General features: G+C 67.5%; 50 protein-coding genes and 1 pseudogene (2 of these 51 only partly in view). 20 read left to right on the forward strand and 31 right to left on the reverse strand.

The window, feature by feature from the left end; all coding sequences use genetic code 11:
• Positions 1 to 136, reverse strand: the start of a protein-coding gene (gene accB, locus KBZ13_RS11380; protein ID WP_255009237.1) for an acetyl-CoA carboxylase biotin carboxyl carrier protein. It extends 353 nt beyond the left edge of the window; the window shows 136 of its 489 coding nt (coding positions 1-136); the start codon lies at positions 134 to 136; the stop codon falls past the left edge of the window.
• Between the two features lie 9 nt (positions 137 to 145).
• Positions 146 to 706: an elongation factor P gene (efp, locus tag KBZ13_RS11385; protein WP_255009238.1), complete on the reverse strand. Its 561-nt coding sequence runs from the start codon at positions 704 to 706 to the stop codon at positions 146 to 148.
• A gap of 66 nt (positions 707 to 772) precedes the next feature.
• Between efp and KBZ13_RS11390 the strand changes: the two genes are divergently transcribed.
• Complete coding sequence (locus KBZ13_RS11390; RefSeq protein ID WP_255009241.1) at positions 773 to 1,882, forward strand: peptidylprolyl isomerase; 1,110 nt, start codon at positions 773 to 775, stop codon at positions 1,880 to 1,882.
• Positions 1,875 to 2,870, forward strand: a complete 996-nt coding sequence (gene thiL / locus KBZ13_RS11395; RefSeq protein ID WP_255009243.1) for a thiamine-phosphate kinase — start codon at positions 1,875 to 1,877, stop codon at positions 2,868 to 2,870. The genes KBZ13_RS11390 and thiL overlap by 8 nt, the downstream gene beginning before the upstream one ends.
• Before the next feature lie 74 nt (positions 2,871 to 2,944).
• Here the strand turns inward: thiL and gap are convergent, their stop codons facing one another.
• Complete coding sequence (gene gap / locus KBZ13_RS11400; RefSeq protein ID WP_255009244.1) at positions 2,945 to 3,967, reverse strand: type I glyceraldehyde-3-phosphate dehydrogenase; 1,023 nt, start codon at positions 3,965 to 3,967, stop codon at positions 2,945 to 2,947.
• 169 nt (positions 3,968 to 4,136) lie between these two features.
• Here gap and murC point away from each other — a divergent pair, with 169 nt between their 5' ends.
• Genes murC through KBZ13_RS11415 form a run of 3 tightly spaced genes read left to right on the forward strand, consistent with a single transcriptional unit; the run spans position 4,137 to position 6,847 of the window.
• On the forward strand, positions 4,137 to 5,579 hold the full coding sequence (gene murC / locus KBZ13_RS11405) for a UDP-N-acetylmuramate--L-alanine ligase (RefSeq protein WP_255009246.1): 1,443 nt from the start codon (positions 4,137 to 4,139) through the stop codon (positions 5,577 to 5,579).
• A gap of 3 nt (positions 5,580 to 5,582) precedes the next feature.
• Complete coding sequence (murB, locus tag KBZ13_RS11410) at positions 5,583 to 6,485, forward strand: UDP-N-acetylmuramate dehydrogenase (RefSeq protein WP_255009248.1); 903 nt, start codon at positions 5,583 to 5,585, stop codon at positions 6,483 to 6,485.
• A 26-nt stretch (positions 6,486 to 6,511) separates the two neighbouring features.
• Positions 6,512 to 6,847 (forward strand): YbaB/EbfC family nucleoid-associated protein, encoded by a 336-nt coding sequence (locus KBZ13_RS11415; protein WP_255009250.1) that lies wholly within the window; start codon positions 6,512 to 6,514, stop codon positions 6,845 to 6,847.
• Here the strand turns inward: KBZ13_RS11415 and rsgA are convergent.
• From rsgA to grpE, 4 genes are all read right to left on the reverse strand, one after another.
• Entirely contained in the window at positions 6,822 to 7,826 is a 1,005-nt protein-coding gene (rsgA, locus tag KBZ13_RS11420) for a ribosome small subunit-dependent GTPase A (protein WP_255009252.1), read from the reverse strand. The two genes, KBZ13_RS11415 and rsgA, sit on opposite strands and share 26 nt — an antisense overlap.
• The gene (locus KBZ13_RS11425) at positions 7,816 to 8,040 is read right to left on the reverse strand and encodes a sulfurtransferase TusA family protein (protein ID WP_255009253.1); all 225 of its coding nucleotides are present in this window, start codon (positions 8,038 to 8,040) and stop codon (positions 7,816 to 7,818) included. The genes rsgA and KBZ13_RS11425 overlap by 11 nt, the downstream gene beginning before the upstream one ends.
• Positions 8,040 to 9,152: a molecular chaperone DnaJ gene (dnaJ, locus tag KBZ13_RS11430; RefSeq protein WP_255009255.1), complete on the reverse strand. Its 1,113-nt coding sequence runs from the start codon at positions 9,150 to 9,152 to the stop codon at positions 8,040 to 8,042. The genes KBZ13_RS11425 and dnaJ overlap by 1 nt, the downstream gene beginning before the upstream one ends.
• A gap of 91 nt (positions 9,153 to 9,243) precedes the next feature.
• The gene (gene grpE, locus KBZ13_RS11435) at positions 9,244 to 9,957 is read right to left on the reverse strand and encodes a nucleotide exchange factor GrpE (protein ID WP_255009257.1); all 714 of its coding nucleotides are present in this window, start codon (positions 9,955 to 9,957) and stop codon (positions 9,244 to 9,246) included.
• Between the two features lie 102 nt (positions 9,958 to 10,059).
• On the opposite strand from grpE, the gene KBZ13_RS11440 reads away from it, so the two are divergent.
• The 3 genes from KBZ13_RS11440 to KBZ13_RS11450 all read left to right on the forward strand — a co-directional run bounded on the left by KBZ13_RS11440 (position 10,060) and on the right by KBZ13_RS11450 (position 14,325).
• Positions 10,060 to 11,895 (forward strand): GspE/PulE family protein, encoded by a 1,836-nt coding sequence (locus tag KBZ13_RS11440; protein WP_255009259.1) that lies wholly within the window; start codon positions 10,060 to 10,062, stop codon positions 11,893 to 11,895.
• 64 nt (positions 11,896 to 11,959) lie between these two features.
• Positions 11,960 to 13,039, forward strand: coding sequence for a type IV pilus twitching motility protein PilT (locus tag KBZ13_RS11445; protein WP_255009261.1), 1,080 nt, complete (start codon positions 11,960 to 11,962; stop codon positions 13,037 to 13,039).
• A 23-nt stretch (positions 13,040 to 13,062) separates the two neighbouring features.
• Positions 13,063 to 14,325, forward strand: a complete 1,263-nt coding sequence (locus tag KBZ13_RS11450) for a type II secretion system F family protein (RefSeq protein ID WP_255009263.1) — start codon at positions 13,063 to 13,065, stop codon at positions 14,323 to 14,325.
• Here KBZ13_RS11450 and KBZ13_RS11455 read toward each other — a convergent pair.
• The gene (locus tag KBZ13_RS11455; protein WP_255009265.1) at positions 14,290 to 15,573 is read right to left on the reverse strand and encodes an NAD(P)/FAD-dependent oxidoreductase; all 1,284 of its coding nucleotides are present in this window, start codon (positions 15,571 to 15,573) and stop codon (positions 14,290 to 14,292) included. The genes KBZ13_RS11450 and KBZ13_RS11455 overlap by 36 nt on opposite strands.
• Before the next feature lie 31 nt (positions 15,574 to 15,604).
• Between KBZ13_RS11455 and dusA the strand changes: the two genes are divergently transcribed.
• Complete coding sequence (dusA, locus tag KBZ13_RS11460) at positions 15,605 to 16,594, forward strand: tRNA dihydrouridine(20/20a) synthase DusA (RefSeq protein WP_255009267.1); 990 nt, start codon at positions 15,605 to 15,607, stop codon at positions 16,592 to 16,594.
• A gap of 60 nt (positions 16,595 to 16,654) precedes the next feature.
• Here dusA and KBZ13_RS11465 read toward each other — a convergent pair whose 3' ends face one another.
• The 7 genes from KBZ13_RS11465 to KBZ13_RS11495 form a co-directional block, all read right to left on the reverse strand.
• On the reverse strand, positions 16,655 to 17,230 hold the full coding sequence (locus KBZ13_RS11465) for an RNA recognition motif domain-containing protein (RefSeq protein WP_255009269.1): 576 nt from the start codon (positions 17,228 to 17,230) through the stop codon (positions 16,655 to 16,657).
• A gap of 129 nt (positions 17,231 to 17,359) precedes the next feature.
• Positions 17,360 to 18,790 (reverse strand): argininosuccinate lyase, encoded by a 1,431-nt coding sequence (gene argH / locus KBZ13_RS11470; protein WP_255009270.1) that lies wholly within the window; start codon positions 18,788 to 18,790, stop codon positions 17,360 to 17,362.
• Positions 18,791 to 18,842: 52 nt separating this feature from the next.
• The gene (locus KBZ13_RS11475) at positions 18,843 to 20,219 is read right to left on the reverse strand and encodes a PP2C family protein-serine/threonine phosphatase (RefSeq protein WP_255009401.1); all 1,377 of its coding nucleotides are present in this window, start codon (positions 20,217 to 20,219) and stop codon (positions 18,843 to 18,845) included.
• A gap of 96 nt (positions 20,220 to 20,315) precedes the next feature.
• Entirely contained in the window at positions 20,316 to 21,797 is a 1,482-nt protein-coding gene (gene ftsY, locus KBZ13_RS11480; protein ID WP_255009272.1) for a signal recognition particle-docking protein FtsY, read from the reverse strand.
• A 3-nt stretch (positions 21,798 to 21,800) separates the two neighbouring features.
• Positions 21,801 to 22,415, reverse strand: a complete 615-nt coding sequence (nusB, locus tag KBZ13_RS11485; RefSeq protein WP_255009274.1) for a transcription antitermination factor NusB — start codon at positions 22,413 to 22,415, stop codon at positions 21,801 to 21,803.
• A 27-nt stretch (positions 22,416 to 22,442) separates the two neighbouring features.
• Positions 22,443 to 23,192, reverse strand: coding sequence for a DUF502 domain-containing protein (locus KBZ13_RS11490; protein WP_255009276.1), 750 nt, complete (start codon positions 23,190 to 23,192; stop codon positions 22,443 to 22,445).
• Between the two features lie 53 nt (positions 23,193 to 23,245).
• Complete coding sequence (locus KBZ13_RS11495) at positions 23,246 to 23,899, reverse strand: HpsJ family protein (RefSeq protein ID WP_255009277.1); 654 nt, start codon at positions 23,897 to 23,899, stop codon at positions 23,246 to 23,248.
• Positions 23,900 to 23,930: 31 nt separating this feature from the next.
• Between KBZ13_RS11495 and queG the strand changes: the two genes are divergently transcribed.
• From queG to KBZ13_RS11510, 3 genes are all read left to right on the forward strand, one after another.
• Positions 23,931 to 24,866 carry a tRNA epoxyqueuosine(34) reductase QueG gene (gene queG, locus KBZ13_RS11500; RefSeq protein WP_255009284.1) on the forward strand — a complete coding sequence of 312 codons (936 nt, stop codon included), beginning with the start codon at positions 23,931 to 23,933 and terminating at the stop codon, positions 24,864 to 24,866.
• A 26-nt stretch (positions 24,867 to 24,892) separates the two neighbouring features.
• The gene (locus KBZ13_RS11505) at positions 24,893 to 25,801 is read left to right on the forward strand and encodes a tetratricopeptide repeat protein (protein ID WP_255009286.1); all 909 of its coding nucleotides are present in this window, start codon (positions 24,893 to 24,895) and stop codon (positions 25,799 to 25,801) included.
• Between the two features lie 76 nt (positions 25,802 to 25,877).
• Entirely contained in the window at positions 25,878 to 28,334 is a 2,457-nt protein-coding gene (locus tag KBZ13_RS11510) for a DNA topoisomerase (ATP-hydrolyzing) subunit A (RefSeq protein ID WP_255009287.1), read from the forward strand.
• An 86-nt stretch (positions 28,335 to 28,420) separates the two neighbouring features.
• Here the strand turns inward: KBZ13_RS11510 and purF are convergent, their stop codons facing one another.
• The 7 genes from purF to KBZ13_RS11545 form a co-directional block, all read right to left on the reverse strand.
• Entirely contained in the window at positions 28,421 to 29,887 is a 1,467-nt protein-coding gene (purF, locus tag KBZ13_RS11515; RefSeq protein WP_255009289.1) for an amidophosphoribosyltransferase, read from the reverse strand.
• Positions 29,888 to 29,955: 68 nt separating this feature from the next.
• Positions 29,956 to 32,325 carry a phosphoribosylformylglycinamidine synthase subunit PurL gene (purL, locus tag KBZ13_RS11520; RefSeq protein WP_255009291.1) on the reverse strand — a complete coding sequence of 790 codons (2,370 nt, stop codon included), beginning with the start codon at positions 32,323 to 32,325 and terminating at the stop codon, positions 29,956 to 29,958.
• Between the two features lie 43 nt (positions 32,326 to 32,368).
• Entirely contained in the window at positions 32,369 to 33,202 is an 834-nt protein-coding gene (locus KBZ13_RS11525; protein ID WP_255009292.1) for an RNA methyltransferase, read from the reverse strand.
• A 4-nt stretch (positions 33,203 to 33,206) separates the two neighbouring features.
• Positions 33,207 to 34,358, reverse strand: coding sequence for a DNA polymerase III subunit beta (gene dnaN, locus KBZ13_RS11530; protein WP_255009294.1), 1,152 nt, complete (start codon positions 34,356 to 34,358; stop codon positions 33,207 to 33,209).
• A gap of 443 nt (positions 34,359 to 34,801) precedes the next feature.
• On the reverse strand, positions 34,802 to 35,905 hold the full coding sequence (thrC, locus tag KBZ13_RS11535; RefSeq protein ID WP_255009295.1) for a threonine synthase: 1,104 nt from the start codon (positions 35,903 to 35,905) through the stop codon (positions 34,802 to 34,804).
• Positions 35,906 to 35,957: 52 nt separating this feature from the next.
• Positions 35,958 to 36,533: an alpha/beta hydrolase gene (locus KBZ13_RS11540; RefSeq protein ID WP_255009296.1), complete on the reverse strand. Its 576-nt coding sequence runs from the start codon at positions 36,531 to 36,533 to the stop codon at positions 35,958 to 35,960.
• Positions 36,534 to 36,573: 40 nt separating this feature from the next.
• A complete protein-coding gene (locus KBZ13_RS11545; RefSeq protein WP_255009298.1) occupies positions 36,574 to 38,463 on the reverse strand; it encodes an ABC1 kinase family protein in 1,890 nt (629 codons plus the stop codon).
• 74 nt (positions 38,464 to 38,537) lie between these two features.
• On the opposite strand from KBZ13_RS11545, the gene recN reads away from it, so the two are divergent.
• From recN to KBZ13_RS11565, 4 genes and pseudogenes are all read left to right on the forward strand, one after another.
• Complete coding sequence (gene recN, locus KBZ13_RS11550) at positions 38,538 to 40,226, forward strand: DNA repair protein RecN (RefSeq protein ID WP_255009299.1); 1,689 nt, start codon at positions 38,538 to 38,540, stop codon at positions 40,224 to 40,226.
• Positions 40,227 to 40,277: 51 nt separating this feature from the next.
• Positions 40,278 to 43,274: an excinuclease ABC subunit UvrA gene (gene uvrA, locus KBZ13_RS11555; protein ID WP_255009301.1), complete on the forward strand. Its 2,997-nt coding sequence runs from the start codon at positions 40,278 to 40,280 to the stop codon at positions 43,272 to 43,274.
• 8 nt (positions 43,275 to 43,282) lie between these two features.
• Entirely contained in the window at positions 43,283 to 44,830 is a 1,548-nt protein-coding gene (locus KBZ13_RS11560; RefSeq protein WP_255009303.1) for an alpha/beta hydrolase family protein, read from the forward strand.
• 89 nt (positions 44,831 to 44,919) lie between these two features.
• Positions 44,920 to 46,261, forward strand: a pseudogene (locus KBZ13_RS11565) (glycosyltransferase); the annotation flags it as partial.
• 99 nt (positions 46,262 to 46,360) lie between these two features.
• On the opposite strand, the gene KBZ13_RS11570 reads toward KBZ13_RS11565, so the two are convergent.
• Together KBZ13_RS11570 and purT are read right to left on the reverse strand one after the other, a co-directional pair.
• A complete protein-coding gene (locus KBZ13_RS11570; protein ID WP_255009305.1) occupies positions 46,361 to 47,401 on the reverse strand; it encodes an LCP family protein in 1,041 nt (346 codons plus the stop codon).
• A gap of 54 nt (positions 47,402 to 47,455) precedes the next feature.
• Entirely contained in the window at positions 47,456 to 48,643 is a 1,188-nt protein-coding gene (purT, locus tag KBZ13_RS11575; protein WP_255009306.1) for a formate-dependent phosphoribosylglycinamide formyltransferase, read from the reverse strand.
• A gap of 62 nt (positions 48,644 to 48,705) precedes the next feature.
• Between purT and KBZ13_RS11580 the strand changes: the two genes are divergently transcribed.
• Positions 48,706 to 48,915 carry a hypothetical protein gene (locus KBZ13_RS11580; protein WP_255009308.1) on the forward strand — a complete coding sequence of 70 codons (210 nt, stop codon included), beginning with the start codon at positions 48,706 to 48,708 and terminating at the stop codon, positions 48,913 to 48,915.
• On the opposite strand, the gene KBZ13_RS11585 is transcribed toward KBZ13_RS11580, so the two are convergent.
• From KBZ13_RS11585 to KBZ13_RS11595, 3 genes are all read right to left on the reverse strand, one after another.
• Complete coding sequence (locus KBZ13_RS11585) at positions 48,906 to 49,154, reverse strand: hypothetical protein (RefSeq protein ID WP_255009310.1); 249 nt, start codon at positions 49,152 to 49,154, stop codon at positions 48,906 to 48,908. The genes KBZ13_RS11580 and KBZ13_RS11585 overlap by 10 nt on opposite strands.
• 6 nt (positions 49,155 to 49,160) lie before the next feature.
• A complete protein-coding gene (gene mraY, locus KBZ13_RS11590) occupies positions 49,161 to 50,201 on the reverse strand; it encodes a phospho-N-acetylmuramoyl-pentapeptide-transferase (protein WP_255009402.1) in 1,041 nt (346 codons plus the stop codon).
• A gap of 112 nt (positions 50,202 to 50,313) precedes the next feature.
• The gene (locus tag KBZ13_RS11595) at positions 50,314 to 50,565 is read right to left on the reverse strand and encodes a DUF3134 domain-containing protein (protein WP_255009311.1); all 252 of its coding nucleotides are present in this window, start codon (positions 50,563 to 50,565) and stop codon (positions 50,314 to 50,316) included.
• 62 nt (positions 50,566 to 50,627) lie between these two features.
• On the opposite strand from KBZ13_RS11595, the gene KBZ13_RS11600 reads away from it, so the two are divergent.
• Together KBZ13_RS11600 and KBZ13_RS11605 are read left to right on the forward strand one after the other, a co-directional pair.
• Complete coding sequence (locus tag KBZ13_RS11600) at positions 50,628 to 50,921, forward strand: hypothetical protein (RefSeq protein WP_255009313.1); 294 nt, start codon at positions 50,628 to 50,630, stop codon at positions 50,919 to 50,921.
• The gene (locus KBZ13_RS11605) at positions 50,921 to 52,126 is read left to right on the forward strand and encodes an argininosuccinate synthase (protein ID WP_255009315.1); all 1,206 of its coding nucleotides are present in this window, start codon (positions 50,921 to 50,923) and stop codon (positions 52,124 to 52,126) included. Before KBZ13_RS11600 ends, KBZ13_RS11605 begins: the two co-directional genes overlap by 1 nt.
• 25 nt (positions 52,127 to 52,151) lie before the next feature.
• Here the strand turns inward: KBZ13_RS11605 and KBZ13_RS11610 are convergent, their stop codons facing one another.
• From KBZ13_RS11610 to KBZ13_RS11625, 4 genes are all read right to left on the reverse strand, one after another.
• The gene (locus tag KBZ13_RS11610) at positions 52,152 to 52,478 is read right to left on the reverse strand and encodes a hypothetical protein (RefSeq protein ID WP_255009317.1); all 327 of its coding nucleotides are present in this window, start codon (positions 52,476 to 52,478) and stop codon (positions 52,152 to 52,154) included.
• A 229-nt stretch (positions 52,479 to 52,707) separates the two neighbouring features.
• On the reverse strand, positions 52,708 to 53,085 hold the full coding sequence (gene rpsF, locus KBZ13_RS11615; protein WP_255009318.1) for a 30S ribosomal protein S6: 378 nt from the start codon (positions 53,083 to 53,085) through the stop codon (positions 52,708 to 52,710).
• 149 nt (positions 53,086 to 53,234) lie between these two features.
• The gene (locus KBZ13_RS11620; protein WP_255009320.1) at positions 53,235 to 53,702 is read right to left on the reverse strand and encodes a Tic20 family protein; all 468 of its coding nucleotides are present in this window, start codon (positions 53,700 to 53,702) and stop codon (positions 53,235 to 53,237) included.
• Between the two features lie 24 nt (positions 53,703 to 53,726).
• A complete protein-coding gene (locus KBZ13_RS11625; protein ID WP_255009321.1) occupies positions 53,727 to 54,644 on the reverse strand; it encodes a shikimate dehydrogenase in 918 nt (305 codons plus the stop codon).
• Here KBZ13_RS11625 and dnaK point away from each other — a divergent pair.
• Positions 54,631 to 56,559 carry the 5' portion of a molecular chaperone DnaK gene (dnaK, locus tag KBZ13_RS11630; protein WP_261358989.1) on the forward strand. It continues 120 nt past the right edge of the window, so 1,929 of the gene's 2,049 nt are visible here — the first part of the coding sequence; its start codon is at positions 54,631 to 54,633; the stop codon falls past the right edge of the window. The two genes, KBZ13_RS11625 and dnaK, sit on opposite strands and share 14 nt — an antisense overlap.

The raw sequence follows: 56,559 nt of genomic DNA on the forward strand, positions 1-56,559 counted from the left end.
GCGACACCGCCTGGGCTGCGGGCAGGTTGCGCCGCACCTCAAGACGGAAGTCGTCGCCCTCGAGCTTGAGTTCCTGGATATCGCTGGCCCCCAGCAGGGCCAGCAGCTTCTGAAGCTGGTCGTAATCAAGCTGCATGGCGGCGCCTCAGGACTCCCGTCCCAGATAACTGTCAGTGCGGGTATCGATCTTGATCTTTTCGCCGATCGTGATGAACAGCGGCACCATCACCTGGGCACCGGTTTCGACGATCGCCGGCTTGGTGCCGCCTGTGGCGGTGTCGCCCTTGACACCGGGATCAGTCTGGGTGATCTCAAGCACCACCGAATTGGGCAGCTCCACCTCCAGGGGCTTGCCATTCCAGGAGACGACACTCACCGCCATGCCTTCTTTGAGGTATTTGCGGCCATCACCAATCTGTTTGGCCGTGAGCCGGGTCTCCTCGTAGGAGGCCATGTCCATGAAGACGTAGTCCTCGCCCTCCATGTAGGTGTGCTGGAGGGTGGCCTTCTCGAGCAGGGCCTGGGGCATGGTCTCCCCGGCCCGAAAGGTCTTCTCGACCACGTTGCCGCTCTGGACCCCCTTGAGCTTGGTGCGCACGAAGGCAGAGCCCTTGCCGGGCTTCACATGCAGGAACTCCACCACCCGCCAGACCTGGCCATCCAGCTCAATCGTTGTACCGGTACGAAAGTCGTTGCTGGAGATCATTCCGGCGGAACGGGTTCTGGCGGATTGTACGGCTGTGCCAAAGTCCAGTCAGAGGCTGGATTGGCCATGACAGGCACAGATCGAAGGATCGACGCAAGGCAAGGCGGGCAGGCCCTCGCCTGGCTGTTGGCCCTGGTGCTGGGCGGCCTGGTGAACCTCTCGGGCGCGGTCCCGGTCCTGGCGGCCCTGCCCCCCGGCAACGCCATCACCGACCCCGCGGCGCTGCTGCGGGATGCCCTGCCGGTGGACCAGCCCCAACTGCAGGATCTGCAGCACCGGCTGGAGAACTCCAGCGATGATCTGCGGGCCAAGCGCTGGAGCGCCCTGGCCAACACGGTGCGGCGCACACAGTCGCTGTTCAGCGGCCAAAGGGGGGCGATCCTGGCCAGCTTCCCGGAGGCCGACCGGGCCGCCACTGGGGCCCTGCTCGATCAACTCGATGGGCAGTTGCAGGCCCTGGCCGCCACCACCGAAACCCAGAACCGCGACGACTTCCTGGCCGCTCGCCGCCAGGCCCTGAGCACGATCGGCGCCGCAGAAGCGCTGCAGGTGGGGCCGTTCCCGTTCACGATCCCCGATCAATTCGCAGAACTGCCCCGCCTGCTGGGCCGAGCCACCGTGCGCCTGACCACCAACAAGGGTGATCTGACCGCTGTGGTGGACGGCTACAACGCCCCGCTCACCGCCGGAGCCTTCGTCGACCTGGTGCAACGAGGCTTCTACGACGGCCTGCCCTTCAACCGCGCCGAAGATTTCTACGTGCTCCAGACCGGCGCCCCCGCCGGCCCTGCCGACGGCTTCGTCGATCCGGTGAGCAAGCAGCAACGCCGGGTTCCCCTGGAGATCAAGGTGCCCGGCGAAAGCGAGCCCTTCTACAACCAGACCTTCGAGGAGCTGGGCCTGTTCAAAGCGTCCCCCAGCCTGCCCTTTGCCACCAAGGGCACCCTGGGCTGGGCCCACTCCGACGCCGACCTCGGCGACGGCTCCTCCCAGTTCTTCCTGTTCTTATTCGAACCGGAACTGACCCCGGCGGGCCTGAACCTGATCGACGGCCGTTATGCCGCCTTCGGCTACGTGGTGGACGGTTTCGATGTGCTTTCCGAACTCACCGCCGATGACGGCATCGTGAGCGCCAAGGTGCTGGAAGGGGCCGAGAACCTGCGGGCCCATGGCTGAACCGGCCACCCTGGCGGCGCTGGGGGAAGCCGAGCTGATCCGACGCCTGGAGGCTTACGCGCCCCCTGGCCAGTTCAACGATGACGGGGCCCTGCTAAAGGCACCGGGCGACCGTGTCCTGGTGGTCACCACCGATGTTCTGGTGGAGGGCGTTCACTTCAGCGACGCCACCATCGCGGCGGCTGACCTGGGCTGGCGGGCCGCCGCGGCCAACCTCTCTGATCTGGCGGCCATGGGCTGCCACTCTGTGCGGGGCCTCACCGTTGGACTGGTGGCCCCCGGCTCCACCGCCTGGAGCTGGGTGGAGGGGGTCTACGGCGGGCTGGGGGAGGTCCTGGCGCGCTACGGGGGCGATTTGCTGGGGGGGGACTGCAGCGCCGGGGAGCAGCGGATGCTGGCGATCACGGCCCTGGGGCAGCTGACGCCGGGGGAGGCAATCGGCCGCGGCGATGGCCGCCCGGGAGATCGGCTGGTCAGCACCGGCCCCCACGGCCTCAGCCGCCTGGGGCTCGCCCTGCTGCTGGGCGAAACGCCCAAAGAGTCCCTGGAGGGCGAGGGGGTTCAACGGGCCATCCGGGCCCATCGCCGCCCCCTCCCCCGCTTCGATGCCGTGGAAGCCCTGGAGCGCAGCCGACCGCCCCAGGAGCCCTGGCGGGTCGGCGGCACCGACAGCAGCGATGGCCTGGCCACGGCCGTGACCCTGCTGGCCCGCGGCAGCAGTTGCACCGCCCTGCTGGAGCGGGCCGCCCTACCGATCGATCCGACCCTGGCACCCCTTGCCCTGGCGGAGGCCTGGTGCCTCGGGGGCGGGGAGGACTTCGAGCTGGTGCTCGCCCTGTCCCCCGGCTGGTGCGAGGCCTTCTTGGACGCCCTGCCCGGCAGCGCGGCGATTGGCCGACTCGTCGAAGGCCCTGGGCAGGTGCTTTGGGCCGAAACGGGTGAGTCGCTCAGCCCGAATCTCGGCTACCGCCACTTCGAGGCCAACTGAACGGTTTCGACGCACTGAAGCGCTGCACAAAAAAAAGCCGCCCCATCCCAGGGGCGGCCAACATAAACGAAACGTCACTTCCAGTTCCTGGAGACCACTTCGGCCAGATCGACCACCCGCTGGCTGTAGCCCCACTCGTTGTCGTACCAGGCGATCACCTTCAGCATGTTGTCCCCCATCACCAGGGTGAGGTCGGAGTCGACGATCGCGGATTCGTCTGTGCCGGCGTGGTCGGAGGAGACCAGGGGCAGATCGGAGTACTTGATGATGCCCTTCATGGCACCCTCGGAAGCTCCCTTCAGCACGGCGTTCACTTCGTCCCGGTTGGTGGGGCGACCCACTTCCAGCACCATGTCCACCACCGACACATTGGGGGTGGGCACCCGCATGGCGATGCCGCTGAGCTTGCCCTTCATGGGCGGATAGACCAGGGCCACGGCCTGGGCGGCGCCCGTGCTGGTGGGCACGATGTTCACGGCGGCGGCCCGGGCCCGGCGCAGGTCGCGGTGGGAGGCGTCGAGAATGCGCTGGTCACCGGTGTAGCTGTGGGTGGTGGTCATCGTGCCCTTGACGATGCCGAAGGTCTGGTCGAGAACCTTGACCAGCGGTGCCATGCAGTTGGTGGTGCAGCTGGCATTGCTGAGGATGTCGAAATCCTCGTGCCGGTACTGATCGGCATTGACCCCCACCACGAAGGTGCCCACACCGGCACCCTTGCCGGGGGCGGTGAGAATCACTTTCCTGGCACCCGCCTGAATGTGCTTGCTGGCGCCCACGTCGTCGTTGAAGACGCCGGTGGCCTCGATCACCAGGTCCACGCCCCACTCCTTCCAGGGGAGGTTGAGCGGATTGCGGTCGGAGAAGCATTTGATCTCCCGGCCGTTGACGATGATCGCGCTATCGGAGTAGCTGACCTCGGCATCCCGGATGTGCCCGAGCATCGAGTCGTACTGGAGCAGGTGGGAGTTGGTGCGGGGATCGGACGTGTCGTTGAGACCAACCACCTCGATACCGGTGTTGACGCCACGGCTCAGCCAACAACGCATGAAGTTGCGACCAATTCGGCCGAATCCATTGATCGCAACACGCAAGGTCATGGCAGGGGGGGAAACCCGTTACTAAAACGGGTGATTCGGATGCGAATCATACAGAAATAGGGGTCCGCCTTCCCCGGTCACGGCACGAACCGACAGATCTCGCCTTGCGACAGGCGCTAGAGACAAGGGGACCATCCCGGCTTAACTTCGATCAGGTTTGGACGCTCCCTTGGGACCTGTGCTCGATCGTCAGCAACCTCTCCACTTCATCGGGGTTGGCGGAATCGGGATGTCGGCGCTGGCGGGGATCCTGGCCGATCGGGGCTTCAACGTCAGCGGCTCGGACCCCAAGGACAGCGCCGTGCTCCAGGACCTGCGCCAGCGGGGGGTTCGGGTGTTCCGTCAGCAGAACGGCGCCACCATTGATGCCATCCGCAGCGGCATCTCAAGGTCACCGCTGGTGGTGATCAGCACCGCCGTGCCGGAGGCAAACCCCGAACTGACCGCGGCCCGCTCCGCCGGCCTGGAGATCTGTCATCGCTCCGACGTGCTGGCGGCCCTGATCAACGGCCAGACCTCGATCGCCATCGCCGGCAGCCACGGCAAAACCACCACCAGCACCCTGGTGGCCACGCTCTTGTTGGCCACCAACCACGACCCCACGGCCGTGATCGGCGGCATCGTGCCCGCCTTCGGCAGCAATGGCCGCAACGGCGCCGGTCGGCTCCTGGTGGCGGAGGCCGATGAATCCGACGGCTCGCTGGTGAAATTCAGGCCCAGCCTCGGGGTGATCACCAACCTGGAGCTCGACCACACCGATCACTACCCCGACCTGGGGACCCTGATCGCCACCTTGAAGCGGTTCGCCAGCGGCTGCGAATCGGTGCTGGCCAACCACGACGATCCGATCCTGCGGAAGCACTTCGAGCCCCAGGCCTGGTGGTCGGTCAGCCGCAGCGAAGGGATGGATTTCGCCGCCCTTCCCCGGCGCCTCGATGGCGACCGCACCGAAGCCGAGTTCTTCGAACAAGGCCAGAGCCTGGGCCTGTTCGAGCTGCCCCTGCCGGGTCTCCACAACCTCAGCAACGCCACCGCCGCCCTGGCCGCCTGCCGGCTCCAGGGGGTGTCCTTCGCCGAACTGAAGCAGGCGATCCAGTCGCTGCAGCCCCCTGGCCGCCGATTCGACTTCCGCGGCAGCTGGCACGGGCGCCAGGTGGTCGACGACTACGCCCATCACCCCAGCGAGGTGGGGGCCACTCTGGCGATGGCGCGGTTGATGATCAGCAGCGGCCGCAGCCCCCTGCCGGTGCCCCCCCGCCGGCTGGTGGCGGTGTTCCAGCCCCATCGCTACAGCCGCACCGCCGAATTTCTCGAGGGCTTCGCCAAGGCGCTCTGCGAAGCCGACGCGGTGCTGCTGGCACCGCTCTATGCGGCCGGCGAGGCCCCCATCAAGGGCATCTCCAGCGAAGCGCTCGCCCAGTGCATGGCTCGGCTCAAGCCCGATCTGCCCGTATGGGTGAGCCAGGATCTCCTGCACCTGGCCGAACAGGTGGGTCGCCACAGCCGGGAAGGGGATCTGGTGCTGGCCATGGGTGCCGGTGACGTGAATGGTCTCTGGGACGGACTCCAGGCCCTGGAAAAACCCAACGCCGCCCCGGCCCTGGCGGCCTGAGCGATGGCCACTGGTCTGCGCCCTGCCGGCCTGCGCCAGGCGATCCCGCTCGCGGAGTACACCACCTGGAAAGTGGGGGGGCCCGCCCAATGGTTCGCCGAGCCGGAAACCCCCGAACAGCTGATCTCCCTGAGCCGCTGGGCGACGGTCGAGGGTCTCGACCTGCAGCTGATCGGCGCCGGCTCCAACCTGCTGATCGCCGACGCCGGTCTGGGGGGACTGATCCTCTGCCTCCGCCGTCTCCAGGGCAGCACACTTGAGGCAAGCTCTGGGTTGGTGGAGGCCCAAGCAGGGGAGCCGATCCCCACCCTGGCCCGCAAGGCTGCCCGCGCCGGTCTCAGTGGGCTGGAGTGGGCGGTGGGCATCCCCGGCACCGTGGGCGGGGCCGTGGTGATGAACGCGGGGGCCCAGGGGGGCTGCACGGCCGACTGGCTTGAGGAAGTGACCGTGCTCGACCCCGGGCGCGGCCGCACACCCTTCGTGCTCAAGGCGGCGGAGCTGGCCTTCGCCTACCGCCACAGCCGTCTGCAGGAGGAACCCCTGGTGGTGCTCTCGGCCCGGTTTCGGCTGACGGCGGGCCATGACCCGGCGGAGATCAGCCGGCGCACCAGCGCCAACCTGCTCAGCCGCACCAGCACCCAGCCCTACCAGCAACCAAGTTGCGGCAGCGTCTTCCGCAACCCGGAACCCCTGAAGGCGGGCCAACTGATCGAGAACCTGGGACTCAAGGGCACCCGGGTGGGCGCCGCCCAGGTTTCGCCGTTGCACGCCAACTTCATCGTCAACACAGGCGGTGCCACGGCCAGGGACATCGATGGGCTGATCGCCCTGGTGCAGCAGCAGGTGCTCGCCGCCCATGGACTCTGGCTGCATCCAGAGGTGAAACGACTGGGCCCCAGGACCTAGCCTGCCCAGACCTCCGCATCGCATCCATGTCCGGCTTCGGGCTTCCCAACTTCGGCCAGCTCACCGAAGCGTTCCGCAAGGCCCAGCAGATCCAGCAGGACGCCCAGAAACTGCAGGATGAACTCGATGCGCTCGAACTGGAGGGGAAGAGTGAGGATGGCCGCGCCAGTGTCTGGCTGTCGGGCAACCAGCAGCCGCTGAGGATCAGCCTCGCGCCTGAACTGGTGAGCGAAGGCGCCGTAGCCACCGAAACCGCCACCCTTGAAGCGCTCAAGGCGGCCTATGAGCTCTCCACCACCACGATGAAGGAGCGCATGGAGCAGCTCACCGGCGGTCTCAATTTGCCGGGTTTCGGAGGCTGATCTCTCCCTCATCCTCGATTTCCTCCTGAAGCCGCTGACGCTGCAGACGGCGGGAGTCCCCGGTCCGCTGGGGCACAGGCACCGAGCGTTCACGGGGGGCCTCAGCGCCGAAGGCGATGTCCTGCAGGCACTGGCCGTAGAGCCCGTACCGGTCCCAGTGCTGGCCGACGGCGCAGCCGGGATCCCCCTGGTGGAGACAATTCTTGAACCGACAGGGGCTGATCGCCAGCGCCTGGCGGATCTCGGGAAACAGTCGTCCCAGGGCCTGGGGATCGCTGGGCAGATCGGGCCGGTTGAAGCCCGGAGAATCCGCCACCAGCGCCCCTTGGGCCAGGGCAAACAGCTCCACGTGGCGGGTGGTGTGGCGCCCCCGCTGCAGGCGACCTGACACGGCGGCCACCCGCAACCGCAACGCCGGCAGCAGGGCATTGAGCAGGCTGCTCTTGCCCACCCCCGAGGGCCCGCAGAGCACGCTGAGCCCCGGAGTGGAGAGCCGAGCCGCCAGCTCGCCCAACCCCAGACCGCTCAGGCTGGACACCGCCAGGGCCGCGTAGCCCCAACCCTCCAACCGCCTCACCCACGCCTCCACCTGCTCTGTGGGCACCTGATCGGCCTTGCTGAACAACACCTCCACCTGCTGGTGGCTGCGCTCGGCGGTGATCAGGAAACGGGTGAGCTGAAGGGGATCGGGTTCGGGTTGAGCCAGGGAGACCACCACGACGATGCGGGTGCAATTGGCCACGGCCGGCCGCTCCAGCAGGCTCTGCCGATCCCCGCGCCCAGCGATGGCGCCGCGCCGCTCCACCCAGTCGATCGCCTCCACGCTCACCCAATCACCCACACAGATCTGCTGACCGCGCTTCCCCAGCCGGGTGCGGCGGGTGCACAGCAGGCGCTCGACCGCTCCGGGACCGGGTCGGCTGAGCTGCACCTGGCAGAAATTGGCCTGAAGGGCCACCACCCGGGCCTCAGCCGCCATGGCGGCGGATCAGCAGGCGCACGGAGCCGTTTTCGCTGGGGCTCACCTCCACCGCGTGACCCTCACGGCGCAAACCCTCACCCACGGAACGCTCCGGCTCCCCCGCCTCCAGATCCACCCACAGGCACTCGCCGGGCTCGATCGCCTCAAGGGCCAACCGGGCGCGGATGAAGTTCACCGGACAGGGGGTACCGCGCAGGTCGAGGGCGTGCATCAACCGAACAGCCCGCCGAACAGGCCGCTCTTGTGGGGATGGTCCTTGCTGGCGTGGTGACCGGCCAGTTGATCGAGCAGGGAGCGTTCCTCGCTCGAGAGCTTGGTGGGCAACTTCACCTTGATGGTGAACTGATGATTGCCTCGCGCCACAGGGTTGCCGAGCTTGGGCACCCCCTTGCCCGTCAGCGTGAGCACCGCGCCGGGCTGGGTGCCGGCTGGAATCTCAAGGGTTTCCGGGCCATCCACCGTTTCCACCTCGATGCGATCGCCCAGGATCGCCTGCAGGTAGCTGACGCTGACCTCGGAGTGGATGTGGATCCCGTCGCGGCGCAGCTGGGAATTGGTCTGAACGGTCAGGAACACATACAGATCCCCCGCGGGGCCGCCCCGCTGGCCAGCGTTGCCCTCACCGGCCACCCGCAGGCGGGTGCCGGAATCGACCCCGGCGGGAATGTTCAGGCGCAGCTTCTTGCGCACCTGCTGCAGGCCCTGGCCACCACAGGCATTGCAGGGGTCGGCGATCACCTGGCCGGTGCCCTCACAGGTGGGGCAGGGGGCCACCTGGGTGAAGCTGCCGAAGGGAGTGCGGGTGGCCCGACGCACCTGGCCGGCACCGTTGCAGGTGCCACAGGTGGTGGGCCCGCTGCCTGATTTCGCCCCGGAACCACTGCAGGTGGTGCAGGTTTCCAGATGGCGGATCTGCACGTCCCGCTCCTGGCCGAAGATCGCCTCCTTGAAGCTGATCGTGAGGTCAAGGCGCAGGTCATCCCCCTGGCGAGGGCCGCGGCGGCGGGGGCCCGGAGCGCCGCCAGCTCCGCCGAATCCGCTGAAGAAGGTCTCGAACAGGTCGGCGAACCCGCCCATATCGCCCATGTCGGGGGCTCCGGCGGCACCGCCCAGGCCCGCCTCACCGAACTGGTCGTAGCGGGAGCGGGTCTGGGGATCGCTGAGCACCTCGTAGGCGCGACCGATTTCCTTGAAGCGATCCTCGGCGCCGGGATCCTTGTTGATGTCCGGGTGGTACTGGCGAGCCAGACGGCGGTAGGCCCGCTTGAGGGTCTCGGCGTCTGCCTCCCGTGGCACCCCAAGCAGGTCGTAGTAATCCGCCATCGGCCCTGTCAGTCGCTGCCACCCTAAAACTCACCAGCGGCCACTCCGAAGGGGTGAGAACCGACCCCCGCGCCTGGGACCAGCAGAGGTCTCAGCCCGCCTGGACGTCCTGCGCTGCCGGGTTGGGGGCGTCACCGGAGCTGGGACCAGGGCCCATCGACACCTTCACCAGTGCGTGGCGCAACACACGCCCATCGAGGTGGTACCCCCGCTGCAGCTCGGCGATCACCACGTCTTCGGGGTGCTCCTCACTTGGCTCCCGCAGCACCGCCTCGTGCAGGCTGGGATCAAAGGGTTCCCCCTCCACCCGCATCGGGGACACCCCCAACTGCTTGAACACGTCCACCAACTGTTTGTAGAGACCCTGGTAACTGCGATGCAGGCTCAGGGCCTCCTCCCCCTCGGGGTTGAGCTGCTGGCGAGCCCGATCGAAGTTGTCCACCACCGGCAGAACTTCGCTCAAGGTGGAACAGATGATCTGCTGCTTGAGGTCGTCCTGATCGCGGCTCTGGCGCTTGCGGAAGTTGTCGAAATCGGCGGCAATGCGCATGTATTGGGCCCGCAGGCTCTCGTTGTCGGCCTTGAGGCGCTCGATCTCGGCTTCGAGAAGGGGACGTCGCTCGGCATCGCCCCCTTCCGCCTGAGGAGCCCGAAAGGCGTCAGCCTGGGCCGAAGCGTCTACCGGCTCGCCCGCCGCCTGGCCGGCGTCGGCCCCGAGCCCGTTGAGGTCATCCACCGGGTGGTCTGACGCGCCCTCGGCGGCATGGTTGCCCTGGGAAGAGGAAGGCGTGGCTTCGCCGCTCATGCTGACTGAACCAGAATTTGGACTTAGACATGTTGAACGTCTGGGCCCGCCTCCCACAAGCGGGGGAAGCCCGCACCTTTGAACCTCCAGCCTGCCGTCGCCATGACCCTCACGCCCGCCCGTCCGGTTCCCGCTGCCAAGACCGTGGCCCAGCAACGGCTTGAAGTGGAGTTGCTGATGGGGGAACAGGTGCTGCGGCCGGACGTGCTGGCCCGTGGCGGCGCCGAAGCCAGCGGCAACGAAGCGGTGCTCAGCCCTGAACGCAGCCGCGAACTGGGCTGTCTGGTGGTGGGCAGGGAGGGGAACCGGGCAACGATCGCCATCCCTACGTTCTGGGGCCTGGAGCAACGGCTGGCCCTCGGGGAAGAACTGACCGCCAAGGGCCTCGAGACCGAGCTGCGGATGGCACTGCAGGAAGAGATCGAAGCCGCCCTCAGCGGTCAATCCCTCGTCCCCGACGACAGCGATGCCGGCGCCCTGCTGGAGGAGCCCATCGAGGGGGAAGGCGAGGAAGAGTTACCACCAGTTCGGCTCTCCCTGCTTGATGACCTCAACATCCCCGGACGGTTGGAGGAGTCCCAGGAGGAGGACCCCAACAACATGGACCTGGAGTCCAGCATCAACGCCTCCAACGCCTCACCGATCATCAGCCTGGTGGACAAGATCCTGATCCAGGCGCTGAGTACGGGCACCAGTGATATTCACGTCGAACCACAGGAAGATGGCCTGGTGATCCGTTTCAGGCAGGACGGGGTGCTGCAACAGCTGGAAAAACTGCCCAAGAACATCATTCCAGCGGTCACCTCACGCTTGAAAATCATGTCCGAGCTGGACATCGCCGAGCGTCGCATGCCCCAGGATGGCCGCATCAGACGGGTGTTCAGGGGCCGCACCTTCGATCTTCGGGTCAGCACACTTCCTACCAAGTATGGGGAGAAAGTGGTGATGCGGCTGCTGGACAGCGGCGCCACCCAGCTGGGCCTCGACAAGCTGATCACCGATCCTGTTGCCCTGGAAACCCTTCGCGACCTTGGTTCGAAACCCTTCGGCATGATTCTGGTGACCGGGCCCACAGGCTCGGGTAAATCCACCACGCTCTATTCGCTCCTGGCTGAGCGCAACAGCCCGGACATCAACATTTCCACGGTCGAAGATCCAATCGAATACACCCTCAAGGGCATCACCCAGAGCCAGGTGAACCGTGAAAAGGGCTTCGACTTCTCCCTGGCGCTGCGGGCCTTCATGCGTCAGGATCCCGACGTGCTCCTGGTGGGGGAAACCCGGGACCTGGAAACCGCCAAGACCGCCATTGAGGCGGCCTTGACCGGACACTTGGTGCTCACCACCCTCCATTGCAACGACGCCCCCAGCGCCATCGCCCGCCTGGCGGAAATGGGTGTGGAGCCGTTCATGGTCAGCGCCTCCCTGCTTGGGATTGTCTCCCAGCGTCTGGTGCGCCGCGTCTGCCCCAGCTGCCGCATGGAGTATCACCCCTCTTCGCAGGAATTGGGGCGCTTCGGACTGCTCAGCAGCTCTGAGGAAAATGTCACCTTCTACAAAGCCAAAAAAACCAACCATGTCGGCAGTGGCATCTGCCAGACTTGTCAAGGCAGCGGTTATAAGGGTCGGATCGGAATCTATGAAGTTCTGCGAATCAATGAAAATCTGACCTCGGCGATCTCCCAGCAAGCCACCACTGATCAGATTCGCAAAATTGCGATCGAATCGGGCATGAAGACCTTGCTTAGCTACGGACTAGATCTGGTCCGTCAGGGCTACACAACCCTGGAGGAAATTGAACGCATGATCCTCACCGACTCAGGTCTGGAATCGGAGCGCCGGGCCCGAGCGATCACCACGAGCACCTGCCGGGGCTGCGGCGCCGGCATGCGCGATGAATGGCTCGAGTGCCCCTACTGCCTGACAGCCCGTGGCTGAAACTCGTTTCGATGCTTGCTGTTTGCCTTCTGATCGAACACAATAGGCGAAAAGCATCGCGGCCATGGAGCTCTTGATCGAAGACCTGATGATGAAAGTGGTCAAGGATGGCGGCAGCGACCTTCACCTCGCCACAGGACACCCTCCCTACGGTCGATTCAATGGCCAACTTCAGCCGATCACAGAAGACAAACTCTCCGAGGAAGACTGCAACCGGCTGATTTTTTCCATGGTGAACAATGCTCAGCGCAAACAGCTGGAGCAAAACTGGGAACTGGATTGTTCCTACGGCCTCAAGGGCGTGGCCCGCTTTCGGGTCAACGTCTACCGCCAGCGAGGTACTTACGCCGCCTGCCTGCGGGCCCTGGGCAACGACGTTCCCAGCCTGGAATCCCTCAACCTGCCTCCTGTGGTGGAGGAAATGAGCCGCAAGCCCCGGGGCCTGGTGCTGGTCACCGGACCCACCGGATCAGGGAAAACCACCACGCTGGCGGCCCTGCTCGATCACATCAACCACACCAGGGCCGAACACATCATCACGGTCGAAGATCCGATCGAATTCACCTACAAAAACGATAAATCTCTGGTGCATCAACGCCAGCTCCATGACGACACCAAGAGCTTCGCCAATGCCCTGCGGGCAGCCCTGCGCGAAGACCCGGATGTGATTCTGGTGGGGGAAATGCGCGACCTGGAAACGATTCAGCTGGCCATCACCGCCGCCGAAACGGGCCACCTGGTCTTCGGAACCCTGCACACCAGCTCCGCCGCCCAGACCGTGGACCGCATGGTGGATGTGTTTCCGGCGGCCCAGCAGACCCAGATTCGGGTGCAGCTGAGCAACAGCCTTCTGGCCGTCTTCTCGCAGACCCTGTGCAAGCGGCTCAATCCTGAGCCCGGTCAGTTCGGCCGGGTGATGGCCCAGGAGATCATGATCAACACGCCCGCCCTCGGGAACCTGATCCGTGAAGGCAAGACAGCCCAGATCTACTCCCAGATCCAGACCGGTGCCACCTTCGGCATGATCACCCTGGAGAAGGCCTTGGCCGATATGGTTCTCAGAGGCGAGATCAGCGCCAAAGAGGCCCAGGGCAAAGCCAGCAAGCCAGAGGAATTGAACCGGCTGCTCGAAAACAAGATTTGATTCATTCCCTCTCTTAACGATCGATGCCCACCTTCACCGCCACCTACACCAACACCCTGGGTCAGCAACGACAGCTGAAACTCACAGCGGCCGATCAAAATGCGGCCAAACGGGACCTGCGGCGCCGGGGCATCGCCCCTTCAAGCCTGGTGGCCGGCAATGGCGCCCAAGCCGGAGCCAAGGGGGGAGCCGAGAAGAAAGGCGCCAATTCACTCCTCAGCATGGAACTGGGCGCAGCCTTTGAAAAGGTCCCAGGGGTGAAGGACAAGGCGATCTTCGCCACCAAATTGGCGGCCATGGTCGATGCGGGCGTGCCGATCGTGCGCAGCCTTGATCTGATGGCCCACCAGCAGAAGTTGCCCATGTTCAAACGGGCGATCAGCCAGATCAGTGTGGATGTGAACCAGGGCGGCAACCTGGGAAGCTCCATGCGCAAGTTTCCCAAGATCTTTGATCGGTTGTTCGTGGCCATGGTGGAGGCGGGCGAGGCCGGCGGTGTGCTGGATGAAACCCTCAGGCGCCTGGCGATTCTGCTCGAGAACATCTCAAAGCTTCAGAACCAGATCAAGGGGGCCCTGGGCTATCCCGTTGCCGTGTTCGTCATCGCCATCGGCGTTTTTCTGGGAATGACGATCTTCGTGATCCCTCAATTTGCCGATATCTTCAAACAACTGGGCGCTGAACTACCCGCCTTCACGCAAGCCCTGGTGAATCTCAGCGCTCTGTTGCGATCCTCCTTCTCCTTCTTTCTGGTCGGTGGAATCATGCTGGCGGCCTGGCTTTTTGGCCGCTTTTATGCCACACCAGCGGGGCGACGCAAGGTGGATGCCTTGATGCTTAAGGTTCCCCTCTTTGGTGACCTCATCCAAAAAAGCGCCACCGCCCAGTTTTGCCGCGTCTACAGCTCCCTGAGCAGGGCAGGCGTGCCGATCCTGCTTTGCCTGGAGATCGTTCAGGAAACCGCCGGCAACACGATCATCTCCGATGCGATCGGCGCCTCCAGAAAAGATGTGCAGGAGGGCATCCCCCTCAGCAGCTCCTTGAACAAGGGAAATGTGTTTCCAGAGATGGCGATGAGCATGTTGGCGATCGGCGAGGAAACCGGTGAAATGGATAAGATGCTGACCAAAGTGGCCGACTTTTACGAGGACGAAGTGAGTACTACCACCAAAGCACTGACGGCCTTGATCGAACCGTTCATGATCGTGATCGTCGGCGGCATGGTGGCCTCCATCCTGGTGGCGATGTATCTACCGATGTTCTCCGTCTTCGACAAGATCCGCTGACGCGGCCAACGCCCGTCCCGCGAGCCAACCGGAGCTCCAGCAGTGCTGGAAATTGAAGCCACCGGTGATGCCATCCACATCCAATAACTCTCCGGCGAAATACAGCCCGGTCAGCTTGCGGCTGGCCATGGTGGCCAGGTTCACCTCCCCGAGGCTCACCCCCCCAGCGGTGACGAACTCTTCGCCAAAGGGGCCACGACCCCCCACCGCGTAGCGGCTGGCCCGAAGGGCGTCGATCAGGGCCTTTTGCTGGGGCCGCCGCAGCTCCGCCCAACGGCCCGTGCCCTCGATGCCGCAAACGGCCAGCAGATGCAGCCAGAGCCGGCGGCTGAGCTCGGGCCAGGGCCGCCAGCTGCTCAACTGACGACGGGCCTGATCACGCCGCAGTCCCTCGAAGGCAACCTCCAGATCCTGCTGGCTGCGGCCACCGCTCCAATCCACCCGTAGCTGAGCGCGGTATCCCTGCTCCTTCAACGCCCGGGCGGCGAAGGCGGTCAGCCGCAGGGTGGCCGGACCGCTGAGGCCCCAGTGGGTCACCAGCACCGGCCCCTGCTGCTGGAAGCGAGCTCCCGGAAGCTCCAACTGCAGGCGCACCGGATCCATGACCACCCCGGCTAGCTCCTGCAACGGGTTGGGTTTCAGCGCCAGCGTGAACAGCGAAGGCACCGGCGGCACGAGCGTGTGGCCGAGGCGCGCGGCGATCTGACGGCCGCTGGGGTGACCGCCGGTGGCCAGCAGCAGCTGGCAGCAGCGCAACTCCGTGGGGCCTTCGCTCGCTCGCAGGCTCAGCTCAAAACCCTCTGGCTGGAGCGCTTCGGCCGTTTGCAGGGCCGCACCGGTGCGCAGGGTCACCCCCGCCGCCTGGGCCGCCTCCCGAAGGCTGGCCACCACCGCACTCGAGCGGTTGCTGCGGGGGAACAGGCGCCCATCGGCTTCCTCCACCAGCTCCAGGCCGTGGGCCTTGAACCACTCGACCGCCTCGGCAGTGGCAAAGCGGCTGAAGGGACCCAGTAACGCCCGGCCGCCCCGGGGGTAATGGCCCACCAACGCGCGGGGGTCCCAGCAGGCGTGGGTGACATTGCAACGGCCACCACCGCTGATCAACACCTTCGCCAGGGGTGTGGGGGTGGCCTCCAGCAGCAGCACCCCTTTGAGCCCCGCTTCGGCGGCGCTGATCGCCGCCATGAACCCCGCTGCACCACCACCGGCCACCACCAGGGGCCAGGGGGTCGCAAACGCTGGAGGCATGGGTGGACCGGGCGAAGGGCAGCATGGGGCGATGGATGACGTCTTCGCCGCCCATCGCTTCAGTGTGGCTCCGATGATGGACTACACCGATCGGCACTTTCGGGTGCTGATGCGCCAGATCACCCGCCGCAGCCTGCTCTACACCGAGATGGTCGTGGCCCAGGCCCTGCACCACGGCAGGCGGGAGACGCTCCTGGCCTTCGATCCCAGCGAGAAACCCCTGGCCCTTCAGGTGGGTGGCGATGATCCGGCCCAGCTCGCCCAGGCCGCCCGCTTGGCCGCCGACTGGAATTACGACGAGATCAACCTGAACCTGGGCTGTCCCAGTGAAAAGGTGCAGAAGGGCCGCTTCGGGGCCTGCCTGATGGCTCAACCGGACAGGGTCGCCCAATGCGTGGCGGCCATGGCCGCCGCCGGGCCCCTGCCCGTGACCGTCAAGCACCGCATCGGCATCGATGCGCTCGATTCCTTCGAAGCCCTGCTGGCCTTCGTCGACCGGGTGGCCGCCGCCGGAGCGAGTCGCTTCAGCGTGCACGCGCGCAAGGCCTGGCTCAGCGGCCTCGACCCCAAGCAGAACCGCACCATTCCCCCCCTGCGCCCCGAGCTCGTTCACCAGCTCAAGCAGGAACGGCCGGAGCTGCGCATTGAACTCAATGGCGGTCTGCAGCACCTGGAGGACTGCCGTCCCCACCTGGAGCATCTCGACGGGGTGATGGTGGGGCGGGCCGCCTACGACCACCCCCTGCGCTGGCGGAGTGTGGACCGGGACCTGTTCGGCGAGAGCGGGGCAACGCTGGCCTCGGCCTCATCGGTGGTGCGGGGCTTGGTTCCCTATGCGGAGCGCTGGTGTGCCGGCGGCGGGCGGCTATGGCCGATCGCCCGCCACCTGGTGCAGGTGGTGGAAGGGGTGCCTGGAGCGCGCCACTGGCGCCGGCAGCTTGGTGAAGCCGCCGGGGCCAGAGGCGCGGGGCCGGAGGTGCTGGTGAGGGCGGCCCTGCAACTGGAGGACCGCGGCCTCTGAATCAAGCCGGCTGATTACCCTGCACCGGCAGATCCCCGGGACCAAGGGAGCGGCCCTGGCTCAGACCTCAGCCCCGCCGTAGCCATCGTCGCTGGAGCTGTCGGCTCCAGCACCGGTGCTGCCGCTGCGCCGCCGGCGGCTGCGGCCCTCCTCGAAGCCCTCGGCGCCACCGCCGTAGCTGCGGTCCTCCCAGCCGCTGGCCCCGGAACCCCGTTCGGTCTCCGCGCCGGACGCGGGGCTGGCGGCACCCCGATAGCCGCCACCGCCACCGCCACCCACGCCATAACCACCACCACCGCCGTAGCCACCGCGCTCGGCCGGACGATCACCGCCATAGCCTCCACCACCGCCGCCGCCGCCGTAACCGCCACCCGAACGCCTGGGGGCGCCACTGCCACGGGGCTCTGCCTTGTTGATCCGCAGCGGACGGCCCATCAATTCGGCGCCCTGCAGGGCGTCAATAGCGCGGCCTTCGGCGGCATCATCGGCCAGTTCGACGAAGGCGAATCCCCGCTTGCGCCCGGTGTCCCGCTCCAGGGGGAGGGAGCAATTGACCACACCACCGAAGGGGGCAAACAACTCCGCCACGTCTTCCTGCTCCGCGCGGAAGGGGAGGTTACCGACAAAAATGCTCACGGACGGATGGGACCGAATGACCGGGATCGGGGAGGTCACAGCACACGATCCAAGGATCGAATCAGTGACCTCTCACCTTCCAAGATTAGTCCGAATGGGACATCCGACCACGCCCCGAAAAACGCACGTTCAGGGCTCCAGACGGGCCGCGGCCCTCCGCAGTTGCTTCGCCACCTGCTCGAATCCGGTCCCCCCCTCACTGCGTCGGGCCGCCACCACCTGGCGGGGGTGGATCGCTTCAAAAATGTCGGCGGCGAAGGCCGGATGAAGCTCCTGCCAACGCTCCAGGGGCAGTTCCCGCAGCAGGACCCCCTCGGCCAGACAGCGCTTCACCAGTCCTCCCACCAACTGATAGGCCTCTCGAAACGGCACCCCCTTGGCCGCGAGATAGTCGGCCACATCGGTGGCGTTGGAGAAATCGGCCGCCACCGCCGCCTCCAGGCGCTCAGGGCGGAAGCTGATCCCTTCTTCCAACAGGATCGCCATCGCCTCGAGGCAATCGAGCGTGGTGCGAACCACGTCGAACAGGGCCTCCTTGTCCTCCTGGAAGTCTTTGTTGTAAGCCAGGGGCAGGCCCTTGATCATCACCAGCAGGCCCTGGAGATGGCCGAAGACCCGGCCGGCCTTGCCCCGCACCAGCTCGGGCACATCGGGGTTCTTCTTCTGGGGCATCAGGCTGCTGCCGGTGGCGCAGCGGTCGCTGAGGCGCACGAACCCAAACTCCTCACTGGCCCAGAGAATCACCTCCTCACTCAGGCGGCTGAGGTGCACCATCACCAGGCTGGCGGCGGCACTGAACTCGACGGTGAAATCCCGGTCGCTGACGGCATCGAGGCTGTTGGCGTAGATCGCTTCGAAGCCCAGGGCCTCGGCGGTGTGACGGCGATCGATCGGCACCGGGGTCCCCGCCAGGGCCGCTGCGCCCAAAGGAGAGATGTTCACCCGCCGGCGCAGGTCGCCCAGGCGCTGGCGATCGCGCTCGGCCATCTCCACGTAGGCCAGCAGATGGTGGGCCAGACAGATCGGCTGAGCCCGCTGCAGATGGGTGTAGCCCGGAATCAGGGTCTGAGCATGGGCCTCGGCCAGGGCGAGCAACGCCCGCTCGTACCGCACCAGGGCCCCGTCGATGTGGTCGATCTTCTGCCGCAACCACAGCCGCAGGTCGGTGCCCACCTGGTCGTTGCGGCTGCGGCCGGTGTGCAGCTTCTTGCCCAGGGAACCCAACAAGTCGATCAGCCGCCGCTCGACGGCGAAATGCACGTCCTCGGCCTCCAGCCCGGGGTTGAACGCACCGGCCGCCGCCTCGGCGCGGATGGTCTCCAGGCCCGCCACCAGCTGCTCGGCCTCCTCGGCCGTGATCACGCCGCAGCTGCCGAGCATGCGGGCATGGGCGATCGAGCCGTCCAGGTCCTGGGGCAGCAGCTCGAGGTCGAAGCCGATCGAGGCGTTGAAGCGCTCGATCGCCGGATGCAGCCCCTGCTCGAAACGGTTGCTCCAGCTGCCGTCCGCACCCCCCGTGACACCGACCGCCGGCTTGGATTCAGGTGCGTCGGGTGCCATCGGGGCCGCTGAACAACCGCAATCCTTCAGCTTGGCACCCGACGCCAAGGGTTCAGATCGGCAACGGGGGCAGCGCCACCTCCTCCCGCACCTTGAGCACCACCATCGAGGCGTCGTCCTCAAGCTGGCGATCGGGACCGACAAAGCGATCCAGGCGGCCGAAGAGCTGATCGAGAATGCCCTGGGCGCCGATGCCGGAGCGACCGGCCGTCTGCAGGGCCCGCATCAACCGCTCCTCATCGAAGCGCTCGCCGGAGAAACCGGCGGCCTCGGTGACCCCATCGGTGTAGTAGAGGAGCACGTCACCCGGCTCCAGCACCAGTTGCTCGCTGCCGTAATCGGCATCGGGCTGCAGGCCGATCAGCAGGCCCGGCGCATCGAGCCGATCGACGCTGTTGCGCTGACGGCGCCAGATCAGCGGCGGGTTGTGGGCCGCGTTGGCGTAGCGCAGCAGGCGGGTGCGGGGGTCGAAGTCGGAATAGAAGAGCGTGACGAAGCGGTGGGAGTGGGCCAGGTCCTCCTGGGCCAGCTGGTTGAGGTCATGGAGGATGCGATCCGGTGGCAGGCCGCTGAGCACCTCAGCCCGCAGCATTCCCCGCAAAAGAGTCATCAGCAGCCCGGCGGGCACCCCCTTGCCCATCACGTCCCCCATCACCAGGGCCCAGCGGCCCTGCTCCCGCAGACGACCCAGCAGTTGGGGGCGGGTGGGGATGAAGTCGTAGTAGTCACCTCCCACCTGGAAGGCGGGGCGGCAACGGGCCGCCAACTCGACACCTTCGATCACCGGGCAGTGGTCCGGAAGGAGCTGGGCCTGAATCTCGGCGCCGGTGCTGAGCTGACGGTCCAGGCGCTCGTGCAGGCGCCGGTCCTGCACCAGGGCTTCGCTCTCCAGGGCCACGCCAGTGAGATCGGCCACCAGTTGCACGTGACGGCGGTGCACGTCGCTCCAGTTCAGAGATTCCCTCGCGCCGAACACATAAAGGCGCCCCCGCTGGCGGTTACGCGCCACCACGGAGGTGCCGAAAAAGAGCTGATCCTTGAGCAGGCGGCCCAGGTGCTGATCGAGCCGTTGGGCGACCACCTCCTCGCCCGCCTCGATCGCCAGCTGGCGGTCCTCGAGCCGCCCCAGCTGGCGCAGCCGCTCCCCATAGGGTTCAGGGGCGCTCACCTGCAATTGCTCCCGCCACAGCCTGCCATCGCTGTGGAACACCACCAGCACGGCTCCCTCGGCCCCCACCAGACGGGAGGCCACCAGGGGCACCAACTCCAGAAAGCGGTTGAGGTTGGTGTAGCTGCGCAGGGCAAAGCCCAGGGAACTGAGCAGTTCCAGATTGCGGCGTTGCTCGCGGCTGAGGCTGTCCAGCAGCTCCCGCAGCGAGGCCGCAGCAGTGGCCGCTCCCGCTGCCTTCAGCGGCGCCGAAGACGGCAGGGGGGAACCGAAAGCGGACGGCTGGCTGCTCAACGGAGCGGCCGCGGAGGACTCGAAAGGTAGCAGCGGCACCTGGGTATCCCAGGGCCGTGGACCCTAGATCGCCAACAGAGCCTCAACGAACTCAAAGCTATTGAACGGCCGCAGGTCGCGGATCGTTTCGCCGGCGCCGATGAAGCGGATCGGCAACCCAGCCTCGGAGGCCACGGCCACCGCCACCCCACCCCGGGAGCTGCCATCGAGCTTGGTGAGCACCACACCGGTGAGCCCGGCGGCCTTGGCGAAGGCCATCGCCTGGCGCAGGCCGTTCTGGCCCTGGCTGGAATCGAGCACCAGCAGGGATTCCACCGCGGCCTCCGGCGCCAGGCGATCAATGATGCGCCGCACCTTGGCCAGCTCCTCCATCAAGTTGTGCTTGGTCTGCAGCCGTCCGGCGGTGTCCACCAGCACCAGATCGAGGCCCTTGGACTGGGCCGCCCCGATCGCATCGAAGACCACGGCGGCAGGATCAGCATTGGCTGAGGTGTTGGCGATCACGGCCACACCGCTGCGCTCAGCCCAGACCTTCACCTGTTCCACCGCCGCGGCCCGGAAGGTGTCGGCGGCGGCGATCAGGCAGGAGTAGCCGCTGCGCACCGCCAGGTTGGCCAGCTTGCCGAGGGTGGTGGTCTTGCCCACACCGTTCACCCCCACCAGCAACCACACGTTCAACCGGCCCCGCTCCGGGGCCAGCAGGGGACGCCCACTAGCGTTGATCGGCCGCTCCAGCAACTCCTGGAGCTGCTGCTTGAGGAAGCGGATCCCCTCGGAGGGGTCCACCACCTGCTCGTTGAGTCGGCGGCGCAGGGCTTCGAGCACCTGATCGGTGGCCGTGACGCCCACATCCGCGCGCAGCAGCAGGGATTCGAGGTCCTCGAGCACCTCCGGCCCGAGCGGGTCATCACCGAAGGTCTCCAGAAGCTGGGTGACCAGCCCCTGGCGGGACTTCTCCATCCCACGCCGCAGACGCGAGAGCCAGTCGATCTCCTCCAGGGAGACCTGATCGAGCTCACGGCCCTGGGCCGCCAGCACCTCCGCCGACCAGGTGAAATCGGCGTCGAAGGCGCCCAGCTGGGGCTGATCCTCATCGTGTGCCTCCGGCGACTGGGGAGCGCGCTCCAGCAACTCCCGTTGGCGCTGACTGCGCTCGGCCGCGGCCTGCTCCAGCAGCGACAAGCCCGCCTGGGGTGGCTCGACCCCAGAAGGTTCGGGAGGAGCGGCCACCGAAGGGGCCGGCGCCTGGGCCTCGGGCGAAACGACGGCGACCTCCAGCCCTGCTGCCGTCTCAGCGGCCAGGCGCTCGGCCTCCTGCTTCTGCTTCAGCCGCGCATAGGCCTGGCGCGCCCAGTCGAGGGCCTCCTCGCGGGCCTGATCAGCCGCTGCCGCGGGGGCCGGTGCGGCAGGTTCAGGCGGGGGAGGAGCCTCCAGCGGAGCGGTGGCGCCTGGGATCGGCTGTTCTGGGATCGGCCCAGGCTCAGGCGTGGGGGCCGCGCCCTCACTGGCCGCGCTGCGACCCCGCTGGAACCAGTCGAACTCCATCGCTCAGGACACCGCCTGGGTGAAACGGCGCAGCACGCCATTGATCATCCGCCGGCCCTGCTCGTCGCTGTAGCGATTGGCGAGTTCCACGGCCTCGTTGCAGGCCACCGCCGGCGGCGTGCCGAAGGCCTCGATCTCCGCCGCCGCCAGGCGCAGGATGTCGCGGTCAATGCGCGGCAGGCGGGTGAGGCGCCAGCCTTCCATCACCCCATCGAGGCGGGCATCCAGGGCCTCCCGCCGCTGGAGCACGGCCCGGGCGCGATCCAGCGCACCCCTGCGCACTCCCTCCTGGTCAGCCAGCAGCAGCAGCCGCGGCAATTCCAGGCTGGCGGAAAGCTGGTTGAGCGCCAGCTCCGCCTGGGTGAGGCCCTGCTGCAGGTGGTCGCGCACCTGGGGCAGGCGGTCCTGGCCATCGAGCAACTCGCTCTCAAGCAGATGCTCTTGCGCCTCCTGAAGGGCGCTGGCGGAGCGGTCGAGGGCTTCACGCACGTGCTGGGCCAGGGTCGCCAAGGCCTGGTTGAGCAGCCCATCCAAGGCCAGATCGGCGGCGGGAACGCGGTCGTTGGTCTGGCCCAGCATCAGCAGGGCCAGTTCTCGGGCAACGGATCGACTCTGCATCGGGCACCTGGTGAGACCAGCCTGGGCTCAGGCCTTGTTGGGGGGAGGAGTGGAATAAGCGGGGGCCCGCAGCTGGGCGAGCAAGCTGGAAAAACTCCGGCTGGCCGGTGTTTCACGCTCATCCGGGCTGACGATGCCGGCCGAGATGATCGTGCGGAAGGCATCCTCCACCGACAGGTCGATGTCCTGAACGGCCGTCTCGGGCACGACGGCATACCAACCGGTGGTGGGATTCGGGGCGGTGGGGATGAACACGCTCAGCATCGGCTGAGGAAATCCCGCCTGCACCGAAGATCCGATCACCCCGGTGACGAAACCAAGCGCATAGAGACCCTCGCGGGGGTACTCCACCAAGACCACCCGCCGAAAGCGCGTGGAGTTGTCGCGCAGGAAGGTTTCCAGCAGCTGCTTGAGGGTCTTGTAGACCGATCCCGCCAGGGGGATGCGCAACAGGGTTCCTTCGCCGAACTCCAGCAGCCAGCGACCGACGATGTTGCGGGCCATCAGACCGATCAGCAGGATCCCCAGCAGCGGCACCAGCAGACCCACGCCGAGGTTGATCAGCTCCTGCAGCAGCGGATTGAGGGTGTTGAACGGGTTGAACTGCTTGGGGATCGTGGTCAGGAACGCCAGCACGAAACGGCTGACCGTGGTGGCCAGCCAGATGGTGGTCGCCAGCGGAATCACCACCAGCAGACCAGCGATCAGGTCGTTCTTGAGATCCTGCTGGAGCCTGCTGGGCAGCGGTTGATCGGTTCGGGGACTGGATTGAACCAAGTGGCGACCCGGAGATCCGGCGGTCGTAGATCTCCGTGCAACCTAGCCAGCCGTCAGAGCGCCGAGGCGAGCGCCAGCAAGGTGAAGGCCACCGCCAGCACCAAGGCCGAGCCCGTGCCGCCGAACCGACGCTGGTTGATCGACAGATCCCGGGCCCGTTCGGCCTGCTGAATCTGCTTGTCCGCCTGCTGCAAGCGGCTCTCGAACTGCACCTTCACCAGCTGAAGTTTCTGCTCGGCCGTGCCGCCCGGAGGCAGCTGTCCGGACTGCTCCAACTGGGCCACCAACTGCTCGAGGGCCTGGGGGTTCTTCATCTGGGCACGGGCTGCCTGCACCTGGCTGCGCTGGGCGGCCAGCTGCTGCTCGGCCTGGTCGGAGAGCGCCCGATCGCCGCTGATCGACACCGGCACGGCCACCAGCAGGGCGATCGCCAGCACGGCACTGATGCCGGTGACCAGCCAGCGGACGGGGGTGTGCTTCTCGTTGGGATGGTCGAGGCGTGAGGAGAGCAGCACCAGCAGCAACCCAAGCAGGGCCATGGGCGCCTGGCTCACCAGGCGTTCCACCACCAGCTGACGGAAAGCCTCCTCGCTCCAGGCCCAGGGAATCAAGGTGGCCACGAGCTGCAGCAGGAGCAGCACCACAAGGGTGAGGCCGAGCCAGCGCAGAACGGTGGAGAAACGCCCGGAGGCGGCAAGGGTGGTCACATCACAATGACGATGTCGCGCAACTGTACGGGTGAGAACCGACCTGGCCCAGCGGCTGAAACAGGAGGCGAAGGCGCTGGGCTTCGATCCGGTCGGCATCGCCGCCGTGCCCGGTGGCGCCAATCTGCGCCTGCGCACCGCCGCCCTGGAGCGCTGGCTCCAGGCGGGCCACCAGGGGTCGATGGGCTGGATGGCGGACCCCCGCCGCACCCGGGTGGAAGGCCTGCTGGAGGGGGTGCGCAGCCTCGTGGCGGTGGGGTTGAGCTACCACGTGGCCGCCGGGCGGGCCCCCGGCTCCCTGGCGATCGCGCGCTACGGCTGGGGCCGGGATTACCACCGGGTGATCGATGGGCGGTTGCGGCGACTGGGGCGCTGGCTGGGGCAGCAGGTGCCGGACAGTCGCTGGCGGGTGTGCGTGGATGCGGCACCACTGCTGGACAAGGCCTGGGCGGAGGAGGCGGGCCTGGGCTGGATTGGCAAAAACGGCAATCTCATCCACCGGCACAGGGGCTCCTGGCTGCTGCTCGGCCACCTGCTCACCACCGTGGAGCTGCCCGCCGACAGTCCTGCGGAGCCCCTCTGCGGCAGCTGCAGCCGCTGCCTCGAGGCCTGCCCCACCGGCGCGATCAGCGAGCCCTTCGTGGTGGATGCCCGCCGTTGCCTGGCCTTCCACACGATCGAAAGCCGCGAACCAACCCTTCCGGCTGCGATCAAGGCAGGCCTGGGGCCCTGGGTGGCCGGCTGTGACATCTGCCAGGACGTCTGCCCCTGGAACGGGCCGGCGTTGGAGCCCTCCAGCGATCCGGATGTGCAGCCGCGGCCCTGGATGCTGAACCTGGAACCCGAGCAGGCCCTGGGCTGGAGCGACGCGGAATGGGATGAACGGCTGAGGGCCTCAGCCCTGCGCCGCATCAAACCCTGGATGTGGCGACGGAATGTCAGGGCCGCCCTGGGGCGAGACCCCTAGGCTGCTTCAAATCACGACAGACCTCCATGATTCCCCGCTGGTTGCGGTCACTGGCGGCCGCTCCACTGGCCTTCGGCCTGGTGGCCGGTGGCCTGGAGGTGGGGACGGCGCCGGCGGCCCAGGCGTTCGTGCCCTACGTGTACATCCCTCGCCCCCAGGAACTGGAGGCGTCCGGCCTCGGCATCGCCCAGGCGGCCTCTCGCCTGCTGCGGCTGGGTCAGCCCGAGGATGCCGCCAAGCTGGCGGCCCTGACCGTGCAACTGCTGCCCGGTGACCCCCGGGGTTGGGTGCTGCTGGCGGAAGCCCAGTTGCGCAGCAACCAGCCCAAGGAGGCCTCCAAAGCGTTGGCGCGGGCCAAGCAGCTGGATCCCCGCAACCCGGGCATCCTGTTCGCCCAGGGCTCCCTGGCCCTGCGGGACGGCCAGCCGAAGCAGGCGCTTGGCTACCTGGAGCAGGGTCTCAAGCTGAACGGCAAGAACCCCGGGGCCCACTTCGACCTGGGCAACGCCCAGATTCTGCTCAACAACCCCACGGCCGCCCTCGGCTCCTTCGAGAAGGCCGCCTCCCTGCGCAAGGGCTTCTGGGAGGCGATCAACAACCAGGCCCTGGTGCTGTTCGAGCTGAGCCGCCCGCGCGAGGCGATCGAGCGCTGGCGTCAGGCCCTGCAGATCAAATCCAGCGCCTCCGAGCCCACCCTGGCCCTGGCCGCGGCCCTTAACGGCAGCGGCAACAACAACGAGGAAGCCCTGCGCTTGGCCAAGCGCGCCCTGGAGGGGGAACCCAGCTACGTCCTGGAGACGTACCAGAAGGAACAACTCTGGGGCAACAAGCTGCGGGCCGCCACCAAACGGCTGTTGGGCCGTCCCGAGCTCAAATCGGTGGTCGAACGTGCCCTGGCCAATGCCGGCAACGGCAGCCAGGAACCCGACGAATGAGGCTCTCTCAGGGGTTTTGGTGCCCGCAGCGAGATCTGTAGGCTGAGCCCCTTCCGCCCCTTGAGCCCGAACCCGGATGGCCGAGGAGCGCATCCAGCCCATCGCCCTGCATCACGAGATGCAGCGCTCCTACCTCGAGTACGCCATGAGCGTGATCGTGGGGCGGGCCCTGCCGGACGTGCGCGACGGCCTCAAACCGGTGCAGCGGCGCATTCTCTTCGCGATGCACGAGCTGGGGCTGACCCCGGATCGGCCCTACCGCAAGTGCGCCCGGGTCGTGGGCGATGTGCTGGGCAAGTACCACCCCCATGGCGACCAGGCGGTCTACGACGCCCTGGTGCGGCTGGTGCAGACCTTCGCCAGCCGCCATCCCCTGCTGGACGGCCACGGCAACTTCGGTTCGGTGGACGACGACCCGGCCGCCGCCATGCGCTACACGGAGACGCGGCTGGCACCGATCTCCCACGAGGGGCTGCTCGATGAGATCGGCAGCGACACCGTCGATTTCGCTCCCAACTTCGACGGCTCCCAACAGGAGCCCACGGTGCTGCCCGCCCAGCTGCCCTTCCTGCTGCTGAACGGCTGCTCGGGCATTGCCGTGGGCATGGCGACGAACATTCCCCCCCACAACCTCGGGGAAGTGGTGGACGCCGTGATCGCCCTGGTGCGCAACCCTGACCTCAGCGACGAGAAGCTGCTGGCCCTGGTGCCCGGCCCTGACTTCCCCACCGGCGGAGAGGTCCTCCTCGGCAGCGGCGTGCGCGACACCTATCTCAACGGCCGCGGCAGCATCCCCATGCGCGGGGTGGCCCACATCGAAGAGGTCCAACCCGGCAAGGGCCGCCACCGGCGCTCTGCCGTGGTGATCACCGAGCTGCCCTATCAGCTCAGCAAGGCGGGCTGGATCGAGAAACTGGCCGAGCAGGTGAACGACGGCAAGATCGGCGGGATCGCCGACATCCGCGATGAAAGCGATCGCGACGGCATGCGCGTGGTGGTGGAGCTGCGCCGGGATGCGGAAGCCGACAAGGTGCTGAGCGAACTGCAACGGCGCACGGCCCTGCAGAGCAACTTCGGCGCCATCCTGCTGGCCCTGGTGAATGGCAAGCCCCAGCAACTGAGCCTGCGCCAGCTGCTGGAGCAGTTCCTGGAGTACCGCGAACGCACCCTGATCCGCCGCACCAACCATGCCCTCAAGCGCGCCGAGGACCGACTGGAGGTGGTGGAGGGGCTGATCAAAGCCCTTGATTCCCTCCAGCGGGTGATCGAGCTGATCCAGGCGGCCAGCGACGCCGCCTCAGCCAAGGCCAGCCTGCAGGTGCACCTCGACCTCAGCGAACGGCAGGCGGAGGCCGTGCTGGCCATGCCCCTGCGCCGGCTCACAGGCCTGGAGCAGGACGGCCTTCGCAGCGAAGCCAAGGAGCTGCGGAACGAGCGCACGCGGCTGCGGGAACTGCTCGACAACCGCAGCAGCCTGCTCGAGGCGCTGGTGCATGAGCTCAAGGTGCTCAAGAAGCGCTTCAACACCCCCCGCCGCACCCGCCTGGTGGAGGGGGGCGATGCCCTGGTGGCCCTGCGGGCGGCGGCGGTGCGTCCCAACGCCGAACAACAACGCCAGCAGGCCTACGGAGCCCTGGCCAGCGATGGCCGGCTGCTGATCAGCAGCGATGGCCAGGTGCGGATCGTGGCCCCCCAGACCCTGGGACGACTGCACCTGGAGGAGCCCGTTGAGCTGGGGGAGCACCCGGCCCCGGCCCGACTGATCCTGCCGATTACCGGACAACCGAGCCTGCTGGCCTTAACCAGCGGTGGCCGGGTGGCCCTGCTGCGCTGGGAGTTTGCCGGTCAGCAACCCGGCAACCTGGAGAAGTTCCTCCCCGACAGCCTGGAGGGCGAACGGGTCGTGCAGGTGCTCCCCCTGGAGAGCGATCCAGCCCTCAGCCTGGGGCTGCTGAGCAGCGATGGCCGCTTCAAACGCCTGCCGATCAGCGAGTTCCAGGAGCTCTCCGGACGGGCCATCAGCGTGCTCAAACTCCGCGATGAGGTGGTCCTGCGGCGGGTGGTCTGCTGCAGGGAAGGGGACGACCTGATCGTGGCCAGCAGCACCGGACGGGTGCTGAAACTGGAGGTGAATGAGGCCAACCTGCCGGTGATGGGGCGCACGGCCCAGGGGCCCGTGCTGATGCGGCTGCTGCCGGGGGAAGCGGTGGTCGGAGCTGTGGCCGCTGGGGAGGGTGACGACGTGCTGCTGGCCAGCCGTGGCGGTCAGCTCAAGCGCCTGCGGGCCGCCGGCCTGCGCCGCTGCCAGCGCGGTGACCTCGGCCAGATCGGGATGCACTTCAAGGACCGCAGCGATCAGTTGGTCGACCTGCAGGGCCTGGGCTCTGCGGTGGTGAGTGTGCTGGTGGGCGACAAGCGCCACTTCCGCCTCCAGGCAGACCAGCTTGAATCCCAGGAGGCCAGTGGCAGCGGCCAGCTGTTCCCCCTGCCGGCGGGCGAGAGCGTTGAGGAGCTGGTTCCCCTGATCCGCTGAGCCGATCCCACGGATCCATCAGCCCAGACGAGCGGCCCCTCAGCCCAGCGAGCCATCGGGGCAGATCCTGGCAGCAAGCTGAGGCCTCAGACCGTGGCCGCGAGCCCGGTTGGTTCGAGCATCAATTTGCTGGAGCGCATCTCTTCCTCCATCTCGATCGGGTAGTGGCCATCGAAACAGGCCGTGCAGAAGTTGGCGGAGGCGGCATGGGCCGCTTCGACCATGCCCTCCTTGCTCAGGTAGGCCAGGGAATCCACCCCCAGATGGGCTTCGATCTGCTGGAGGGTGAGACGAGCCGCAATCAATTGGTCCTGGTTGTCGGTGTCAATGCCGTAGAAGCAGGGATGGGTGACCGGCGGTGAACTGATGCGCATGTGCACCTCGGTGGCCCCCGCATCGCGCAGGGCCGCCACCAATTTGCGGCTGGTGGTGCCACGCACGATCGAGTCGTCGATAACCACCACACGCTTGCCAGAGAGCACATCGGGCAGGGGATTGAGCTTGACCCGGATGCCCGCTTCGCGCATGGCCTGGGTGGGCTGGATGAAGGTGCGGCCCACGTAGCGGTTCTTGATCAGCCCATCGGCATAGGGGAGGCCGCTGTGCTTGGAATAACCGATGGCGGCAGGAATGCCTGAATCCGGCACCCCGATCACGATGTCAGCTTCGACGGCGGATTCCCGTGCCAGCACCTCACCGATGCGGTGGCGATAGCTGTAGAGCGATTCGCCAAAGAAGCGGCTGTCCGGGCGGGCGAAATAAATCATCTCGAACACGCACAGCTTCGTGGGCTGCTCGATCCAGCGGGCGCGCTCGGGTTCCGTTGCGCCGAAGCGGAACGCCACCAGTTCCCCGGGGGCCACCTCGTCGATGTAGGTGGCGCCGATGATGTCGAGGCCACAGGATTCACTGCTCACCACCCAGTGGCGTTCGTCGCCATCGCCGAAGACACCGAACACCAGCGGGCGGATGCCATGGCCATCGCGCAGGGCGAACAGACCCTCCGGGGTGCCGATCGCCAGACTGAAGGCGCCGTGGCAGCGGCCGACGGCGCAGCGGATCGCCGCCTCCCAGCCCAGGCCGCCGTTGACCGCCTCCTGGAGGGCGAAGGCGATCAACTCCGAATCGGTGGTGGAGGTGAGCTCGGCATCGGTGGCGGCGATCGCCGCCCGCAGCTCGCCGGCGTTGACGAGGTTGCCGTTGTGGGCCAGGGCGAAGGGTCCCAGGCGCGTCATCAGCACCACGGGCTGGGCATTGCAGACGCGACTGCTGCCGGTGGTGGAATAGCGGTTGTGTCCGATGGCCAGATCACCGGGCATGCGGGCGAGCACGTCCTGGTCGAACACCTGGCTCACCAGGCCCATGTCCTTGTGCAGGCGCACCTTGTCGCCGTTGAAGACGGCGATGCCGGCCGACTCCTGGCCGCGGTGCTGCAGGGCGTAGAGGCCGAAGTAGGTGAGGTTCGCCACCTGCTGGCCCGGGGCCAGCACGGCGAACACGCCGCAGGCCTCCTCGGGTTTATCAGGGCGCTCAGGCCGATCAGCGGTGCTCACCGATCCAAGGGGATGTTCGCTGAGCGACACAGGGCCTGGCGCCTTGAAGGGGTGATGAACAGTCTGCCTCAACTCCGGGCCCCGAGGCGGCGGGGCAGGGCCTGCTCATAGCGCTCGCGCAGGGACTCGATGGCGCTGGTGAGCAGTGGCTGATCCGCCCGGCTGACGGTGAGCTGCGGCTCGGCGCTCACCTGCCCCAGGCGCTGGGCCCAGGCCTGCTCCCCCAAGGCACCAGCACTCTCCAGGGCTACCTCCCAGGCAGCTGCCTGTGACGCCGGCACCGACACCAGGATTCGGGCGCCGCCCTCGGCAAACAGCAGACGATCGAGCCGAACCTCACCGGGAGGTACTTGCACCGTCGCCCCGAGGCCCGAGGCGATCGAAGCCTCCGCCAGGGCCACCGCCAGACCGCCGTCGGCCAGGTCGTGGGCGGAGACCACCAGGCCTGCGCTGATCGCCTGGCGCAGGAAAGCCTGCACCCGAACCTCCAACTCCAGATCGGTGTGCGGCGGCCGGCCGGTGGCCAGGCCGTGGATCCGCTCCAGGTAGCTGCTGCCTGACAGCGACAGGCGCTCCTCGACAGCGGCACTCTCCACAGAAGCCTCCAGGGGAACCCCCAGCAACCAGATCGCATCCCCCGGGGTTCGCCAGCCCAGACCGGTGACCTGGGCCAGGTCGTGCACCAGCCCCACCATGCCCACCACCGGGGTGGGGTGGATCGGCTGCATCCGTCCATCACTCAGGCGGATCTCGTTGTAGAGCGAGACGTTGCCGCCCGTGACCGGGGTGCCGAGGGTGCGGCAGGCCTCCGCCAGACCGCGGCAGGCCAGGGCCAGCTGCCAGTAGCCCCGGTCGGTGTCGGGGGAGGGAAAGTTGAGGTTGTCGGTGACCGCCAGGGGTTCGGCGCCCACGCAGCTGAGGTTGCGGGCCGCCTCGGCCACCGCCGCGATCGCCCCACGTTCGGGGTCGAGGGCCACCCAGCGGTTCGGGCAATCCACGGTGGCCGCCACCCCACGGGTGACCGCAGCGAGGGAACCGGCACCCTGCTGGGGCCTGAGGCGCACCACGGCGGCATCGGCGCCGCCCGGAAGCACCACGGTGTTGGCCTGCACCTGGTGGTCGTACTGGCGCCAGACCCAGCGCTTGCTGGCGATGGTGGGATCATCCAAAAGCTTCTCCAGCACAGCGTTCCAGGTCAGGGTTCCGCTGGGGGTGGCGATGCCAGCATCGGTGGCCTCGGGCAGCTCAGCTTCGCTCCAGCGCCAATGGGTCAGCAGGTCCGCCGGCGGTTCACTGATCAGCTCGTGGCGGTTGATCGGGGTGTCATCGGCCAGGGCATGGGCGGGAACTTCAGCGGCCACCTGCCCGTGCTGCAGCACCCGCACGATCGGCTCCGCCAGCACCCTTCCCACCACGGCGGCCTGGAGCCCCCAGCGGCGGAAGCGTTCCATCAGCGGCTGCTCCCGCCCGGCCCTGACCACGAACAGCATGCGCTCCTGGGATTCCGAGAGCAGGTACTCGTAGGCGGTCATGCCGGCTTCGCGGGCGGGCACCAAATCGAGATCCAGCTCGATGCCCACGCCGCCCTTGGCGGCCATCTCCGAGCAGCTGCAGGTGAGTCCGGCGGCCCCCATGTCCTGGGCGGCCACCACATCGCCGCTCTGGAAGGCCTCCAGACAGGCCTCGATCAGTCCCTTCTCCAGAAACGGATCCCCCACCTGCACGGCGGGGCGATCGTCGAGGGAGGCCGCGCTGAGTTCTGCCGAGGCAAAGCTCGCACCGCCCATGCCATCGCGGCCGGTGGTGCTGCCCACGTAGACCACCGGATTGCCCACCCCCTCGGCGCCGGAGCGCACGATCTCCGGCGTTTCCATCAGCCCCAGGGCCATGGCGTTCACCAATGGGTTACCGCTGTAGCTGGGGTCGAAGGCCACCTCACCGCCCACGGTGGGCACCCCCACGCAGTTGCCGTAGTGGGCGATGCCGGCCACCACACCTTCCATCAGGCCCACGTTGCGCTCGTCTTCCAATGGGCCGAAGCGCAGGGCGTTGAGCAGGGCAATCGGCCGCGCCCCCATGGTGAAGATGTCCCGCAGGATGCCGCCCACACCCGTGGCCGCCCCCTGGAAGGGCTCCACGGCCGAGGGGTGGTTGTGGCTCTCGATCTTGAAGGCCAGGTGCTGACCTTCGCCAAGATCCACCACACCGGCGTTTTCACCCGGGCCCACCAGGATGCGCGGCCCCTCGGTGGGAAAGCCCTGCAGCAGTGGCCGTGAGTTGCGGTAACAGCAGTGCTCCGACCACATCACCCCGAACATGCCCAGCTCAGCCCGGTTCGGGGCCCGGCCCAGGCGCCGAACGATCTCGTCGTAATCGGCCTGGCTCAGGCCCTCCTTGCGCAGCGCATCGGCGACCGAAAAGGAGGAGCTGGCAACCACGGAGCGGAGGCAAGAGAGCGCCAGTCTGGCTGAGGGGAGTCACTCAGATCCAGGGATCCTCCTCAGATCCGGGGTCACGGGGTTGCCGGCGCCGGCTGGCGGCCTGACGGGGCGGAGACTCCTGATCCTCCGGGCGCTGCTGCTCCCAGCGCTCCTCGGGGTCCATGGCTTCCCAGGGCTCCCGCTCCTCGAAGGAGACCTGGCGCTCCTCCCGCTCGCCCCTCGGGTTCTCCTCCCACGGGGGCTCCTCCAACCAACCCTCCAGCCGATCCTCGAAGCGATCCCCCACCTGCTGGAACTGGTCCCGCAGCCGGGCCGTCTCCTGGCCCACCTGCTCCCGCCAGCGGCGGGAGCGCTGCAGGAATTCCTGGCGCAGGCTGGCCTTGGCCAGGGGTAGATCATCCAGGCCAGCCACGGCGGTCACCACCTGGCCGGGCTGCTGGTCGAGGATGCGATCCGGGGACAGGCGCCAGCGGCTGCTGCCGGGCAGCCGGGGATCACTGCGGGCCACCAGGTAATGGAGGATCCGGCCCGTTCGCAGCTCCACCGCCAGGTCCACCAGGGTGCCGATCGGCTCTGCGGAACGGTTCACTAACACCGCCTCCAGGAGCGTGGGCAGACGGGCCAGGGTGTCGGGCTCCGTTTCCGCCGGATCCCCCTGCACCAGGGCCTCCTGCTCCCCCAGGCCCCGCAACTGATCCAGACGCCAAACCAGCGGCCGGGAGCCAAAACCGGCCGGTTTGCTCACCCAGCCCAGCAGACGGTGGACCGGCGGATGCATCCAGCCCTGCTGGCCGGCGCCGCGATCGAGACCCTGGTCGCAGCGAACCCGCAGCCGCAGCAGGTCACTGAGCAACAGGTGCTCCGGCAGGGCCACGGGCTCAGGTCCGAATCTGAATGGGCATCACCAGGTAGGTGAAGCCCCCATCCTCCACCGGCGCCAGCACGGCCGGAGTGGTGGGGGCGTTGCAGCGCAGCTCCACCCGCTCGGCGACCATCGCCTTGAGGCCATCGAGCACATAGCGCACGTTGAAGGCGATCTGGATCGGTTCACCGCTGATCGAGGCCGCCAGGGCCTCCGAACCGCTGCCGACGTCCTGGGCATCGGCGCTGATCGCGAGCTGGCCGTTGGCTGGATCACTGCTGAGCTTGACCACGTTGTTGTGCTGGTCCGCCAGCACCGCCACCCGTTCGAGGGCAGCGATCAGACCGCGGCGGTCCAGCTCCAGCACCCGGTTGAAGCTGTCGGGGATGAGCTGGCGGTAGTTGGGATAGGTGCCGTCGAGGCTGCGGCTGGTGACCACCTGGTCACCCCAGAGGAACACCACCTGACCTCGGTCGCAGAAGAGGTTGACCGGCTCGGCCGCCGGGCGTGCCGACAGCAGCCGCTCCAGTTCGCGCAGGGAGCGGGCCGGCACGGTGACGGCGAAGGGCTCCCCTTCTCCCGGCTCGCTGGCGCCCCCGGGCAGGGCGTTGGCCAGCCGCAGCACGGAGAGCCGGTGGCCATCGGTGGCGGCGAACTCCAGATCCTGGCCCTCCAGGCTCAGATGCACACCGGTGAGCAGCTGCTTGGCCTCATCACCGCTGCTGGCGAACAGGGTGGCCCGCAGGCCCCTCACCAGGGCCTCGGCCTCCAGGCGGATCGGCACGCCGGTCTGGAGCAGGGGCAGATCGGGGAAGTCTTCCGCCGCCAGGCCGCGCAACTGGTAGCTGCCGGAGAGGCTGGTGAGCTCCACCTGCTCGCTCTCCTCAGGGCTGTGCAGGGTGATCGGGCTCTCACTGGACTGGCGCGAGACGATTTCACCGAACAGGCGCGCCGGCAGGGTGATCGCACCGCTGGCCTCCACCGATGCCGCCAGGCTGGTCTGGATGCCAAGGCTGAGATCGAAGCCGGTGAGGCTCAAGCGACCGGTGCCCGCATCGGCCGTCAGCAACACATTGGCCAGCACGGGGTGGTTAGGACGGGCGGTGACAGCCCGGCTCACCAGCTGGAGACTGGCATTCAGTTCGGCCTGGGAACAGACCAGCTTCATCGACGCAGACCCGGGCTTGAAACGATGGATGGCCCATCGGGCGACACCAAGCTTCCACAAGGCGGTCGGATCCGCAACGGCCCGATCGGGAGTCCGTACCAAGATCGACCTGGAACCGACCGGTTGGGTTCGGCCCGACGGATCAAGAAAGGATTGATTTCTTGAATCAATAAAACCTCGTAGTCGTAGGGCCTGTGGAAATCGTGGAAAACAGTGCAAAGGGCCTGCAAGAGAATGGATGAGCGCTCAGATCCCTTGGGGAGAGTGAGCGCGAATGAATCGATTTCGAGCTGTTTTCCACTCTTTCCCCCGACTGGGGAAAAACAATGACCATCCATGACCCGGCTGAGCCCGTCGTTTTCCATGGAACGCCAGCGCTTTTCCTCAGCCCCAGGTCGACCTGTTGGGGACCAGTTCCTGAAATGACCCGGCTCTGATCGGGATCAGAAGCCCATCACCTTCGCCACCGTGGCCACGTCGGGGGACAGATCGGGGTGGAAGGTGGCGTCATTGTTCTCGATCGCGCAGTTGGGATCTTTCAGGCCGTTTCCGGTGAGCACGCAGACCACCGTGGCTCCGGCGGGCACCGCCTCGGCCTGTTGCAGCAGCCCCGCCACCGAGGCGGCGCTGGCAGGTTCACAGAACACCCCCTCCTGGCTTCCCAGCAGCTTGTAGGCGCTCACAATCTCGGCGTCGGTGACGGCATGGAAGGCGCCTCCGCTCTCGCTGCGCACCTTGAGGGCCTTTTCACGGTTGGCCGGGTTGCCGATGCGGATCGCCGTGGCGATGGTGTCCGGCTGCTCAACCGTGTGGCCCAGCACCAGGGGGGCGGAACCACTGGCCTGAAAGCCCATCATCTTGGGCAGCTTGCGGCTCAGGCCCGCCTGGCGGTATTCCTGGAAGCCCATCCAGTAGGCGCTGATGTTGCCGGCGTTGCCCATGGGGATGCAGAGCCAGTCGGGGGCGTCACCGAGGGCATCCACCACCTCGAAAGCGGCCGTCTTCTGGCCCTGCAGGCGGTAGGGATTGAGGGAATTCACCAGGGTGACCGGATAGCGCTCGGCCACCTCGCGCACGATCGTCAGGGCCTGGTCGAAGTTGCCGCGCACCGCCAGCACCTCGGCGCCGTAGAGCAGGGCCTGGGCGAGTTTGCCCTGGGCCACGTAGCCGTCGGGGATGAGCACGAAGGCGCGCATGCCGGCCCGGCGGGCATAGGCGGCGGCGGCGGCGGAGGTGTTGCCGGTGCTGGCGCAGATCACTGCGCTCGAGCCCGCCTCCTTGGCCTTGCTGATCGCCATCGTCATGCCCCGGTCCTTGAAGCTGCCGGTGGGGTTGAGACCGTCGTATTTGAGGAACACCCTCACGCCCCGGCCGATGCGTTCGGCCACGGCGGGGGCCGGAATCAATGGCGTGCCCCCTTCCCGCAGCGTGATCACCGGGGTGCGCTCCGAGACCGGCAACCAGCGCCGGTAGCCCTCGATCAGCCCTGGCCAGTCTTGGAAGGCCGGCTTTCTGCCCAGGTTCCGCAGGGAGTCAAGCAGCGGCACAGCAGCAGAAGGGGGCTCTGGCGAATCTACGTGTCAGGGGCGTGGTCCTGATTCAGGAGGAACCCTTGGGGTTGCTGGTGGATTTCAGACCATCGAGGGGCGATTCCGAGAAGAAGCGCACCAGCTCGGCGATCGAACTGGCTTTGCTCATGGTGCCCATCAGGGCGGGAAGGCTGATCGCCAGATCGTCGTTGGGGTAGGCCCGCAGGAAACCCACGGCCGAGAGGCTGTCGTTGTTGCCGTTGAGGCCGAGGATGGTGGCGGCCCGAAGGGCGGGAACGGCCACGCCTTTGGCGTTCAGGGGGTAGACGATCACGGCCACCCGGCTGAGCACCGCTTCACCGATGCGGGTGTTGAGCAGGCGGCTGGTGAGCTCCAGGGGCAGGCTGATCTGCTGGTTGAGCAGCTTGGCCACGTCCTGGGGCTTTTGCTTGCCCAGCCGCAGCAGGTCTGCCAGCAGCCCCTGGGCCTGGCCGGACTTGGCCAGCAATTCCAGGTCAGCCACGGGAATGGAGCGCCGGAAGGCACCGCTCACGAACACCACCTGCTCGGCGGCCAGGGCGCCCTGGGGGATGGCGGTCAGGGCCAGACCCAGCAGGGCGGACGTGAACAGGCGGGGCTGTCGCAAGGTGAGACTCCAATCGTTCAAGAACTCTAGGAGGCGCCCTTCAGGGGGCGACGACGGCGCTGCGGGTTTCCGTTGTCACGAGCACATCCCGCAGCAAGCGAACCACCCCACGCTCGGCCAGGCGACGGGCCAGCTCCAGCCCCATCTGCCGCAGGTCGGGTTCCCGCAGCAGCCGGGGCAGGCGACTGAGCAGGAGTTGGGGGTCGAACCCAGGCAGTTCGCGCAGGATCGCCACCAGCCGCGCCACGGGCTCGAGCGACAGCAGTTCCAGGTCCTTGTTGCTGATTGGGTCGAGGCCCCGCAGACCGGGTGGCTGCAGCCGCCTGGGCAGCCGCTGACCCAGCCGTTGGACGGTCTGCCAGCCGATGGCATCCATCTGATCCACCGCAGCCTCCACCAGTTGCTCCCGCAGCATCCCGCCGCCGGGGGAGAACAGGAAATCCAGCACCTGATCGAGGAGGCCCTCGAGGTCGAGCTGATCCTGCAGGGAGGCGCTGGTGATCAGGTTGTCCAGCCGTTGCCAGCGGAACTGATCGCCGTCAAAGAGCATGTCCCGCAGGCTCTCGCGCAGCTCGGGATCGGGATCCTCCATCAGCCGGCGGGCGAAGTAGGGGTAGGCGGCCCCGAGAATCTTGAAGCTCGGATCGACGCTCAGGGCAATCCCCTCGAGGGTGACGAGCGAACGGATGATCAGGGCGTAATAGGGCGGCACCTGGAACGGGAAGCGATACATCACCCCGGAGAGATCGTCGGTGACGGCCTTGAAATCCATCCGGCTCACGCCCTGCTCGATCGCCTGGCCGAACACCTTTTCAAAGGCGGGCACGATCGGCTCGAGATCCACGGTTTCGGCCAGGAAGCCGAGTTGCACGAAATCGTGGGAAAGGGCAGGGAAGTTGCGGTTGACCAGGTGCACCACCGCCTGGATCAGGCCCGTGCGTGAGCTGCGGCTCACCTCGCTCATCATTCCGAAATCCAGGTAGGCGAGCCGGCCGTCCGCCAGGGCCAGCAGGTTGCCCGGGTGGGGATCGGCATGGAAGAAGCCGTGCTCCAGCAACTGCTGCAGGCTGCAGTTCACGCCCACCTGCACCATGTCGTCGGGATCGAAACCGAGGGCCTTGACCGCCGCCAGGTTGGTGAGCTTCACGCCGTCGATCCAGTCCATCGTCAGCACCCGACGGCTGGTGGCCCCGTGATGGATGGCCGGCACCGCAATGCGGCGGTTGTGGCGGTGCAGCGCCGCGAAGCGTTCGGCGTTGGCGGCCTCGTTGAGGTAGTCCATCTCCTCGAACACCCGCTGACCCAGTTCGTCGATCAGGGCCACCAGATCGCTGCGGATCAGCCCCACGTTGCGGTTGATCCAGGCGGCGATCAGGCGCACGATGTAGAGGTCAAGGGTGATCTGCTCGCGCAGACCCGGCCGCTGCACCTTCACGGCCACCGGAACGCCACCCTTGAGCACGCCCTTGTGCACCTGCCCCAGGGAGGCGGCGGAGATCGGCTCACGGTCGAGCTGCTCGTAGATCGCCTCCACCGGCTGTCCCAGGTCTTCTTCGATGCAGGCCATCGCCAGGGCTGAATCGAAGCCCGGCAGTTGGTCCTGCAGCAAGGCCAGCTCCTCCAGCAGCAGCGGCGGCACGACATCGGGCCGGGTGGAGAGGGCCTGACCGGCCTTGATGAACGCCGGCCCCAGCTGCACCAGCAGATCGGCGCATTCCTTGGCCCGGGCCCGGGCCCGCTCGGCATTGGCCAGCAGGCCGGTGGACCAGTCAAAGCCGACCCCCAGCAGATAGAGGCCGATGGGCACCAGCGTCTGCCACAGGCGGCGCAGCAGCCGCTGCGGATGGCCGGCGTAGATGCGGCGGATCGCGGCCGGGTCGTAGCTGAGCAGACCGGCAGCTTCGATGAAATCGCCGGTCGCACCGACCATGCCGCTGGAATCGCTGCACCCCTTCTAAACGAATCCGACAGCCGCTACGGTCGGACCAATGACCGGAGGCCGGCGTGCTCACGGGTCTGCGGCTGCACCAGATTGCCTTGATCGAGGCGCTCGAACTCAGTTTCGAGCGGGGTTTCACGGTGCTCACCGGCGAAACCGGCGCCGGTAAGTCGATTCTGCTCGATGCCCTCGATGCCCTGCTCGGCGGCGGCCAGGGCAGCGCCGGAGTGCGGCTGCTGCGGCCGGGGAGCGAGCGCAGCACGATCGAGGCCAGTTTCAGCCTCAACCCGCCGCTGCTCGATTGGCTCCAGGAGCAGCAGCTGGACACGGCTGAGGAGGAGCTGGTGATCACTCGCGAGTGGCGCCGCCTGGAGGAACGCATCAACAGCCGCAGCCGCGTCAACGGTGTGGTCGTCAGCCGTGCCCAGTTGCTGGAGCTGCGGCCGCTGCTGCTGGAGCTCACGGTTCAGGGTCAGACCCAGCAGCTGGCCCGGCCCGGGCAGCAGCGCCGCTGGCTTGATCGTTTTGGTGGCGATTCCTTGCTGGCGGGCCTGGAGCCGGCCCGCAGTGCCCAGCGGCTCTGGAAACAGGCGGAGGCCGCCCTGGAGCGGGCCCGCGGCGACCGCGAGCGGCTGGAGCAGGAGCGCCAGGGGCGCCAGCAGTTGCTGGATGAATGGGAGGCGGCGCGGCTGGAGGATCCCTTCGAGCGCCAGGCCCTCGAAGCCGACCAGGACCGACTCGTGCACGGGGTGCGTCTCCAGGACGGGGTGATGACCCTGATCGGCCGCCTGCAGGAGGGAGCCGACGGGGCCCCTTCAGTGCTTGATCACCTGGCGGCCTGCGAGCAGGAGCTGCAGGCGATGGCGGTGCTCGATGGAACGTTGCAGCCCCAGCTGCTCGCCATTGGGGAAGCCCTGGCCCAGGTTCAGGATCTGGCGCGCGACCTCGACCGCTACGGCGCCGGACTGGAGAGCGACCCTGAAACCCTGGCCACGCTCCAGGACCGCATCGCCCAGCTGCGCAGCCTGGAGCGGCGCCATGGCCTCGATCTGAGCGAGCTGATCGCCGAGCGGGACCGGCTGCGGGAGTTGCTGGGCCCTGGTGGGGCCGCGGCCTCCCTGGCGGAGCTGGAGCGCTCGGAAGCGCAGGCTCGCCAGATACGTGAACGCGTGCACGGGCAGCTCAGTGCCCTTCGGCGTCAGGCGGCCGCCCAGCTGCAGGACCAGCTGATGGAGGCGCTGCGGCCCATGGGCCTGGCCAACGTGCGCTTCGCCGTGGCGGTGGATCCTGCCCCCGCCAGTGAGGACGGATCCGATGCGGTGCAGTTTCTGTTTTCCGCCAACCCGGGCCAACCGCTGGCCCCCCTGGCGGAGGTGGCCTCCGGCGGCGAGATGAGCCGTTTCCTGCTGGCCCTCAAGACCTGCCTGGCGGCTAGCGATCCCCACGTCACCCTGCTGTTCGATGAAATCGATGCCGGCGTGAGCGGGCGTGTGAGCGGCGCCATGGCCCAGCTGCTCCACCGCCTGGCCGAGCGGCGACAGGTGTTCTGCGTCACCCACCAGCCGCTGGTGGCCGCCGCCGCCGACCACCACTTCCGTGTCAGCAAGGAGGTGCAGGGCGGCCTCACGCTCACGGGAGTGTCCCAGCTGCGGGACACTCAGGAGCGCCAGCGGGAGCTGGCGGAACTGGCAGGGGGCGACAGCGGTGAGGCCCACAGCTACGCCGCCAGCCTGCTGGAGAAGCGGGTGGCCTGATCCAACCCTTGCCGGTGCCTCCGTAGACTCCGCTGTTCTCGTGGTCAATGGATGGGCCGAGCGGCCGGGGCCTCGAAAGCGCAGACCAAAGCAGACTCTGCGGGCTTCAACGGCGCCGTCGGGGGCGGCCAGCTCGGCCGGGGAAGCCTCGAGGATGTGATCCGGGTGCGCGGCGCCCGCCAGCACAACCTCAAGAACGTCGATCTGACGATCCCGCGTAACCGCCTGGTGGTGTTCACCGGGGTAAGCGGCAGCGGCAAGAGCTCCTTGGCCTTCGACACGATCTTCGCGGAGGGCCAGCGCCGCTACGTGGAGAGCCTCTCGGCCTACGCCCGTCAGTTTCTGGGCCAGGTGGACAAGCCTGATGTGGATGCCATTGAGGGTCTGTCACCGGCGATCTCGATCGACCAGAAGTCCACCAGCCACAACCCCCGCTCCACCGTCGGCACGGTGACGGAGATCCAGGACTACCTGCGGCTGCTGTTCGGCCGCGCCGGGGAGCCCCACTGCCCCCAGTGCGAGCGCTCGATCCGGCCCCAGAGCATCGACGAGATGGTCGACCAGATCCTGGGGCTGCCCGAGGGCACCCGCTACCAGCTGCTGGCGCCGGTGGTGCGGGGCAAGAAAGGCACCCACGCCAAGCTTCTCTCCGGTCTGGTGGCCGAGGGTTTCGCCCGGGTGCGGATCAACGGCGAGGTGCGCGAGCTCTCCGACAACATCGAGCTCGACAAGAACCATGCCCACCACATCGAGGTGGTGGTGGACCGGCTCGTGGCCCGTGAGGGCATCAACGAGCGTCTCAACGATTCCCTGCGCACCGCCCTCAAGCGCGGCGACGGTCTGGCCCTGGTCGAGGTGGTGCCCAAGGCGGGCGAGGAGCTGCCCGAAGGAGTGGAGAAGGAGCGCTTGTACTCGGAGAACTTCGCCTGCCCGGTGCACGGCGCGGTGATGGAGGAACTCTCGCCGCGGCTGTTCTCCTTCAACAGCCCCTACGGCGCCTGCCCCGATTGCCACGGCATCGGCCACCTGCGCAAGTTCACCTTCGAGCGGGTGGTGCCGGATCCCTCCCTGCCGGTCTACGCGGCGATCGCCCCCTGGAGCGACAAGGACAACAGCTATTACTTCTCACTCCTTTATTCGGTGGGGGAGGCCTTCGGCTTCGAGATCAAGACCCCCTGGAACCAGCTCAGCGCCGAGCAGCAGCAGGTCTTGTTGAACGGCAGCATGGAGCCGATCGCCATCAAGGCCGACAGCCGCTACCGCAAGAGCGAGGGTTACCTGCGTCCCTTCGAGGGGATCCTGCCGATCCTGGAACGTCAGCTGCGGGACGCCAGCGGTGAGGCCGTGCGCCAGAAGCTGGAGAAGTTCCTGGAGATGGTGCCCTGCGCCACCTGCACGGGGCTGCGGCTGCGGCCCGAGGCCCTGGCGGTGAAGGTGGGACTGTTCAACATCGCCGATCTCACGGCCGTGAGCGTGGCCGAATGTCTCTCCCGGATTGAGGCGCTCATGGGGGTGGGGGCCAGCGAGGGGGCCGAACCGCTGCTGACGCCGCGCCAGATCCAGATCGGTGATCTGGTGCTGCGGGAGATCCGCCTGCGCCTCCGCTTCCTGCTCGATGTGGGCCTGGATTACCTGAGCCTGGATCGTCCGGCGATGACGCTCTCGGGGGGCGAGGCCCAGCGCATTCGCCTGGCCACCCAGATCGGGGCCGGTCTCACCGGGGTGCTCTATGTGCTCGATGAACCCAGCATCGGCCTGCACCAGCGCGACAACGACCGCCTGCTCAACACGCTCTTCAAACTGCGCGATCTGGGCAACACCCTGATCGTGGTGGAGCACGACGAGGACACGATCCGTGCCGCTGATCACATCGTCGACATTGGTCCCGGAGCCGGCGTGCACGGGGGCCACATCGTGGCCGAGGGCAGCTTCGAGGATCTGCTGGCGGCCCAGGACTCGCTTACGGGTGATTACCTCAGCGGTCGCCGCGCGATCCCCACCCCTGCTCAACGCCGCAGCGCCAGCAGCCGCACGCTCAAGTTGGTGGAGTGCCGCCGCAACAACCTCTCCGGCATCGATGTGGAGATTCCCCTGGGGCGGCTGGTGAGCATCACCGGGGTGAGCGGCAGCGGCAAAAGCACCCTGATCAACGAACTGCTGCACCCGGCCCTGGAACACAAGCTGGGGCTGAAGGTGCCCTTCCCCAGCGGGCTCGAGGAACTGCGGGGGATCCAGTCGGTGGACAAGGTGATCGTGATCGACCAGAGCCCGATCGGGCGCACCCCCCGCTCCAACCCGGCCACCTACACCGGCGCCTTCGATCCGATCCGCCAGGTGTTCGCCGCCACGATTGAGGCCAAGGCCCGTGGTTACCAGGTGGGCCAGTTCAGTTTCAACGTCAAGGGCGGTCGCTGCGAGGCCTGCAGCGGCCAGGGGGTGAACGTGATCGAGATGAACTTCCTGCCCGATGTCTACGTGCAGTGCGATGTCTGCAAGGGGGCCCGCTACAACCGCGAGACGCTGCAGGTGGCCTACAAGGGCCACACCATCGCCGACGTGCTCGAGATGACGGTGGAGCAGGCCGCCGAGGTGTTCTCCGCCATTCCCCAGGCGGCGGATCGGCTGCGCACGCTGGTGGATGTGGGCCTGGGCTACATCAAGCTGGGCCAGCCCGCGCCGACGCTCTCAGGAGGGGAAGCCCAGCGGGTGAAGCTGGCCACCGAGCTCTCCAAGCGCGCCACGGGCAAAACGCTCTATCTGATTGATGAGCCCACCACGGGCTTGAGCTTCTACGACGTGCACAAGCTGATGGACGTGATGCAGCGCCTGGTCGACAAGGGCAATTCGATCGTGGTGATCGAGCACAACCTCGATGTGATCCGCTGCTCCGATTGGCTGATCGACCTGGGCCCCGAAGGCGGCGACAAGGGCGGTGAGATCGTTGTCTGTGGCACCCCCGAGGAGGTGGCTCTGCACCCAACCAGCCACACTGGTCGCTATCTCAAGCAGGTGCTCGCCCAGCATCCGCCCGAGCCTGCCGTCGCCTGAAGCCCCCGATGACCCTGCTCCATCGCACTCACCGCGCCCTGGCGCTGGCACTGGCATCCGGGGCCCTGTTGGCCGGCGCTGCCCAGCCTGCGGCGGCCCTGGAGGAGATCCAGCTGCGCATGCCGCTGCTGGACACCAACTTCACCATCAAGCTCAGCGAGCTGAGCAATCCTGATCGGCTGTTGGCCGGCACCAGCGACCTGGCCCAGCTGAATCAGGCCAGCAATGGCGCCATCGGCCTGAAGTTGGTGGAGCTGCTCAATTCACCCCTCCCCTTGCGGACCAAGGCTGTGATGAGCGAGTCGGTAGGTTCCCCGCTGGTCTCGCAGGCCCTATTGCTCGTGTCCGCCCTGATCGGTGTGGATGGCGTGCCGATCAACCTCACCAGCATGGCCCTGGAGTCGGCGCTTCAGCAGGCGAGCGCCAAGGGCACCCTCACCATGCTCAAGGTGCTCCAGGCGATGCCGGGGACGACCGCCTCGATCGACCTGGAGCGCGGGCTGTTCGCTCTCAAGCGCCTCGCCAGCCAACAGCAGCCAGCCGATCGCCTGCTGGCGGCCCAGCCGGCGGGCAGCGTGAGCCCGGCCCTCAGCAAGCCCGGGCCCCTGACGGTGCAGCGCCGTGAGGCGAGCCTTTCTGTGCCTTACCGGCCGGAGCCCCTGAGGCTGGTGGTGATCAGCCCCACCCAGGGGGCCAATGGCCGCCTGGCACTGATCTCCCACGGTCTCTGGGACAGCCCTGCGAGTTTTGAGGGTTGGGCCCGTCACCTGGCCAGCCATGGCTACACCGTGCTGATGCCATACCACCCCGGCAGCGACAAGAGCCAGCAGCAGGCCATGCTCTCAGGCAAGATGCCGCCCCCAGGGCCGGCCGAGTTGCGGCAGCGGCCCATGGATGTCAGCGCCCTGATCGACGGGGCGGCCGCCGGAAAGCTGGGGTTACCGCCAGGCCTGAAGACCGATTCCGTGGTGGTGCTCGGCCAATCCTGGGGGGCCACCACAGCGCTGCAGCTGGCCGGTGCCACCCCCAGTGCGGCCATGCTGCAGAAGTTCTGCGGGGATGTGATGAACCCTTCCCGCAACCTCAGCTGGGTGTTGCAGTGCAGTTTCCTGAGCTCCGCCGATCGGGCTGGACTGAGCGATCCCCGCGTCAAGGCGGTGGTGGCGGTCAGCCCGCCCATGTCGCTGCTCTTTTCCGCTGGCGCGGCCAAAGCCATGAACGCCCGGGTGCTGCTGGTGAGTGGTAGCCGGGATTTCGTCGTCCCTGCGGGGCCCGAAGCGATTGTTCCCATGGCCAATGAGGCCCGCGCCCTCGGAGGTGGTCACCGGCTGGTGCTGGCCAAGGGCGGTGATCACTTCAACCTGGGATCCCCTTACGCAGAGGCCGGAGGAGCGCTGCGGGGCCTGATTCTGGCCTGGGTTAACGGGGCCTTTGCCGCTGGGGCGGCCGCCGTTCCCGGTCCGTCGGCCCCGTCTTTGCTGCCGCCGAACGGCTGGGGTGATGCCACGATTCCCCTGGCCGATGTCACCGCTCAGCTCAAGGGCTGGACCCCCTGAAGGAGCACAGGCCGGCTCGGGGCCGATGGGGCTGAAGCCGTCGAGGCGGCTAAACCCCGCTATCGATGGGGAGACGGCGCCGGCTTCGGGTGGGGCTCTACCTCCTACATCTTCATCTCCACGGTCTGTTTCGCGGCCGTGACCTGGAGTTGGGGCGGGATGCCGACACCGGCGGCCAGACCACCTACGTGCTCGAACTGGCGCAAGCCCTGGCCGCACGGCCAGAAGTGGAGCGGCTGGAGGTGGTCACCCGGTTGATCGACGACCGTCGCCTTTCGGCGGACTACGCCCGGCCGATCGAGGCACTGGCGCCCGGTGCGGCGATCCTGCGCTTCCCCTGTGGCCCTAAGCGCTACCTGCGCAAGGAGCTGCTCTGGCCCCATCTCGACCAGCTGGCCGACAGCCTGGTGGCCCATCTGAGCACCCAGGCGCGTTACCCCGATTGGATCCATGCCCACTACGCCGATGCCGGCTACGTGGGGGCCCTCGTGAGCCGGCGGCTGGGGATCCCGCTGGTGTTCACGGGTCATTCCCTGGGACGGGAAAAGCTGCGGCGGCTGTTGGCCAGTGGCGCCGACCACGATCAGATCGAGCGGCTCTATGCCATCAGCCAACGCATCGAGGCCGAAGAGCTGGCCCTGGCCCAGGCCCTGCTGGTGGTCACCAGCAGCCTCCAGGAGGCGGACCATCAGTACGCCCGCTATGGCCACTTTCGATCCGAACGGGTGGAGGTGATTCCGCCGGGGGTCGACCTGAAGCGGTTCCATCCCGAGGGCGAGGACCTCCCAGGATCCGGCGCCCCCCCGACCGGAGAAGCCGCCGTAGCCGCGCTGCTGCAACCTTTCCTGCGCGAGCCCGAGCGACCTCCGTTGCTGGCGATCTGCCGCGCCGACCGGCGCAAGAACATCCTGGCCTTGATCGAGGCCTTCGGTCGCTCAGAACTGCTGCGGCAGCGCCACAACCTGGTGCTGGTGCTGGGCTGCCGGCAGGATCCCCGCCTGCTGGAAAAGCAGCAGCGGGACCTGTTCCAGCAGATGTTCGAGCTGATCGATCGCTTTGATCTCTATGGCCTGATCGCCTACCCCAAGCACCACAGTGCCGCCCAGATTCCTGATTTCTACCGCTGGGCGGCCCGCCGGAGGGGTGTGTTCGTGAACCCGGCCTTGAGCGAACCCTTTGGCCTCACCCTGCTGGAGGCGGCGGCCTCGGGCCTGCCGGTGGTGGCCACCGACGACGGCGGACCCCGGGAGATCGTGGCCTGCTGCCGCAACGGTTTGCTGGTGGATGTCAGTGACCTCAAGGACCTGCAGAAGGCCCTTGAGTTGGCCCTGGGTGATCCGGCCCGCTGGCGCCGCTGGCGCGATGACGGGCTGGAGGCGGTGATCCGGCTGTTCAGCTGGGAGGCCCATGTGAGCGCCTATCTGGCGGCGGCTTCCCGCTGCTGCCGCCTCGCTCCCCCGTCGTGTTTGCCTTACGCCCCTCGGCAGGGGGGGCGCGGGAAGATCCTCTCCATCGCCAGCTTCAACGGACTCAGGGCCGTGGCTCCTGGCTCACGTAGGCCGCGTGGTTTGGGTTGAGATCGGGCATCCAGTAGCTCACGTCGTCGTGCCAGAAGGGCTGGCCTGAGAGCCGGGTGGTGGCCAGCTTGGTGGTGCGGAGCGTCGCCAGGAGGTTGCCCAGTTCCACGGGTGAGAGGTTGGTCTTGATGTCCTGGCCGGCGATCCGCAGCAGTTGGGGCAGCTGTGCCAGAACGCTGGGCTGGGCCAGCTTGCGGAACACCTCGGCGAGCACCAGCTTCTGCCGTTCCATGCGGCCCAGGTCCCCCAGCTCGTCGTGACGGAAGCGCAGGAACCCCTCCAGATCGTTGCCCTTGAGCAGCTGTCGGCCGGGATAGAGATCGATGTAAAGCCCCTGGCGGCTGTCGGAGTAAACCATCCGTTTCGGCACCTCCACCTCCACGCCCCCCAGGGCGTCGCCCAGGTGCTGCACGGCATCGAGGTTGACGATCAGGTAGCGCTCCAGGGGCGCACCGAGCAGCTTGCCCAGCTCCTGCTCCACGGCCGGCATCCCCCCGGCGGCGAAGAGGGCATTGGCTTTGAGCACCCCGTAGGTCTCAGATTCGATGTAGGTGTCCCGGGGCACCTGGGTGAGTTCCGTGCGGCCCTCCTTGAGCTGGGCCGTGAACATGACATCGGTGTTGGTGGCCACCTGGTCGGTGCCCATCACCAGAATGCGCCCCTTGTAGGCGGGGCTGACCACGGAGCCCAGTAGTTGGGAGCCCTGGTGCAGTCCCGCCAGCGCTGGCCCCAGCAGCTGGGGGATCGGACCAGCCAGGGCGGCGCCGATCACCAGGCCCAGGCCGAAGGGAAGCAAGGGGAGCTTGCCTGTCTTGCGTGGGCGGGTCTTGACCGCCACCGTGCCCCGTGAGCGCGAAGGGCTGGCCCCGTTGGGCAGGCTGCCGGGATCCACGGCGAAGGGGAGATCCAGCCGGTCCTTGGCTCGCAGCTTTTGGACCTTGCCACCCGCGGGGCGGCCGCTGCTGCTGCTAGGTCGGGGTTGGGCCTGGCTCATGGGGGGGTCCGATCGACGCACCATAAAGGGCGCAACCCCGTGGGGCCAGAGGGTTCAGGGCGCTGCCACCACCTGCACCCGGGCGGCGGCCCGGTCCGCCCGGCCCTGGGCCTCGGCCCGGTCGCGGCCGCTGGCCAGGGCCACCCCCATGCGACGCAGGGGCCGGGCCTCGGGCTTGCCGAACAGCAACACCTGGGTGCTTGGCTCCATCAGGGCTTCGGCCACCCCTTCGAAGGCCACCCGCTCCAGGGCCCGATCCGCCAGGATCACCCGGCTGGCGGCGGCTCCGGTGGAGCGGATCTCGGGGATCGGCAGACCCAGCACCGCCCGCAGGTGCAGCTCGAATTCGCTCAGGTTCTGGCCCACCAGGGTCACCAGGCCGGTGTCGTGGGGCCGGGGGGAGAGCTCGGAGAACACCACCTCCTCCTGGCCGGGATCGCCACAGAGGAAGAACTCCACTCCGAACAGGCCGGCGCCCCCCAGGTGATCCGTCACCCTGCGGGCCATGGCCTGGGCGGTGGCCAGCTGCGCCTCGCCCAGTTCAGCCGGCTGCCAGCTGCACTGGTAGTCGCCCCGCTCCTGCAGGTGGCCGATCGGCGGGCAAAACAGCGTTGGGCCCTGCCACTGGCGAACGGTGAGCAGGGTGATCTCGAGCTCGAAGCGCAGGAATTCCTCCACGATCACCTTCGCCCCCGCGCCCCGGGCGCCGGCCAGGGCCGCCTCCCAGGCCGCTTCGATGCCGCCCGGGGCCTCCACCACGCTCTGGCCCTTGCCCGAGGAGCTCATCACCGGCTTGACCACCACCGGCCAGCCGAGGCCCTCGGCGGCGGCGGCCAGTTCGGCGGCGCTGCTGGCGTAGGCAAAGCGGGCCGTGCGCAGTCCCAGTTCCCGGGCGGCCAGGTCCCGGATGCGGTCGCGGTTCATGGTCACGGCGGTGGCCCGGGCCGTGGGGATCACGGTGAGGCCTTCAGCCTCCAGTTCGGCCAGGGCGTCCACCGCCAGGGCCTCGATCTCTGGGATCACCAGGTCGGGCCGGTGGCGCCGCACCACCGCCTTGAGGGCCTCCGGATCCCCCATGGCCACCACCTCGGCCACCTGGGCCACCTGCATCGCCGGGGCGCCGGCGTAGCGATCGACGGCGATCACCCGGCAGCCGAGGCGCTGGGCGGCGATCGCCACCTCCTTGCCCAGTTCGCCGCTGCCGAGAAGCATCAGGGTGCGGGGGAAGGTGGTGCTGGCCATGGATCGAGCGCTCTCTGGCGGGATACTGGCCTGATCTTCCTCCGGCGGGCCGCCCGATCACGATGGTGTTGCAGCCTTGGCCCGATGCACTGCTGGCGGTGCCCACCCTGGCCTTCTCCACCGCCGGTGATGCGGCCCAGGGCCTGATCTTTGGCTGGAACATCGCCGATCTCCAGAAGTGGACCCTGATCTACCTGGGGGTTTCCTCCCTGGCCTTCGTGGTCGTCTGGGTGGTGGGACTGCTGCGCCGCCCAGGCCCCCCTCAGCCCTGAGGGTCGGGGATCAGCCCCAGCTGCTTCACCGGGGGCTCCTCATCGATGAAGCCGTAGTCGGCGAACAGTTGGGAGTCGCTGTGGCTGATGTGCTGGCCGTCATGGCGGCGCTCCAGGCGGAAGCCCTCGGCGGCCATGCGCCGCATCAGTGCCGCCGTCTCCTCGAAGCGGGCCGCCATGGCCTCGAGGCTGGCGCAGTCGGAGCTGAGGCCAGCGTCCTTCCAGATGAAATAGGCCATCGGCGTTCAGGGCAGCAGCACAAGTCCTGCCATCACTAGTAGCAGGGATGTGGCCCAGAAGCCCACCACCACCTGCTGCTCGCTGGCGCCCCCGAGCTCGAAGTGGTGATGCAGGGGCGCCATGCGCAGCACCCGTTTCCCCTGGCCATCGGGCCCTTTGGTGGCCTTGAACACCCACACCTGAACGATCACGGAGAGGGATTCGGCCAGGAACACCCCGCCCATCAGCAGCAGCGGCCAGAGGCTGTTGCTGAGCAGGGCGATCGCCGCCAGGGACGCGCCCATGGCCAGCGAACCGGTGTCGCCCATGAACACCCGGGCCGGATGGCGGTTGTGCACCAGGAAGCCCAGCCAGGCTCCGGCCATGGCGGCGCTGAAGCCCGCCAGGGCGGGGTCGCCTTCGTGGCCGCGCAGCATCAGCTGCAGCCCGAGACCGGTGAACACCACGGCGCCGCAGCCGGCCGCCAGCCCGTCGAGGCCATCGGTGAGGTTCGTGCCGTTGCTTTCGGCCAGCACCACGAACAGGCCGAGGGGCCAGATCAGCAGGCCCAGGGGCAGCACCCAGCCCAGGGGCAGGGCCACATCGCCGGCGATCCAACCCTGGTGGGCCGCCACAGCCAGGAAGATCAGCGCCGCCAGGGCCTGGAGCAGCAGTTTGCCCTTGGGACTCAGGCCGGTGTTGGTGCGTTTGGTGAGGCTGCGCCAGTCATCGAGGCCGCCGATCGCCAGAAAGGCCAGGCTCAGGGCGGCCACAGCCACCAGGCGCGGATCGCTGGGGGCCACCAGCCCCCCCACGATCACCCCCACTGGCACCACCAACAGGCCCCCCATGGTGGGGGTCCCCGCCTTGCCGTGATGGGCCTGGGGCCCCTCCTGGCGGATCACCTGGCCCAGTTTGAGCGCCCGCAGCCGCGGGACGCCCCAGAGGCCCAGCAGAGCGGTGATCAGCGCCGCGATCAGCAGCGGAGGGGTGAGCTGGGGGGCTCTGGCCAGACCATCGCTCAGCAGGCAACCCAGCAGCAACAGCAGGGCCAGAACCGCCGCCATGGGGCTGTTGGCGGCCTTGGAGGTCGAAGTCGGGGTGGCCAAGGCGGCGAATCTCCTCAAGTGCGGCGGAGCTCGTGGCTCTCGCCTCGGCGGGACCCTAGGCCACGGGATTTCAGTCTTCCCAGTTCTCCTCGGCGGGCTCGTCGGCCTGGTTGTAATCCTCCTTCTCGCCCATCAGCGCCGAGAGTTCCTCCTCTTCCACCGTGCTCACATCGGGAGCGGCGGCTTCCTCATCCGCCACGAGCCGGCCGCTGGCCTCCAGCCAGCTGAGCAGATCGGGCTCTTCCCGCAAGGGCAGCACCGGAGCTGGCTCATCGCGCCGATAGCGTGTCAATGAGGGATTGATGGTATCGAGAATGCTCATGAACGCCCTCGGGCTCGCTGGGTCCTGGTGACCAATCCACGACCTTAGCGGAGCCACTTCCTGTGTCGATCACCACCAGCAACTCGCAGCTGCCGCTGCGCAAGTGGGCTGAGCTGGCCCTGGTGTGGCTCGCGGCCCTGGGGCTGAGTGCGCTGCTGGGCTGGGCGGGCCAGCGCTGGCCGGAACGACTGCCCATCCAGCCGTGGCTGGTGATGGCGCTGGTGTTGGGCCCCCCGGCGCTGATCGCCCTGGTGCTGGTGCTGCGCTGGCCCGCCCGGGCGCTCGGCGCCCTCCCGAACGGTGGGCTGGAGGGCGGCGGGGGAGAATCGTCGGATTGCGAAGGGGAGCAGGGTTGATGGGTCGGGCGAAGAAGGCGGTGCTGGCCTATTCAGGAGGTGTGGACACCAGCGTCTGCATCCCCTACTTGATGCAGGAATGGGGTGTCGAGGAGGTGATCACCTTCGCCGCCGATCTGGGCCAGGGGGATGAACTGGAGCCGATTCGCCAGAAGGCGCTCGATTCCGGCGCCAGCCAGTCGATCGTGGACGATCTGATCGAACCGTTCATCACCGAGTTCGCCTTCCCCGCCATCCGCGCCAACGCCCTCTACGAGGGTCGCTACCCCCTCTCCACCGCCCTGGCCCGCCCGCTGATCGCCCGGCGCCTGGTGGAGGTCGCCAGGGAGGTGGGGGCCGATGCGGTGGCCCATGGCTGCACCGGCAAGGGCAACGATCAGGTGCGCTTCGATGTGGCCATCGGCGCCCTCGCCCCTGAGCTCAAGGTGCTCACCCCCGCCCGCGAGTGGGGCATGAGCCGCGAGGAAACGATCGCCTACGGAGAGCGCTGCGGCATCCCGTCGCCCGTGAGCAAGGGCTCGCCCTATTCCATCGATCTCAACCTGCTGGGACGCAGCATCGAGGCCGGCCCCCTGGAGGATCCCGATGTGGAGCCCCCCGAGGAGATCTACGCCCTCACCCGCTCTGTTGAGAACGCCCCCGATGCTCCCCAGGTGGTCGAGATCGGTTTCGAGGCGGGCAATCCCGTGAGCGTTGATGGGGTGCGCCTCGATCCGGTCAGTCTGATCCGCCGGGCCAATGAGCTGGCCGGCCTGCATGGTTTCGGCCGGCTCGACATGGTGGAGAACCGGGTGGTGGGCATCAAGAGCCGGGAGATCTACGAAACCCCCGGCCTGCTGCTGCTGATCCGTGCCCACCAGGAACTCGAATCGCTCACCCTCGCCGCCGATGTGCAGCGGTACAAGCGCCAGATCGAAGCCAGCTGGGCCGACCTGGTGTATCAGGGCCTCTGGTTCGGACCCCTCAAGGAGGCCCTCGATGGCTTCCTCGACCGCACCCAGACCAGCGTCAACGGCACGGTGCGGGTCAAGCTGCACAAGGGCAACGCCACCGTGGTCGGCCGCCGCAGCGCCAGCGACAGCCTGTACGTGAGCGACATGGCCACCTACGGCTCAGGCGATCGTTTCGACCATCGGGCCGCCGAGGGATTCATCTATGTCTGGGGGCTGCCCACCCGGCTCTGGGCGGCCCAGCGCCGCCGCTGAAGACTTGTTGCGGCCTGAAGGCAGCTCAGGCCGCCGAGCTGTCGGAGCTGTGGCCCTTGAGCAGTTTGCGGGTCCAGGAACCCAAGCCGTTGGGGAAAGGCAGCTGTGGGGGCTGGCCTTCGGCCGCTCCCTGCAGGGCGAAACGGGCCTGCTCCCGCAGGGCCTGATGCTCCTCCGCCAGCAGCCTGGTGCGCTCCTGCACCGGCTGCAGTTGCTGCTGGAACTTGCGCTCAAAGATGGCGGGCAGCTCCGCCAGCAGCGTTTCCAGTTCCGCCACCTGATGGCGGGTGGCTTCCAGGTCGCGGAGCAGGGCTTCGCGGGCCGACGGCTGAGTGAATGGGGTGGTGACCAAGGCGAGCGTCCATCCCGAAGGCCTTCCATCATCCCCCACATCACGGGGCGGTGATGACGCAACCGCGTCAGCTTCTGGTGATGAACAGGCCTTCAGCAGGGGCCGGCCCCAACGGGGGACCGGGGCGCGGTGGCCATCGTCCGGGAACATGCGCGGACGGTATCGGATGGTTGGCCCGCCCACAAGGCAGGCCAGCACTTGGCTCCAGGCCAACGGCCAACCATTCAGCTCAGGCCTCTACGGCGGCGGCGGTCGCTTCCTCTGTGGTGGAGGTGGTGGCCACGGGCACGCTGCCGGTGCGTGGCGGGGGCACCGGACCGTCCTGCTTGACGGTGAGGTAACGGATCACGTCTTCACTCAGGCGCATGGCTCGCTCCAGGGCGATCACCTGCTGGCCGTCCCCGTTGTGGGTGAGCTGCACGTAGATCCCTTCCTTGTGCTTGGCGATCGTGTAGGCCAGGCGACGCTTGCCCCGCATCTGTGACTCGTAGACCTCGGCGCCGGCCTCGGTCACCAGGTCGCGGTACTTGTTGACATGGGTTTCGACCTCCTCCTCCGGGATGTCCGGGCGAAGGATGTACATGGTCTCGTAATAAAGCTCGGACATGGAATCTCCGTTGAGGACTCTGGCCGGCGCGGGGCGGGCCGAGGGGGATGAGGCCGATCGGCCATGGGCCTGATCAGCGACGGATTGATGACCCTATCGCGGCGCCTGATCGCCAGCCCCAGCCTCAGCTTCCTGCGGGGCGCCGGTTCTCAGTAGAGCTGCATGCGCACGGCCTCCGAGACGGTGGGAATGTCGGCCTCCTTACCGCGCAAGCACTGCACGGCGGCGAACAGCACCAGCACCAGGGTGCCCAGGTAGACGGTGTTGCTCAGGGTGCGGATCGCGAAGCTGGCCCCCAGGGGGGTGAGCAGCACGTTGAAGGCCAGGGTGAGCAGCACCAGCACGATGTCCAGCAGGATCGCCTGCAGCACGTTGAAGCGGATGAAGTAGGGCACCTTCGGGTTGCGCACCACCGCCAGGAACAGCAGCAGGAACAACAGGAAGCCGCCGAAGGGCACCAGCTGCTGCAGCATCACCACAGGGATCACCGGCAGGCTGAGCCACTGCAAGGCGGGAAACATCCCGTAAAGGGAGCGTCCGAAGGGCACCCCCTCGCTCCAGGGCAGCAGGTAGGCCAGCAGCGCCAGCAGCCGCTGCCAGATCGGTGGTTCCGCCATGGGACCCGTTGTGGTCGCCTGAGGCTAGGGCCCCTCCAGCCGGTCCAGGGCCGCCCGGCGCATCGTCTCCACCGGCACCTGCTGCAGGCCGCTCCAGAGCCGCAGGGCCGCGGCCCCCTGCTGCACCAGCATCTCCAGGCCGTCGAGGCCGCGGCCGCCCCGGGCCGCCGCTTCCCGCAGCAGCCGGGTGGGCCGGGGGGTGTAGATCAGGTCATAGACCACCACGCCGGGACGCAGCCGATCCAGCTGGCCGGGGGTGAGGGGGCAGCGCTGGGCCGCCGCCGGATCCTCCGCTGCGGCCATGCCCAGGGGCGTGGTGTTGACCACCAGATCGGCCTGGGCCACGGCGCTGGAAAGGGGGCCGTCGCCGGGGTCATCGCTGTCGTCCCAGGCCAGGGCTTCGATGCCTGGGGCCCAGGGGCGGCAGCTCTCGATGAAGGGCTCCAGGCTTGCGGCCCGGCGCCCCGCCACGCTGATCCGCTCGAGATCCAGTTCAGCGCAGCCGGCGACCACGGCCCGGGCGCTGCCGCCGCAGCCCAGCACCAGGGCGCGTTGGCCCCGCCACGGAGCAGGTCCGTTCCCGTCCCGCAGGGGCGCGAGGAACCCCTCCACATCAGTGTTGGTGCCCATCCAGCCTCCCTCGGCCCGGCGCACCAGGGTGTTGACGGCCCCCAGTCGCCGGGCCAGGGGACTGAGCGCGTCCGCCAGTTCCGCCGCCGCCTGTTTGTGGGGCAGGGTGACGTTGAGGCCACGGCAATCGAGGGCTTCGAGGGCGCGCAACACAGCGGCCAGTTCTGCCGCCGGCGTCGGCAGGGCCAGGTAGGCCCAGTTCAGCCCCAGCTCCGCCAGGGCGGCATTGTGCATCGCCGGTGAGAGCGAGTGACCCACCGGGTCCCCGAGAACGCCCACCAGGGCTGTGGCTCCATCGATGGTTGGGGGCATCGGCCCGGGCTCCTCTGCGGGCTCCTCTCCAGGCACCGTACGGGAACGGTTCGGGAACCACACCTCGCCTGGGCAGGCCCCTGGTGTGGAGGATGCATCCAGTTCAAACCACCCGTTCCAAAGGAGGGCCCCGATGGGCAAAGTTGTCGGAATTGACCTTGGCACCACGAACAGCTGCGTTGCGGTGATGGAGGGCGGCAAGCCCACCGTGATCGCCAATGCCGAGGGCTTCCGCACCACGCCCTCGGTGGTGGCCTACACCAAGAACCAGGACCAGCTGGTGGGCCAGATCGCCAAGCGCCAGGCGGTCATGAATCCTGAGAACACCTTCTATTCCGTCAAGCGCTTCATCGGCCGCCGCGTCGATGAGGTCAACGAGGAATCCAAGGAAGTCAGCTACGGGGTTGAGAAGGCGGGCGCCAATGTGAAGGTGAAGTGCCCGGTGCTGAACAAGCAGTTCGCCCCCGAGGAGGTGAGCGCCCAGGTGCTGCGCAAGCTCGCCGAAGACGCTGGCAAGTACCTCGGTGAAACCGTCACCCAGGCGGTGATCACCGTTCCCGCCTACTTCAACGACTCCCAGCGCCAGGCCACCAAGGACGCCGGCAAGATCGCCGGCCTTGAGGTGCTGCGCATCATCAACGAGCCCACGGCGGCGGCGCTGGCCTACGGCCTCGACAAGAAGAGCAACGAACGGATCCTGGTCTTCGACCTCGGCGGCGGCACCTTCGACGTCTCCGTGCTCGAGGTGGGCGATGGCGTCTTCGAGGTGCTCTCCACCAGCGGCGACACCCACCTGGGTGGCGACGACTTTGACAAGGTGATCGTCGATTACCTGGCCGCCAGCTTCAAGTCCAACGAGGGCATCGACCTGCGCCAGGACAAGCAGGCCCTCCAGCGCCTCACCGAGGCGGCTGAGAAGGCCAAGATCGAACTCTCCAGCGCCACCCAGGCCGAGATCAACCTGCCCTTCATCACGGCGACGCCGGAGGGGCCCAAGCACCTCGACCTCACCCTGACCCGGGCCAAGTTCGAGGAGCTGGCCTCCAAGCTCATTGACCGCTGCAGGGTGCCGGTGGAGCAAGCCCTCAAGGACGCCAAGCTCGCCTCCAGCGAACTCGACGAAGTGGTGATGGTGGGTGGTTCCACCCGCATCCCGGCGGTGCTGGAGCTGGTCAAGCGCGTCACCGGCAAGGACCCCAACCAGACGGTGAACCCCGATGAGGTGGTGGCCGTGGGTGCCGCCATCCAGGGCGGTGTGCTGGCCGGCGAGGTCAAGGACATCCTGCTTCTGGATGTCACCCCGCTCTCCTTGGGCGTGGAAACCCTGGGCGGCGTGATGACCAAGATGATCACCCGCAACACCACCATCCCGACCAAGAAGTCCGAGGTCTATTCCACCGCCGTCGATGGTCAGACCAACGTGGAGATCCACGTGCTCCAGGGCGAGCGTGAAATGGCCAGCGACAACAAGAGCCTCGGCACCTTCCGTCTCGACGGCATTCCCCCGTCCCCCCGTGGCGTGCCCCAGATCGAAGTCACCTTCGACATCGACGCCAACGGCATCCTCAGCGTCACGGCCAAGGACAAGGGCAGCGGCAAGGAGCAGAGCATCTCGATCACCGGCGCCTCCACCCTCAGTGAGAACGAGGTCGAGAAGATGGTCAAGGACGCTGAGTCCAACTCGGCCGCCGACAAGGAGAAGCGCGAGCGCATCGACCTCAAGAACCAGGCCGAAACCCTCATCTACCAGTCCGAGAAGCAACTCGGCGAACTGGGGGACAAGGTGGCCGCCGAAGACAAGGCCAAGGTGGAGGATCTGTCCAAGCAGCTCAAGGAGGCCCTCGAAAAAGAGGACTACACCGCCATCAAGACCGTGCTGGAGCAACTTCAGCAGGCCCTTTACGCCGCCGGTGCT

It is taken from the genome of Cyanobium sp. ATX 6F1, assembly GCF_024346315.1.
GTDB lineage: Bacteria > Cyanobacteriota > Cyanobacteriia > PCC-6307 > Cyanobiaceae > ATX-6F1.

Excerpts from the sequence above, each read along its gene's own strand:
- efp (WP_255009238.1), bottom strand. The coding sequence starts at position 706 with ATGATCTCCAGCAACGACTTTCGTACCGGTACAACGATTGAGCTGGAT.
- uvrA (WP_255009301.1), top strand. The coding sequence starts at position 40,278 with ATGGGCCGAGCGGCCGGGGCCTCGAAAGCGCAGACCAAAGCAGACTCT.
- KBZ13_RS11620 (WP_255009320.1), bottom strand. The coding sequence starts at position 53,702 with ATGGCGGAACCACCGATCTGGCAGCGGCTGCTGGCGCTGCTGGCCTAC.
- KBZ13_RS11455 (WP_255009265.1), bottom strand. The coding sequence starts at position 15,573 with ATGCCTCCAGCGTTTGCGACCCCCTGGCCCCTGGTGGTGGCCGGTGGT.
- KBZ13_RS11510 (WP_255009287.1), top strand. The coding sequence starts at position 25,878 with ATGGCCGAGGAGCGCATCCAGCCCATCGCCCTGCATCACGAGATGCAG.
- dusA (WP_255009267.1), top strand. The coding sequence starts at position 15,605 with ATGGATGACGTCTTCGCCGCCCATCGCTTCAGTGTGGCTCCGATGATG.
- KBZ13_RS11440 (WP_255009259.1), top strand. The coding sequence starts at position 10,060 with ATGACCCTCACGCCCGCCCGTCCGGTTCCCGCTGCCAAGACCGTGGCC.
- KBZ13_RS11545 (WP_255009298.1), bottom strand. The coding sequence starts at position 38,463 with ATGGTCGGTGCGACCGGCGATTTCATCGAAGCTGCCGGTCTGCTCAGC.
- purT (WP_255009306.1), bottom strand. The coding sequence starts at position 48,643 with ATGGCCAGCACCACCTTCCCCCGCACCCTGATGCTTCTCGGCAGCGGC.
- KBZ13_RS11595 (WP_255009311.1), bottom strand. The coding sequence starts at position 50,565 with ATGAGCATTCTCGATACCATCAATCCCTCATTGACACGCTATCGGCGC.
- mraY (WP_255009402.1), bottom strand. The coding sequence starts at position 50,201 with ATGGCGGCGGTTCTGGCCCTGCTGTTGCTGCTGGGTTGCCTGCTGAGC.
- nusB (WP_255009274.1), bottom strand. The coding sequence starts at position 22,415 with ATGCAGAGTCGATCCGTTGCCCGAGAACTGGCCCTGCTGATGCTGGGC.
- rpsF (WP_255009318.1), bottom strand. The coding sequence starts at position 53,085 with ATGTCCGAGCTTTATTACGAGACCATGTACATCCTTCGCCCGGACATC.
- KBZ13_RS11560 (WP_255009303.1), top strand. The coding sequence starts at position 43,283 with ATGACCCTGCTCCATCGCACTCACCGCGCCCTGGCGCTGGCACTGGCA.
- KBZ13_RS11585 (WP_255009310.1), bottom strand. The coding sequence starts at position 49,154 with ATGGCCTATTTCATCTGGAAGGACGCTGGCCTCAGCTCCGACTGCGCC.
- argH (WP_255009270.1), bottom strand. The coding sequence starts at position 18,790 with ATGGCACCCGACGCACCTGAATCCAAGCCGGCGGTCGGTGTCACGGGG.
- KBZ13_RS11415 (WP_255009250.1), top strand. The coding sequence starts at position 6,512 with ATGTCCGGCTTCGGGCTTCCCAACTTCGGCCAGCTCACCGAAGCGTTC.
- KBZ13_RS11425 (WP_255009253.1), bottom strand. The coding sequence starts at position 8,040 with ATGCACGCCCTCGACCTGCGCGGTACCCCCTGTCCGGTGAACTTCATC.
- KBZ13_RS11625 (WP_255009321.1), bottom strand. The coding sequence starts at position 54,644 with ATGCCCCCAACCATCGATGGAGCCACAGCCCTGGTGGGCGTTCTCGGG.
- KBZ13_RS11505 (WP_255009286.1), top strand. The coding sequence starts at position 24,893 with ATGATTCCCCGCTGGTTGCGGTCACTGGCGGCCGCTCCACTGGCCTTC.
- grpE (WP_255009257.1), bottom strand. The coding sequence starts at position 9,957 with ATGAGCGGCGAAGCCACGCCTTCCTCTTCCCAGGGCAACCATGCCGCC.
- KBZ13_RS11580 (WP_255009308.1), top strand. The coding sequence starts at position 48,706 with ATGGTGTTGCAGCCTTGGCCCGATGCACTGCTGGCGGTGCCCACCCTG.
- dnaN (WP_255009294.1), bottom strand. The coding sequence starts at position 34,358 with ATGAAGCTGGTCTGTTCCCAGGCCGAACTGAATGCCAGTCTCCAGCTG.
- KBZ13_RS11605 (WP_255009315.1), top strand. The coding sequence starts at position 50,921 with ATGGGTCGGGCGAAGAAGGCGGTGCTGGCCTATTCAGGAGGTGTGGAC.
- ftsY (WP_255009272.1), bottom strand. The coding sequence starts at position 21,797 with ATGGAGTTCGACTGGTTCCAGCGGGGTCGCAGCGCGGCCAGTGAGGGC.
- murB (WP_255009248.1), top strand. The coding sequence starts at position 5,583 with ATGGCCACTGGTCTGCGCCCTGCCGGCCTGCGCCAGGCGATCCCGCTC.
- KBZ13_RS11445 (WP_255009261.1), top strand. The coding sequence starts at position 11,960 with ATGGAGCTCTTGATCGAAGACCTGATGATGAAAGTGGTCAAGGATGGC.
- thiL (WP_255009243.1), top strand. The coding sequence starts at position 1,875 with ATGGCTGAACCGGCCACCCTGGCGGCGCTGGGGGAAGCCGAGCTGATC.
- KBZ13_RS11570 (WP_255009305.1), bottom strand. The coding sequence starts at position 47,401 with ATGAGCCAGGCCCAACCCCGACCTAGCAGCAGCAGCGGCCGCCCCGCG.
- KBZ13_RS11390 (WP_255009241.1), top strand. The coding sequence starts at position 773 with ATGACAGGCACAGATCGAAGGATCGACGCAAGGCAAGGCGGGCAGGCC.
- gap (WP_255009244.1), bottom strand. The coding sequence starts at position 3,967 with ATGACCTTGCGTGTTGCGATCAATGGATTCGGCCGAATTGGTCGCAAC.
- rsgA (WP_255009252.1), bottom strand. The coding sequence starts at position 7,826 with ATGGCGGCTGAGGCCCGGGTGGTGGCCCTTCAGGCCAATTTCTGCCAG.
- KBZ13_RS11450 (WP_255009263.1), top strand. The coding sequence starts at position 13,063 with ATGCCCACCTTCACCGCCACCTACACCAACACCCTGGGTCAGCAACGA.
- dnaJ (WP_255009255.1), bottom strand. The coding sequence starts at position 9,152 with ATGGCGGATTACTACGACCTGCTTGGGGTGCCACGGGAGGCAGACGCC.